The organism is Peribacillus sp. TH27 (assembly GCF_016650915.1).
Lineage (GTDB): Bacteria > Bacillota > Bacilli > Bacillales > DSM-1321 > Peribacillus > Peribacillus butanolivorans.
This window is the reverse complement of record NZ_JAEKEV010000002.1, coordinates 1-57,671: the sequence shown is the minus strand read 5'-3', so window position 1 is coordinate 57,671 and position 57,671 is coordinate 1. Positions and strand designations below refer to the sequence as shown.

General features: G+C 38.2%; 43 protein-coding genes, 8 pseudogenes and 5 riboswitches (1 of these 56 running past the window's edge). Of the genes and pseudogenes, 9 read left to right on the top strand and 42 right to left on the bottom strand.

What is annotated here, in order from left to right; all coding sequences use genetic code 11:
• The 19 genes and pseudogenes from JFU24_RS01930 to JFU24_RS01845 all read right to left on the bottom strand — a co-directional run.
• Positions 1–7: the 5' end (the start) of a hypothetical protein gene (locus tag JFU24_RS01930; RefSeq protein ID WP_201224357.1), read on the bottom strand. 179 nt of this gene lie to the left of the window's left edge; only the first 7 of its 186 coding nucleotides appear in the window; its start codon is at positions 5–7; its stop codon lies beyond the left edge, outside the window.
• Positions 8–922: 915 nt separating this feature from the next.
• A pseudogene (locus tag JFU24_RS31145) lies at positions 923–1,107 on the bottom strand (IS110 family transposase); the annotation flags it as partial.
• 439 nt (positions 1,108–1,546) lie between these two features.
• Positions 1,547–2,416 carry a formyltetrahydrofolate deformylase gene (purU, locus tag JFU24_RS01925; RefSeq protein WP_201249402.1) on the bottom strand — a complete coding sequence of 290 codons (870 nt, stop codon included), beginning with the start codon at positions 2,414–2,416 and terminating at the stop codon, positions 1,547–1,549.
• A 207-nt stretch (positions 2,417–2,623) separates the two neighbouring features.
• Entirely contained in the window at positions 2,624–4,021 is a 1,398-nt protein-coding gene (gene lpdA, locus JFU24_RS01920; RefSeq protein ID WP_201249401.1) for a dihydrolipoyl dehydrogenase, read from the bottom strand.
• Between the two features lie 108 nt (positions 4,022–4,129).
• Complete coding sequence (locus JFU24_RS01915) at positions 4,130–4,435, bottom strand: iron-sulfur cluster biosynthesis family protein (RefSeq protein ID WP_201184920.1); 306 nt, start codon at positions 4,433–4,435, stop codon at positions 4,130–4,132.
• A gap of 39 nt (positions 4,436–4,474) precedes the next feature.
• The gene (gene lipA / locus JFU24_RS01910) at positions 4,475–5,353 is read right to left on the bottom strand and encodes a lipoyl synthase (RefSeq protein WP_201249400.1); all 879 of its coding nucleotides are present in this window, start codon (positions 5,351–5,353) and stop codon (positions 4,475–4,477) included.
• Positions 5,354–5,599: 246 nt separating this feature from the next.
• Complete coding sequence (gene gcvPB, locus JFU24_RS01905) at positions 5,600–7,084, bottom strand: aminomethyl-transferring glycine dehydrogenase subunit GcvPB (protein WP_201249399.1); 1,485 nt, start codon at positions 7,082–7,084, stop codon at positions 5,600–5,602.
• Positions 7,077–8,429: an aminomethyl-transferring glycine dehydrogenase subunit GcvPA gene (gcvPA, locus tag JFU24_RS01900; RefSeq protein ID WP_201249398.1), complete on the bottom strand. Its 1,353-nt coding sequence runs from the start codon at positions 8,427–8,429 to the stop codon at positions 7,077–7,079. Before gcvPA ends, gcvPB begins: the two co-directional genes overlap by 8 nt.
• Position 8,430: 1 nt before the next feature.
• Complete coding sequence (gcvH, locus tag JFU24_RS01895) at positions 8,431–8,826, bottom strand: glycine cleavage system protein GcvH (RefSeq protein ID WP_201249397.1); 396 nt, start codon at positions 8,824–8,826, stop codon at positions 8,431–8,433.
• 150 nt (positions 8,827–8,976) lie between these two features.
• Complete coding sequence (gene gcvT / locus JFU24_RS01890) at positions 8,977–10,086, bottom strand: glycine cleavage system aminomethyltransferase GcvT (protein WP_201249396.1); 1,110 nt, start codon at positions 10,084–10,086, stop codon at positions 8,977–8,979.
• A 21-nt stretch (positions 10,087–10,107) separates the two neighbouring features.
• A complete protein-coding gene (sdaAA, locus tag JFU24_RS01885) occupies positions 10,108–10,989 on the bottom strand; it encodes an L-serine ammonia-lyase, iron-sulfur-dependent, subunit alpha (protein WP_201250856.1) in 882 nt (293 codons plus the stop codon).
• Positions 10,989–11,501, bottom strand: a complete 513-nt coding sequence (locus JFU24_RS01880) for a serine dehydratase beta chain (RefSeq protein WP_201249395.1) — start codon at positions 11,499–11,501, stop codon at positions 10,989–10,991. The genes sdaAA and JFU24_RS01880 overlap by 1 nt, the downstream gene beginning before the upstream one ends.
• Before the next feature lie 19 nt (positions 11,502–11,520).
• The gene (gene glyA, locus JFU24_RS01875; RefSeq protein WP_201249394.1) at positions 11,521–12,771 is read right to left on the bottom strand and encodes a serine hydroxymethyltransferase; all 1,251 of its coding nucleotides are present in this window, start codon (positions 12,769–12,771) and stop codon (positions 11,521–11,523) included.
• Positions 12,772–12,890: 119 nt separating this feature from the next.
• A riboswitch (glycine riboswitch) is annotated at positions 12,891–12,996 on the bottom strand.
• A gap of 317 nt (positions 12,997–13,313) precedes the next feature.
• Positions 13,314–14,702: an amino acid permease gene (locus tag JFU24_RS01870; RefSeq protein ID WP_201249393.1), complete on the bottom strand. Its 1,389-nt coding sequence runs from the start codon at positions 14,700–14,702 to the stop codon at positions 13,314–13,316.
• A 365-nt stretch (positions 14,703–15,067) separates the two neighbouring features.
• Positions 15,068–15,124: riboswitch (glycine riboswitch) on the bottom strand.
• Positions 15,125–15,127: 3 nt separating this feature from the next.
• Positions 15,128–15,230, bottom strand: a riboswitch (glycine riboswitch).
• Between the two features lie 447 nt (positions 15,231–15,677).
• Positions 15,678–15,771: riboswitch (glycine riboswitch) on the bottom strand.
• Positions 15,772–15,873, bottom strand: a riboswitch (glycine riboswitch).
• Between the two features lie 165 nt (positions 15,874–16,038).
• Positions 16,039–17,040: an agmatinase gene (gene speB, locus JFU24_RS01865; protein WP_201249392.1), complete on the bottom strand. Its 1,002-nt coding sequence runs from the start codon at positions 17,038–17,040 to the stop codon at positions 16,039–16,041.
• Positions 17,041–17,479: 439 nt separating this feature from the next.
• Positions 17,480–18,952, bottom strand: a complete 1,473-nt coding sequence (locus tag JFU24_RS01860; protein ID WP_201249391.1) for an aldehyde dehydrogenase family protein — start codon at positions 18,950–18,952, stop codon at positions 17,480–17,482.
• 188 nt (positions 18,953–19,140) lie between these two features.
• Positions 19,141–20,322 carry an iron-containing alcohol dehydrogenase gene (locus JFU24_RS01855; RefSeq protein ID WP_242485241.1) on the bottom strand — a complete coding sequence of 394 codons (1,182 nt, stop codon included), beginning with the start codon at positions 20,320–20,322 and terminating at the stop codon, positions 19,141–19,143.
• 260 nt (positions 20,323–20,582) lie between these two features.
• Positions 20,583–22,055, bottom strand: coding sequence for an aldehyde dehydrogenase family protein (locus JFU24_RS01850; RefSeq protein WP_201224344.1), 1,473 nt, complete (start codon positions 22,053–22,055; stop codon positions 20,583–20,585).
• A 137-nt stretch (positions 22,056–22,192) separates the two neighbouring features.
• Positions 22,193–23,587 carry an APC family permease gene (locus JFU24_RS01845; RefSeq protein ID WP_201249390.1) on the bottom strand — a complete coding sequence of 465 codons (1,395 nt, stop codon included), beginning with the start codon at positions 23,585–23,587 and terminating at the stop codon, positions 22,193–22,195.
• Positions 23,588–23,738: 151 nt separating this feature from the next.
• Here JFU24_RS01845 and JFU24_RS01840 point away from each other — a divergent pair, with 151 nt between their 5' ends.
• Positions 23,739–24,542, top strand: coding sequence for a MerR family transcriptional regulator (locus tag JFU24_RS01840; protein ID WP_201184942.1), 804 nt, complete (start codon positions 23,739–23,741; stop codon positions 24,540–24,542).
• Positions 24,543–24,820: 278 nt separating this feature from the next.
• On the opposite strand, the pseudogene JFU24_RS31140 reads toward JFU24_RS01840, so the two are convergent.
• From JFU24_RS31140 to JFU24_RS01800, 8 genes and pseudogenes are all read right to left on the bottom strand, one after another.
• Positions 24,821–25,227, bottom strand: a pseudogene (locus JFU24_RS31140) (BlaI/MecI/CopY family transcriptional regulator).
• Positions 25,228–26,733: 1,506 nt separating this feature from the next.
• The gene (locus JFU24_RS01830) at positions 26,734–27,345 is read right to left on the bottom strand and encodes a HutD/Ves family protein (RefSeq protein ID WP_201249389.1); all 612 of its coding nucleotides are present in this window, start codon (positions 27,343–27,345) and stop codon (positions 26,734–26,736) included.
• Positions 27,346–27,640: 295 nt separating this feature from the next.
• Positions 27,641–29,080 (bottom strand): MFS transporter, encoded by a 1,440-nt coding sequence (locus tag JFU24_RS01825; RefSeq protein WP_201249388.1) that lies wholly within the window; start codon positions 29,078–29,080, stop codon positions 27,641–27,643.
• A gap of 398 nt (positions 29,081–29,478) precedes the next feature.
• Positions 29,479–29,603, bottom strand: a pseudogene (locus tag JFU24_RS01820) (GlsB/YeaQ/YmgE family stress response membrane protein); the annotation flags it as partial.
• 199 nt (positions 29,604–29,802) lie between these two features.
• Entirely contained in the window at positions 29,803–30,879 is a 1,077-nt protein-coding gene (locus JFU24_RS01815; protein ID WP_201184952.1) for a Ger(x)C family spore germination protein, read from the bottom strand.
• Positions 30,876–31,970, bottom strand: a complete 1,095-nt coding sequence (locus tag JFU24_RS01810) for a GerAB/ArcD/ProY family transporter (protein ID WP_201249387.1) — start codon at positions 31,968–31,970, stop codon at positions 30,876–30,878. The genes JFU24_RS01815 and JFU24_RS01810 overlap by 4 nt, the downstream gene beginning before the upstream one ends.
• 20 nt (positions 31,971–31,990) lie before the next feature.
• Positions 31,991–33,466, bottom strand: coding sequence for a spore germination protein (locus tag JFU24_RS01805; RefSeq protein ID WP_201249386.1), 1,476 nt, complete (start codon positions 33,464–33,466; stop codon positions 31,991–31,993).
• Between the two features lie 691 nt (positions 33,467–34,157).
• On the bottom strand, positions 34,158–36,533 hold the full coding sequence (locus JFU24_RS01800; RefSeq protein WP_201249385.1) for a M14 family zinc carboxypeptidase: 2,376 nt from the start codon (positions 36,531–36,533) through the stop codon (positions 34,158–34,160).
• A gap of 946 nt (positions 36,534–37,479) precedes the next feature.
• Here JFU24_RS01800 and JFU24_RS01795 point away from each other — a divergent pair.
• Positions 37,480–38,187 (top strand): DNA alkylation repair protein, encoded by a 708-nt coding sequence (locus JFU24_RS01795; RefSeq protein ID WP_201249384.1) that lies wholly within the window; start codon positions 37,480–37,482, stop codon positions 38,185–38,187.
• Positions 38,188–38,356: 169 nt separating this feature from the next.
• Here the strand turns inward: JFU24_RS01795 and JFU24_RS01790 are convergent.
• Positions 38,357–39,558: pseudogene (locus JFU24_RS01790) on the bottom strand (IS110 family transposase).
• Between the two features lie 711 nt (positions 39,559–40,269).
• The gene (locus JFU24_RS01785; protein WP_201249383.1) at positions 40,270–41,583 is read right to left on the bottom strand and encodes a haloacid dehalogenase-like hydrolase; all 1,314 of its coding nucleotides are present in this window, start codon (positions 41,581–41,583) and stop codon (positions 40,270–40,272) included.
• Positions 41,584–42,365: 782 nt separating this feature from the next.
• Here JFU24_RS01785 and JFU24_RS01780 point away from each other — a divergent pair.
• Both JFU24_RS01780 and JFU24_RS31135 read left to right on the top strand, forming a co-directional pair.
• Positions 42,366–42,777, top strand: a pseudogene (locus JFU24_RS01780) (IS110 family transposase); the annotation flags it as partial.
• A gap of 8 nt (positions 42,778–42,785) precedes the next feature.
• Positions 42,786–42,929, top strand: a pseudogene (locus tag JFU24_RS31135) (ethanolamine utilization protein EutH); the annotation flags it as partial.
• A gap of 188 nt (positions 42,930–43,117) precedes the next feature.
• Here the strand turns inward: JFU24_RS31135 and JFU24_RS01775 are convergent.
• Positions 43,118–43,555 carry a hypothetical protein gene (locus JFU24_RS01775; RefSeq protein ID WP_201249382.1) on the bottom strand — a complete coding sequence of 146 codons (438 nt, stop codon included), beginning with the start codon at positions 43,553–43,555 and terminating at the stop codon, positions 43,118–43,120.
• A 67-nt stretch (positions 43,556–43,622) separates the two neighbouring features.
• Between JFU24_RS01775 and JFU24_RS01770 the strand changes: the two genes are divergently transcribed.
• Entirely contained in the window at positions 43,623–43,910 is a 288-nt protein-coding gene (locus JFU24_RS01770; protein WP_201249381.1) for a hypothetical protein, read from the top strand.
• A gap of 361 nt (positions 43,911–44,271) precedes the next feature.
• Here the strand turns inward: JFU24_RS01770 and JFU24_RS01765 are convergent.
• Positions 44,272–44,613: pseudogene (locus tag JFU24_RS01765) on the bottom strand (winged helix-turn-helix transcriptional regulator).
• A 618-nt stretch (positions 44,614–45,231) separates the two neighbouring features.
• On the opposite strand from JFU24_RS01765, the gene JFU24_RS01760 reads away from it, so the two are divergent.
• Positions 45,232–46,227 (top strand): zinc-dependent alcohol dehydrogenase family protein, encoded by a 996-nt coding sequence (locus JFU24_RS01760; RefSeq protein WP_201249380.1) that lies wholly within the window; start codon positions 45,232–45,234, stop codon positions 46,225–46,227.
• Positions 46,228–46,651: 424 nt separating this feature from the next.
• Here JFU24_RS01760 and JFU24_RS01755 read toward each other — a convergent pair.
• From JFU24_RS01755 to JFU24_RS01725, 8 genes and pseudogenes are all read right to left on the bottom strand, one after another.
• Positions 46,652–47,225, bottom strand: a pseudogene (locus tag JFU24_RS01755) (recombinase family protein).
• Between the two features lie 264 nt (positions 47,226–47,489).
• Positions 47,490–47,942: a nucleoside deaminase gene (locus JFU24_RS01750; RefSeq protein WP_201249379.1), complete on the bottom strand. Its 453-nt coding sequence runs from the start codon at positions 47,940–47,942 to the stop codon at positions 47,490–47,492.
• A 256-nt stretch (positions 47,943–48,198) separates the two neighbouring features.
• Positions 48,199–48,345 carry a DUF4822 domain-containing protein gene (locus tag JFU24_RS01745; RefSeq protein WP_309559278.1) on the bottom strand — a complete coding sequence of 49 codons (147 nt, stop codon included), beginning with the start codon at positions 48,343–48,345 and terminating at the stop codon, positions 48,199–48,201.
• A 105-nt stretch (positions 48,346–48,450) separates the two neighbouring features.
• A complete protein-coding gene (locus tag JFU24_RS29935; RefSeq protein WP_242485240.1) occupies positions 48,451–48,582 on the bottom strand; it encodes a DUF6254 family protein in 132 nt (43 codons plus the stop codon).
• Positions 48,583–48,696: 114 nt separating this feature from the next.
• Positions 48,697–48,879 (bottom strand): hypothetical protein, encoded by a 183-nt coding sequence (locus tag JFU24_RS01740; RefSeq protein ID WP_056524041.1) that lies wholly within the window; start codon positions 48,877–48,879, stop codon positions 48,697–48,699.
• A gap of 690 nt (positions 48,880–49,569) precedes the next feature.
• On the bottom strand, positions 49,570–50,289 hold the full coding sequence (locus tag JFU24_RS01735; protein ID WP_201249378.1) for a DUF4386 domain-containing protein: 720 nt from the start codon (positions 50,287–50,289) through the stop codon (positions 49,570–49,572).
• Between the two features lie 200 nt (positions 50,290–50,489).
• Positions 50,490–51,230 carry a VCBS repeat-containing protein gene (locus JFU24_RS01730; RefSeq protein ID WP_242485413.1) on the bottom strand — a complete coding sequence of 247 codons (741 nt, stop codon included), beginning with the start codon at positions 51,228–51,230 and terminating at the stop codon, positions 50,490–50,492.
• Positions 51,231–51,836: 606 nt separating this feature from the next.
• Positions 51,837–52,055, bottom strand: a complete 219-nt coding sequence (locus JFU24_RS01725) for a hypothetical protein (RefSeq protein ID WP_056524047.1) — start codon at positions 52,053–52,055, stop codon at positions 51,837–51,839.
• A gap of 232 nt (positions 52,056–52,287) precedes the next feature.
• Here JFU24_RS01725 and JFU24_RS01720 point away from each other — a divergent pair, with 232 nt between their 5' ends.
• Positions 52,288–52,686, top strand: a complete 399-nt coding sequence (locus JFU24_RS01720) for a hypothetical protein (RefSeq protein ID WP_207196102.1) — start codon at positions 52,288–52,290, stop codon at positions 52,684–52,686.
• Between the two features lie 107 nt (positions 52,687–52,793).
• Here the strand turns inward: JFU24_RS01720 and JFU24_RS01715 are convergent, their stop codons facing one another.
• Entirely contained in the window at positions 52,794–53,087 is a 294-nt protein-coding gene (locus JFU24_RS01715) for an antibiotic biosynthesis monooxygenase family protein (RefSeq protein ID WP_089365080.1), read from the bottom strand.
• Positions 53,088–53,447: 360 nt separating this feature from the next.
• Between JFU24_RS01715 and JFU24_RS01710 the strand changes: the two genes are divergently transcribed.
• Together JFU24_RS01710 and JFU24_RS29930 are read left to right on the top strand one after the other, a co-directional pair.
• Entirely contained in the window at positions 53,448–54,395 is a 948-nt protein-coding gene (locus JFU24_RS01710) for an IS110 family transposase (RefSeq protein WP_242485239.1), read from the top strand.
• Positions 54,392–54,679 carry a hypothetical protein gene (locus tag JFU24_RS29930; RefSeq protein ID WP_242485238.1) on the top strand — a complete coding sequence of 96 codons (288 nt, stop codon included), beginning with the start codon at positions 54,392–54,394 and terminating at the stop codon, positions 54,677–54,679. Before JFU24_RS01710 ends, JFU24_RS29930 begins: the two co-directional genes overlap by 4 nt.
• 289 nt (positions 54,680–54,968) lie before the next feature.
• Here JFU24_RS29930 and map read toward each other — a convergent pair whose 3' ends face one another.
• Both map and JFU24_RS01700 read right to left on the bottom strand, forming a co-directional pair.
• Positions 54,969–55,709 carry a type I methionyl aminopeptidase gene (gene map / locus JFU24_RS01705; RefSeq protein WP_201249377.1) on the bottom strand — a complete coding sequence of 247 codons (741 nt, stop codon included), beginning with the start codon at positions 55,707–55,709 and terminating at the stop codon, positions 54,969–54,971.
• Positions 55,710–56,284: 575 nt separating this feature from the next.
• A protein-coding gene (locus JFU24_RS01700; RefSeq protein WP_201182105.1) for an IS3 family transposase occupies positions 56,285–57,633 on the bottom strand; the annotation gives its coding sequence in 2 pieces (ribosomal slippage) (positions 56,285–57,189 and positions 57,189–57,633; 1,350 coding nt in all).
• Positions 57,634–57,671 lie beyond the last annotated feature (38 nt).

Genomic DNA, 57,671 nt, shown 5'->3' with positions numbered 1-57,671 from the left:
TCTTCATCCTTTTCTGCCTCCATGATTGTTCAAATTTAGTTACAAGACTATCATACAGGCATTTCAGAAAATCAGAATCTTATTTACCATTTTTTAACAAAAATTCGCAATTTCTTTAAAGTCCCTTAACATTTCTACTATTTGGAAATCCATTTATTATAGACACCTTTTTTTCATTTCTTTAATAATGTTTTTTTTCATTTTTTCAAACAGAAAATGGTTGCCTGTATCGATGAGGCATATTCAAGGACGACATTTGACCTGATTAAATTCTGAGACAAGAGTCATCTAGATGACTTGCTTCCACTTTTTTAGAATAAGCACTTATTGTATTCCAAAGCATGAATTTGCTTGCATATCTCCATCTTTATATTTTTCCAATGTTATAAAAAAACCAACCTTTGGTAAAGAGCAAATTAGCTTAAATACTCAATGAATCTCGAACCCTTTTATAAAGCCTTTATGTTCTCTTGATCCTATAGACATAAGCGTAACATGTCTTCCCTCTAGTCCACTGTGAGAATAAAGTAGATCAAATTTGAAAATTCCCTTGAAATTAGGCTCAACAATCGAGCTTCGATTGAATATCGAAACTCGATGGCTTCCTAAACTTTTTTAGATGCTGTCTACTTGACGGTGTAAGTCCGCTATCTATGTCTTCTTTAACTACCTTACCTTTTCAAACCCCCTTTAATTAATCCATCCTTTTCTTTTTAAAAAAACAAAAACAATCAATGTGATTATGCATATATCAAATAGACTTTCTATTTCTATTCCCAAGTCTTCAAAAAAATCCTTCAACATCCTTTTTCAAACTCCCTTAGTATGATAGCTATATCTCTCGAAAGCTCACTTACTCGCAGGATTTCATAACCCCTGAAATTAATTATAAGTTGTTTGAATCTTGTAGTTTTTTAATCTATTCTAGTAATCTAGTGAATACCCTTTGGCTATTTTCAAAAGTAAGAGAATCACCAACGACGATTCCACGAAAATTTACAGCTCGTGACACTTTTAATAGTTGTGAAATATTCACACCGACAACGAGATGACGATCCGAAATTTGTTCAATAGCTGATTTTATTTTTTTTGCATTTTATACTTCATAGTAGAGCTTCCACCTTATGATGCGTGTTGTGATTATGTATACTTATCGCACTGATGGGCTCTTTTTCGAAGTTAAAATCTAGCGTTCTACAGGAATGCTCCCTGCCCAATAAGTTTTTTCACGTAATCCAAAGCGTGGTTCATCGCCAAGAGATGAACTATTGAAAAACCGGTATCTCCTAGGGGAGTAATGCCAGACATATAGTATTCTTTAATACTTAAAAAGAGGTGGACATGTTGGTATTGATATAGAGAATAGCTAGTCATGGGAGGCACAAACTAGTACTGGCATCGCATTTGTGATAGAACAAAATACTTCCAAGTCTAGTATTCTGTCTGTTCTAATAGTATCAGCAAAAATTTATTTTTGAAATATTGAAAAAATTAAATCTTTAAAATTTTTGTCTATCTCCTATCTTTGCAACGTGTTAATATGAACTTAATCAAACACGATTGTTTTATTACCATGAACAATAACTTTATCTTCAATATGCCAGGAAACAGCTTCGGCAAAAACTTGTCTTTCAACATGACTTCCGGCAACCTTTAATTCTTCTATTGTATGTCTATGATTAACCCGCTTTACATCTTGCTGAATAATGGGTCCTTCATCAAGATCATTCGTAACATAATGGGCAGTTGCTCCAATTAACTTAACACCTCGGTTATAGGCCCTGGCATAAGGGTTTGCTCCGACAAATGCCGGTAAGAAAGAATGATGAATATTAATAATTTGATTGGGAAACTCGGAAATAAATTTAGGGGAAAGGATTTGCATATATCTGGCCAAGGCAATAGAGTCTACTTTCCCTTTCAGTAGTTCTAGAGCTTTCTGTTCAGCTTGTTGTTTTGTTTCATGAGTTATAGGGATATGATAATAAGGGATACCATAACTCTCTACTACTTCTTTTAAATCAGGATGATTACTGATTACCATTGGAATTTCCACTAGAAGTTCATTCGATTTCCAACGCCATATAAGCTCCATTAGACAGTGATCCATTTTAGATACAAAAATGGCCATTCGTTTTCTTTTCTTATTTCCGCTTAAGCTCCAATCCATTGAATAAGCCTGAGCCAGCATATGTAAGTCTTCCTCAAGTTTTGCATAGGAAACATCAAAATCATTTAAATCAAATTCGATCCTCATAAAAAACATACCTGTTTGTGGATCCGTCGTATGTTGATCAAAATGAACAACATTTGCTTTGTTTTCTAATAACAGATTAGATACAACCGAGATAATACCTGGCTTCTCTGGGCAAGATATTAATAATTTAGCCCGGTTAACATTCACTTCTTTAATCAAGGTTCTTTCACCATCCTATTGAATTGTAATTAAAGCACTAAAAAGCTGCGGATTCAAAACTGAATATACTACTATCGATGATTGAACAATCCCTGTAACTGCAATAACGAATCCTATCATTCTTGAAATACGGTGAGGATGGGCGAAAGAATTACAAAGAATTTTGCAATCACAACACATTTTTTCAGTTTTCACTAGAATTTTTATCTAGGCATGTATTTCTTTACCATATACAGCCAGGGCTGCTTCCCCAATAGCTTCCGCTAATGTAGGGTGCGGGTGTATTGTATGAGCGATATCCATGGCAGTTGCATTTAATACCTGTGCAAGACCAACCTCTGTGATCATATCGGTTACATGTGGACCAACCATATGCGCTCCTAATAACTTATTAGATTCTTCCTCAACAACAAGTTTGACAAAACCATCTGATTCACCAAAAACAAGAGCCTTCCCAATCGCACGGAATGAGAATTTGCCTGTTTTTACTTGATATCCTTTCTGCATTGCTTCTTCTTCTGTTAGACCGACACTCGCTACCTCTGGACTGCTATATACGCATTTTGAAACAAGTGTTGGATCAAGAGGCACAGGGCTTTCTCCTGCCATATGTTCGATCGCGATAATTCCTTCATGTGAAGCAACATGAGCAAGCTGCAATCCGCCAATCACATCTCCAATTGCATAAATGTTTGGCTCATTCGTTTGATAATACTCATTTGTTTGAATAAAACGTTCGACTTCAACTTTCGTATTTTCAAGATGAATGCCTTCTACGTTAGGTAATCTTCCGACGGATACTAATAATTTTTCTGCTGTAAATGTCGTTTCTTTCCCCTTATATTCCGCCTTAATAGAGACACCATCCCCTTTTTCTAACGATTCTGGAAGAACCTTTGCTCCTGTTACAACTTTCACACCTTTTTTCTTCATTAGTCGCTGTACTTCCTTTGAAATATCTTTATCTTCCGTCGGTAAAATGCGCTCGGCATACTCTATCACAGTCACTTCTAATCCAAAGTCAATAAGCATCGATGCCCATTCAATTCCAATAACACCACCGCCGACAATAATGATGGAATTTGGGAGCTCTTTCATTTGCAGTGCTTCATCCGATGTCATCACATATTCGCTATCCGCTTCTAAACCGGGAAGTGTTCTTGGACGAGATCCTGTTGCTATTAAAATATTTCTGGGGGTTAATATCATTTCCCGTTCTTCATTATTCAATTTCACCAAAACATCTTTTGTCTGTAAAATACTTCCTTTACCCTCGTACACATCTATTTTTCCTTTTTTCATTAAATGTTGTACACCTTTTAATAAACGTTCTGTAATTTCTTCTTTCCTGGCCTGTACTTTTGAGAAATCCAGTCCTACTTCCGGGGCAATAACACCGAATTTATCTGCATTCTTTGCATTTGAATATACTTCTGCACTTCTTAATAAGGCTTTACTTGGAATACAACCTGCATGAAGGCATGTTCCACCAAGTTTACCTCGTTCAACTACCGCTGTTTTTAATCCTAATTGAGATGCACGAATGGCCGCAACATATCCACCGGTGCCGCCTCCGATGATAACAATGTCATATTCTTGATTCATCTAATACTTCCCCCTTTTGTTTTCATAAACTTGGATATTTGAATATTGTAAGAAAAAAACCTTTCTAAACACGATCTTCTATATAATAGGTAAGCTGTAACGATTCTATTAATCTATTTCAATGGCACATGCACTGGATGCAAAGCTATCTCCGACAATAAAGCCACGATCTTCTAAATAATCAATTTGTGTCTCCTCATCTAAATAGCGTTTAGTAAAAAGATCTAATCTAAGCTGAACTCCCTCATATTCAATAATTGTATCGTTTCTGCGGGGCTCGTCCAATACGAGGGAGAACTTCACCGACACCCCGCAGCCGCCGGCAATATCGGCATCAATACGAGGAATTTGTGCATCCTTACGAGCCATTTCCTTCAGCTTAATTATGGCTGCCACTGTTATTTTGACTACCATCTGATTCTCCCCTTTCTTACTAGGTTTATTTAAAAATGATTACGCATTAGCCTTTGCTGCACGGACTTGTTCATCTGCATGATAGGAGGAGCGAACAAGCGGACCGGCTTCGCAATGACTAAACCCTTTTGACAAGGCAATGTTTTTCAGTTCTTCAAACTCTTCTGGACTCCAATATTTTTGGACCTTCAAATGTCGTTTAGTAGGCTGTAAATATTGACCAATAGTCATAATCTCCACATTGTTAGCACGAAGGTCATCCATCGTCTCCATAATTTCTTCTTTTGTTTCTCCTAGACCAATCATAATGCTTGATTTCGTCGGGATAGTGGCATTCATTAGCTTTGCCCGCCTTAAAAACTCTAGTGAACGTTCGTATGTTGCACGAGCACGAACTTGTGGAGATAATCGTTTTACTGTTTCAATGTTATGATTCAAAATGTCTGGCCTTGTATCCAATAATGTTTTTAAGTTATCATATTCTCCATTCAAATCGGAGGGGAGAACTTCAATGGTGCAAAACGGATTTCGCCGCCTTACAGCCCTTACAGTTTCTGCAAATATCTTTGCTCCACCGTCTTTTAAATCATCACGAGCAACAGCGGTAATCACGACATGCTTTAAGCCCATTTGCTCTACTGATTCTGCGACACGTTCAGGCTCTTCCCAATCAAGCTCTGAAGGTAGCCCAGTTTGAACTGCACAGAACCTGCAAGCTCGCGTACATACACTTCCTAAAATCATGAAAGTTGCCGTTTTTCGGACAGCCCAGCATTCATGAATGTTAGGACATCTTGCTTCTTCACAAACAGTATGCAGCTTTTTTTCACGCATCATTTTCTTTAAGCCCGTATACTGTTCATTGGTATTTAATTTAATTTTAAGCCATTCTGGTTTACGAAGATTACTGATGGACATTTTATTTCTCACTCCTATGAGCAGATGTAATTTTTGTTTTAAGGTTGTTCAATAGTCTATAAAAAGACCAATTGAATTTCTCCATTGCTCTGTCTTTTTAATTCTAAAGAATATTTCTTCTCGCCCTTCTTGTCTCTTTTTGTCATCCTTTTTACACGCGCTTACATCAAACCACCATGAATGAAATAATGAGACTCTCCTTTTCTCTTTATTTTCATCCCTGGTGGTTCATGTTCAAGCATTTATTTATGACTTTACCGTTTCTTCCTCTACTACTTCCTCTTTGGAATAACGCAAAATTGGTTGTCTAGCTGCTTGGACCTCATCCAATCGCCCTATGACCGTAGTATGTGGTGCGTCTAAAACAACCCCTGGGTTTTCTTCCACTTCTTTGGCAATTTGAATCATTACATCCGCAAAAGCATCGAGTGTTTCCTTCGACTCTGTTTCTGTCGGTTCAATCATCAAACATTCCTCAACATTTAACGGGAAATAGATGGTCGGCGGATGGTAGCCGAAATCTAGCAGACGTTTTGCCATATCAAGCGTTCTTACACCCAGCTTTTTCTGCCTAGAACCGGATAGGACAAATTCATGCTTACAAATTTGTGAAAATGGCGCTTCAAAATATGGCGCTAATCTTTTGCGAAGGTAATTAGCATGAAGTACGGCACTTTCAGATACTTGGCGCAGCCCTTCAGGCCCCATCGTGCGAATATAAGTATACGCCCGCAAGAGAATTCCAAAGTTTCCATAATACCCTTTTACCCGTCCTATAGAGTGCGAATGATCAGAGTTCAGCACATATTTATCCCCGGATTTTTCTATTCGCGGAACTGGCAAGAAAGGAATAAGTTTCTCTTTCACACCGACAGGACCTGCCCCTGGACCGCCACCGCCATGAGGCGTCGTAAATGTTTTGTGAAGATTTAAGTGCACGATGTCAAAGCCCATTTGACCTGGTGTTGTTTTACCTAAAATGGCATTGGCATTCGCTCCATCATAGTATAATAAGCCGCCAGCTTCATGAACAACCTGAGCGATTTCCACAATTTCTTTTTCAAAAAGTCCAAGGGTATTTGGATTAGTCAACATTAGCGCAGCAGTATCAGGGCCTACATGTTTCTTTAATTCTTCTAGGTTAACTAATCCATTTTTATCGGATGGGATCGTGATCGTTTGAAAACCAGCAACACTTGCACTTGCAGGATTTGTACCGTGCGCGGAGTCTGGAACAAGTACTTTCGTTCTGGTTTCACCTTTTTGAGCATGGTACGCCTTAGCCATCATTAAACCTGTCCATTCCCCTTGAGCCCCTGCAGATGGCTGTAAAGTTACAGCATCCATTCCTGTGATGACAGCTAGCTCTTCTTGTAATTCATATAAAACCTCTAGTGCACCCTGTACAGTTTCAACCGGCTGATATGGATGAATGCGGCTAAATCCTTCCAAACGTGCCACATCTTCATTTATTTTCGGATTGTATTTCATCGTACAAGAACCCAGCGGATAGAACCCATTATCGATCCCATGGTTTTTATTAGAAAGCGCTGTGTAATGGCGGACAAGCTGCAACTCTGATACTTCTGGGAGCTCCGCCGGTTCGTCACGAATTAAATGCTTTGGAAATTTGTCATTTATATCAACATAGTCAACGTCACTTTCCGGAAGACTTGAGCCCACACGTCCTGGTCGACTTATTTCAAAAATTAACTCATTATATTCAACCATTTACAATCTCCTCCAAAACATCAATAAATTGATCAATTTCTTCTTTTGTTCGCTGCTCAGTCACAGCTAGCAGCATTTGATTTTCAAAGCCGTAATCACTTTTTAAATCAAATCCACCGATAATACCGGCCTTAAGAAGTTTTTCATTGACTTCCTTTACCGAACGAGTAAGCTCGACAACAAACTCATTGAAGAATGGTGCTTCATTGATAATGGTAAAGCCTTTTTGTTCTAGAGTTTTCGCCATGTAATCAGCTTTCTCAATGTTTAGCTGTGCCATTTGACGAATCCCTTGCTTTCCAAGTGATGTCATACAAATAGAGGAGGCAAGAGCATTTAATGCCTGGTTGGAACAAATATTGGATGAGGCTTTATCACGGCGAATATGCTGTTCACGCGCTTGCAATGTTAACACAAACCCACGTTGTCCTTTTTCATCTGCTGATTGCCCTACAATACGTCCTGGGATTTTACGCATGAGTTTCTTACTTACCGCAAAATAGCCGCAGTGTGGACCGCCAAAGGACATCGGGATTCCTAATGGCTGCATATCACCGATCACAATATCTGCCCCAAGTTTCCCAGGAGCCTGCAAGAGTGCTAGTGCAAGAGGATTGGCGCTTACGATTAAAAGGGCACCTTTTTCTTCTGCAATTTTCTTAATTGCTTTTAAATCCTCAATGGAACCGAAGAAATTTGGATATTGAACAATTACGGCAGCAGTGTCCTTATCGATTTGTTCTTGCAGCTTCCCTAAATCTGTAACCTCATCAGCAAGATTTACTTCCTCAGCTGTGTATCCCGGACCTCCAGCTACTGTATGTAAAATAGCACGGGATTCAGGATGTACCGCTTTGGATACAAGTACTTTTGAACGTCTTGTAGATGCAACGGCAAGTGATGCAGCTTCTGCAAGCGATGTAAAACCATCGTACATGGAAGAGTTAGCCACATCCATTCCTGTCAACTCACAAACCATCGTTTGAAATTCAAAAATCGCTTGTAATTCACCTTGGCTGATCTCCGGTTGGTAGGGTGTATAAGCTGTGTAAAATTCGGAACGTGAAATCATATGATTTACCACACTTGGAATATAGTGATCATAGGTACCTGCACCTAGAAAAGTTGGGTAATGATTTGCATTTTTGTTTTTTGTAGCAAGCTGATTCATTTTTTTCAAAAGAAGCGGTTCAGGAACCGCCTCTGGAATGTTTAGCTCATCCTGCAGGCTAATTTCAGCTGGAATATCTTCAAATAACTCATCTATAGAAGAAATATTTAAAAATTTGAGCATTTCCTCTTGGTCCTGTTTCGTATCAGGGAGGTATCTATAAGTGGCTGTCATATTATTCCTCTCCTTCATTAGTAAATGCTTGATATTCATCTTCGTTTAGAAGTGAATCTAATTCTTCTGGATTGGACATTTCTACTTCGACTAACCACCCTGCTTCAAATGGATGCTCGTTAATCGTCTCTGGAGCGCCTTCTAACTCTTCGTTTACAGTAACTACCGTACCTGAAACAGGTGAATAAAGTTCGGAAACTGCTTTAACTGACTCGATCGTTCCCATCGATTCATTGACAGTTACTTCATCATCAATCGCTGGATTTTCAACAAAGACGATATCACCTAACGCCTTTTGTGCATAATCAGAAATTCCAATACGTACACGATTTCCTTCTAATTGTTGCACCCACTCATGTTCTTTGCTATATCGTAAACTTAATGTTACTTTTGTCATTGTTTTTTCTCCCTCTCCGTTTTTAATTTTGTCATAATTCAGAAAATAAAGACCAATTTTACTCATAACAGGTTGTCTATTTCGGTCTACGTGCAAAGTAACGGAAATCGACTTAAAAACTACACGATAACTCTATTAAAATATTTCCACTTATCTTTTGTAGAATGGTGCATTAACAATAACAGCTTCAATCAGTTTATTACGAATTTCCACTTTTATCGGCGTCCCCACTTCAGCTTGGTCGGCTGATACCAAGGCAAGACCTAAGCTTTTCTTCAAAGATGGTGATTGTGTTCCGGATGTAACAATACCTATTTCCTCTCCACCTTGAGAAATTACCTTGTAACCATGACGCGGAATCCCTCTGCCTGTTACTTCAATCCCTACTAATTTTCGTTTTAATCCAGCTTCTTTTTGTTCTGTAAGAGCAGATTTTCCGATAAAGTCACTTTCTTTGTTCGTCTTTACCACAAAGCCGATTCCTGCTTCAAGCGGGCTGATATCGTTACTGAGTTCTTGGCCATAGAGTGCAAGACGTGCTTCAAGTCGAAGCGTGTCCCGTGCACCAAGTCCACATGGTTGTAATCCATTCTTAGTTCCTGCTTCTAAGAGCTTTTCCCAGAGTACTACCGCTTTGTCCGCTGCTAAATAAAGTTCATATCCATTTTCTCCTGTGTAACCTGTACGGGATACAAGTATGTCGGTAATCCCGGAGATGTTGACATGTTGGGCGAATTTAAAAGAGCCAATTTCTGATAAATCTATTTCCGTTAACTTTTGCAAAATGCTTTCTGCCTTTGGACCTTGGATGGCAAGCTGAGCGATGTCTTCCGAAATATTTTGGAGCGCCATCTCTCCTTTTACATGCTGCTTCATCCATTCGTAATCTTTCTCAATGTTTGCGGCATTAATAACGAGTAAATATTTTTCATTCCCTAATTTATAAACTAATAAATCATCGACTGTTCCGCCGTCTGGATAGCACATTGCAGTATACTGTGCTTGATTGATGCTAAGCTTTGTTACATCGTTTGTAACAAGGTAGTTAATATAACTCTCGGCATCTTTCCCTTCCACAAGTACCTCTCCCATATGAGAAACATCAAAAAGTCCTGCTTCTGTTCGAACAGCTTCATGCTCTTCTAAAATGCTGGAAAATTGAACTGGCAGAGCCCAGCCACCAAAATCAATAACTTTTGCTCCGTATTTTTTATATACTTCAAAAAGCGGTGTTTGCTTTAATGCTGTTTCAGTACCCATGATCTACCTCCCGATTATGATTCATGATTTCCTACAAAAAAGACGTTCTTTCACCTGTTTACCGGTTTCTGTCATTGCCAAGCCACCAAGAGCCGTTTCTCGAAGGGTCCTTGGCATATCATTTCCAACCTTATACATGGCTTCAATTACCTCATCACAGGGTATGCGGCTTTCAATCCCAGCTAGAGACATGTCGGCCGCTGAAAATGCAATTGAGGTTCCAATCACATTCCGCTTGATGCAAGGAACTTCCACAAGTCCTGCGACTGGATCACAAACCAAACCTAAAAGTGACTTCATCGCAATGGCTGTCGCATTCACGGCTTGCAGTGGTGTTCCACCTTTTAACTCAACGATTGTCCCCGCTGCCATGGCCGTTGCGGAGCCCACCTCTGCTTGACAGCCTCCAGCAGCCCCCGAAATGAAAGAACGGTTCGCAATGACAAGCCCGAGCATACTTGCCGTGAATAACCCCATAACTAAATCTTTATAAGGAGTGCCATCATTTTTATGAAGTGAAAACAGTACCCCAGGCAGAATCCCTGCTGCACCCGCAGTTGGGGTAGCTACAATGACCCCCATTCGGGCGTTACTTTCAGAAGTTGCCAATGAAAAGCTCATTGCATTGCTTATATAGCTGCCTGACAAAGATTTACCTTGTTGAACGTAATCATTCATTTTCAAAGCATCTCCGCCAGAAATTCCACTCGGTGCGGTTGTGGCATCCTTTATACCGTTATCAACGGCTTCCTTCATTTTAATCAATCGTTCTTCCATCATACTGATAATAGCTTGTTGGTCTCTTCCTGACTTTTCTGCTTCCATCATTAGCATGATTTCGCCAATGCTTTTTTCTTCTCTTTGACAAGCTTCATTTAGTTCTTTCATGGTCTGGATTTCCATCATATAGCCTTGTCCATTACTTTCTTTCTTGGATGATATGAACTAGCAAGAGCTGAAAAGTCATCACCTGCACTGAGTCGAATCGATACCATATCGTCGTCTATCATGAAAATCTTGGATAAACCACCACCAAGTGATGCTCCGCCTACCTTTACTACACAATCGCCGCGTTTTGCTGTCACGATTGTTGTGTTAGGATGGTCAAAATACTCGCAGCAGTTTTCAAATTCTATTTCGTACTGCATTCCATTTTCTTTTGCCCATTCCAACGAGTTTTTAATGCGTGAATCATCAGTATCCATTCCAAGTAATCCGCCAAGCAGTGCTTTATCTGTTCCATGTCCTTGATAGGTTTCAGCAAATGAATCATAGAATACAATTTTGACTTCTTTTGGATAATCTCCTAACAGTTCATGGATGAATTTACCAATTGACACGACTCCGGCTGTGTGGGAACTTGACGGTCCTACCATGATTGGACCTATTATGTCAAAACAACTTTGAAATTCCATTGTGTCCCCCCCTTTTTTCTTACACAGTAATTGGTTGTTGAAATAACGGATAAATATCACAAATTCCTTTGGTTGTTTCTTTTGCTTTCTCAAGAACGTCTTTATCCCCTTTACTCTTTAGAACAGCTGAAATCACTTTACCGATTTTCACCATTTCATCCTGCTTCATGCCTCGAGTTGTTAATGCTGCTGTTCCCATTCGGATACCACTGGTAACAAATGGCTTTTCCGGATCATATGGAATCGTATTTTTATTAGCGGTGATGCCTGCTTCTTCTAATAATTTCTCTGCTTCTTTTCCTGTTAAATTCCACGGACGTAAATCTAAAAGGACAATATGATTATCTGTTCCGCCAGAAACAAGAGCTGCACCTTCATTTTTTAATGTTTCACTAAGTGTTGCAGCATTTTCAATGACTTGTTTCGCATAGTCCTTAAAGCTTGGTTGTAATGCTTCGTTGAAAGCAACCGCTTTTGCTGCAATAATGTGCATGAGAGGGCCGCCCTGAATTCCTGGGAATACAGATTTATTAATCGATTTGATAATCTCTTCATCGTTTGTTAAAACGATACCCCCGCGAGGTCCTCTCAATGTTTTATGAGTAGTACTTGTCACAACATCTGCATATGGGATTGGGGATGGGTGAAGACCGGCCGCTACCAGCCCTGCAATATGAGCCATATCCACCATAAGTTTTGCTCCAACTTGATCAGCAATTTCTCTAAATCGTGCAAAATTAATGGTTCTTGGGTAGGCACTTGTCCCTGCAATAATCAATTTTGGTTTTTCTTTCTTTGCGATAGCTTCCAACTCATCATAATCAATTAATTGGGTATCTTCTCTAACTCCATAAGACACAACTTCAAACCATTTTCCTGAAACACTGACTGGACTTCCATGAGTTAAGTGGCCGCCATGTGAAAGGTTCATTCCCATTACTTTATCACCAGGCTGAAGTAGTGCGAAAAATACTGCGAAATTTGCTTGTGCACCCGAGTGAGGCTGAACATTTGCATATTTGGCACCAAACAGCTTTGTTAAGCGCTCAATAGCTGCTTGTTCTGCCACATCTACAAATTCACATCCGCCATAATAACGTTTTCCTGGATAACCTTCTGCATATTTATTCGTCATTACACTTCCCATTGCTTCTAATACATCCTGGCTGACGAAGTTTTCTGATGCAATCAACTCTAAGGTTTGATGCTGACGATTTTGCTCGTTTCTGATAGCTTGAAAAATGATTGAATCATTTTGCTGTAAACTCATTTGTACTCCCCCTTGAAAATTTTTGTATTAAAGGTTTGTTGCATAGCTAGTGACTACGAAACACTACCCTTTTTTGCGCACAAAAAAGAACAGAGAAGGGTAGCTTAGCTTAGCTTTCTCTACCCTTCTCTGTCCTTTTACCTGAGAGTTTAACCCTTTTATATTAATAGGGCCTTTCCCCTTTGGTGGCGTACTACTTTATACGCGCTCTCCAGAGGTGCGTCCAGTTGTGGTTCCATCTACCTGAGAGATTTGTTCCAAGGGTCTTTTTGGAACTTGCTCCTTCGGTGGCGTGTCGCATTGCACTCTCCCACAACCGTCATTCGCTCATATTGAATTTTTATTATATTTAGAATAATTGGTGGAAATAAGAATGTCAAGATTTTCTTGTAAGCGTTAACATTATTTTTTGAAAATTCTTACTTTATGAATGTCACATATGGTCATCCAGGTTACTCACGAGTCGCTTGTATCATCGTTTTTTGCAAGTTGACTATTTTGATAAAGTTAATAGTAGGTCCCTGACTTTTGTCCGTAGCCTCTTAATTTTCCGCTACCTCTTTCTGATTCGCCTGATCCGCATGATTTGCCTTCGTTTTCTGCATCTTATAAATCGCAATCAGCGAAATAAACCAAACAGGAGTTACGAACAAGGCAACACGAGTATCTTCCGCAAGTGCAAGCACAACAAGTACGAAAGCTAGGAAAGCAAGGATCAAGTAATTAGAAATTGGATAAAGTGGTAATTTAAATTTGTTCATTTTCGCTAGATCTGGCCTTGTTTTGCGGTATTTCAAATGACTGATGACAGTAATTCCCCAAATAAAGATGAAACATACTGTAGAAATACTTGTAATTAACGTAAATACTCCTTCTGGCATTAAATAGTTCAAAACAACGGAAGTTAGAATGACGACAGTTGAAAAGGCCAGTGCATTGGAAGGTACTTTACGGGCATTAAGTTTTGCAAATGGCACAGGTGCATTTTTATCTTTGGCAAGTGAGTATACCATCCGGCTTGTACTGAAGATTGCACTGTTGCATGCCGAAGCAGCCGATGTTAGGACGACAAAATTGACGATACCAGCAGCTGCAGCGATACCAACAGCCACGAATACTTGGACGAATGGGCTTTCCGATGGGATGATTGCGTTCCACGGATAAACACTCATAATGACAATAAGTGCGCCAATGTAGAAAATTATAATCCGAATAGGAATATTATTGATTGCTTTTGGGATAACTTTCTCTGGATCTTCTGTTTCACCTGCTGTAAGTCCTACAAGTTCAATACCAACAAACGCAAACACTACCATCTGGAATGAGAGGATAAATCCATTTATTCCATTTGGGAACATACCTTCGTGGCTCCATAGATTCGTGAAACTGGCTGCGCCTGAATCTGTGGAAAAGCCTTTAATAATCATGAAAATACCGATAACTATAAGTGCTAGAATAGCGATAACTTTAATTAATGCAAACCAGAATTCCATTTCGCCAAAAAGTTTTACGGTTGCTAGATTCATAAATAGCAAAATGACAAGCGCAATTAAACCTGGCATCCACTGTGGTACGGAGGGAAACCAATACTGGGTATAAAGACCAACTGCTGTTAAGTCGGCCATTGCGATTGAAATCCAGCAAAACCAGTAGGTCCAACCGGTGATAAATGCTGCCATATTACCTAAATAGTCTTTTACAAAGTCAACAAAAGAATTATATTCCAAATTGGTTAAGAGTAGTTCTCCAAGAGCGCGCATGATTAAAAAGCAAATTACGCCTGTAATCATGTAAGCAAATAAAATCGATGGTCCTGCTAAGTGAATAGATTTTCCTGCTCCGAGAAATAATCCCGTTCCAATTGCCCCGCCAATAGCGATTAGTTGTACGTGCCTGTTTTTTAGGCCTCTCGACAATTTTTGTTCCTGCATATGATTTCCCACTCCCTAATTTCCAGATAATTGAATAATAATATTCCGATAAAATTTTGACATATTATTATTCAACCCAACAAAGAAAACGCTTACAATTTTAATATAATATTACTCAATATGTTGCTGATAAATATTCTGGTTCTGGTGCAAACCTCGACATAATCTACCAAGCCTTTGAAAAGATAAAGGTATTGCATTCAACCTATTGCAGATTCTCTCTAAGGTAAAAGTTGTAGTCAGGAAAATTGAATAGAAAGACTCATTCTTTAATAAATTTCATAGCACAATCCTCCTTTTTTCGTTTGTGCTATCTTTCCCAGCATAAAAAGGGCATAGGAAAGATAGGTGTTCTCCTATCTTTCCTCTGTCCTTTTACCTGAGAGTTTAACTCCTTTGGTGGCTCATAGCTCTCTCCAGAGACGCGTCCTATTGTGGTCCTTTTACCTGAGAGATTCATACCCAATTTTTTTGGGAATTGCCCCTTCGGTGCTAAACAATGCGTTTAGTCTCTCCCACAATTATCATCCGCTGATATAAAATCGCATTAACAGTTGTATAATAAATGGTTCTAATGGAAATTTCAATAAATATCTGAAAAAACTTTATTTTCAGAATTTTAAATATAGAGATAGAGCTTTCTGACAGTTCATAAATTATATGCCCCTAGTACCCCAAGTGAATTGTGAATTGAATAGGAGTAGATTGCTTTTTACAGTCGATAAACACCGTTCATAATAGTGTACTTTTACAAACTACTTATACCTTTCAAATATACACTACAGAGGATGCTTTCTAGATAAAAGCATCCTCTGTTTACGTAATCATTATTATTGGAAATCATAAAGAAAAACCTCCAATTCAATACCGAAGTTATCTTTAATGTGCTTAATAGTTTTAGTCACTTAACTTCCCTTGTTTTGGTGTACAATTCAAACCAGAACAAAAACATTTAAAGTGATAACGTTGGCAACATTCCCTTCTCTGTCCTTTTAACTGAGAGTTTAACTCTATGCTAAAAAGAGTCTTCCTCTTTGGTGGCGTTTTATAAACGCGCTCTCCAGAGTTGCGTCCCATTGTGGTTCTTATACCTGAGAGATTTGTTCCAAGGTTTTTTTTGGACCTTGCTCCTTCGGTGGCTGTCTACATTGCACTCTCCCACAATCGTCAACCGCTATACGTTTTTTGAAATACTCTAAATATTCTAAATGAATAATTATTTACATAAGTGTTTTTTATGATATCGCCTCTATTTTTATACATATTCAGGAAACTAAGAAAAGATAAAACGGAGGAAAATCACTTTATATCAGCAAACGCTTTCAAATTTAACAGACTAATGCTTCTTTATGAAGTTCTGCTCTTGATGATCGCTGATTGCATCCTGGTTTCTCTCTTTTTCTTTTAAAACATAACTAAGCAAGTCTAATGAGAGGCGCGCTGCCACTTGTCCAGTTATTCCCGTATGATCGTAAGGAGTTGCAACTTCTACCATATCAAAACCGATTACTTCTCCTCTTTTTGCAATTCCATGAAGTAATTCGTTGACTTCATCATAAAGCAGGCCTCCAGGAGAAGGTGTGCCTGTCGCAGGGGCGATCGATGGGTCGAGGCCATCAATGTCCATGGTAATATAATATTTTTCACCTGCTGGAATAAGTTCCAAAACCTGTTCAAATCCCATCTTTCTCATTTGGCGGGGAGACAAGATGACACTTCCGTATTCTCTGGCAGCATCGACATCTTCTTTTTTACTGCTGCTGATTCCACGAATGCCCAATTGGAAAATCTTTTGAACATGATTCATTTCAGATAAGCGGCGGATGCAGCTTCCATGTCCAACCCGCATTCCTGAACGGTGATCTGCCCAGTCTAAATGCGCATCAATCTGGATCACATGAAATGGCCCGAGTTCACCCAAGCCCTTTCCTACTGGAATTGTAATGGAATGATCTCCACCTAAAACAACCGGCATTGCACCTTTTGAAACGATTTTTCGAATGGCTTCTTCCGTATTATCATGGGATTGCATCATATCCCCATGTACTATGTCTACATCGCCGCAATCAACAACTTTCCATTTCGGGCCAAGATACATGATATCATTTTCAATATCATAGGCTCCATCTAACCCGAAACTATATAATGTAGAGCCTTCACGAATTCCTCTTGGACCCATTCTTGCGCCTGGCTTCCATTGTGTTCCCATATCATTTGGAACTCCAATGACAGCTACATCTGCATCTAGCTGGTCTAGATCCGGACATACGGGATATTTCCCGAAAGTACAGATTCCGGTAAAAGGTAAATTAAGATGTTGTTTTTCATTATTCGACATGTACTTTGCCTCCCACTTGTATTACGTTCTCGTTAATATATATGCAAGCTTCATGCCAACCTATAAAACTAGGCAAAATGGAATTGTGTAGTCAATAATGACTATCAGGAACCAACATATTTTCTGATTACTCGATTCTCCTTAGTAAACGCCACAGAGAAAGAGCGCGGGGGAATATAATTCATATATAGTAAAATATTATTTTTGTTTTATTAGGTCTTAAAAAAGACAAATCTTGATGAACTGGCTTTTTACTCGTAAAATAAAACAATTAGGCTGACAGCTTTCTTTCTGTTATAGCCCATCTTCAGAATTAATATTTGAAAATTTTTAAATTTTAAAATATTTGTGAATTCAAAAAAGTGCATCCTCTATTATTAGTCAAAAATTTCTTCGATGTAAGCATTACTCACTCTCTTTTATCTCTACTTCTCCATTTTTAATGATCAAACCACTTGGTTGGCTCCACTTCTAAATTAATGTTGATTTGTTTTACCTCACTAAACTCATCTAAACCATAAGTTCCTAACCCCCGACCAATCCCGCTCTGCTTGTAGCCTCCCCATGGTGCTTCATTGTAGGCTAGATTGTAGGCATTAATCCATGTAATTCCGGCTCTTATTTTCTTAATCACTCTTAAAGCCTTCGCACCGTCTTGGGAAAATACACCTGCTGCGAGGCCGTATGGAGTATCATTGGCAAGCTGGATGGCTTCCGCTTCATCTTTAAACTTTTGTACAGTCAGTACTGGCCCAAATATTTCTTCCTGAACAATTCTCATGTCCGGTTTGGTATCAACAAATATTGTCGGCTCAACAAAATAGCCCTTTTCAAGTCCATTGCTTGTGATACGCTTGCCGCCGCAGGCTAATGTAGCCCCTTCTTCTATGCCATGTTGAATATATTGGAGTACCTCATTCATATGTGCTTCACTGACAAGGGCACCCATTTCTGTAGATGGTTGATCACCAGGGCCGACCCGGATCTTTTTCGCTTTCTCTATCAGTCTATCGATAAACTTGTCGTGAATGCTCTCTTCAAGCAGCAAACGCGATCCTGCATTACAAACTTGGCCGGCGTTGACAAAAATTCCATATAAAGCATAATCCACGGCCGTATCAAAGTCTGCGTCGGCAAAAACGATGTTAGGTGACTTGCCGCCTAATTCGAGTGCAATGTTTTTAATATTTCCAGCTGCTTTTTGCATGACGTTTCTTCCTGTTGACGTGCTGCCAGTAAACGAAACCATATCAACTTTATCGCTTTCCGCTAGTTCATTTCCTACTGTTCCCCCACCACCCATAACTAGGTTTGCAACACCATCTGGTATGCCAACTTCTTTGATAATCTCGAACAATTTAGTGGTGGTAACCGGAGTTATCCCGGCTGGTTTAAACACGACCGTATTTCCTGCAGCAAGGGCAGGGGCTATTTTCCAAGCTCCCGTCAGTAAAGGGAAATTCCACGGAGCGATCAGTCCACATACCCCTACCGGCTCTCGAACAACCATAGCCTGTACAGGACCAGAAACAGGATACGTTTGGCCGTCAGGTTTAGTGACTAAGCCGGCATAATAACGAAAACAATCCGCTGCGTCAGCCATGTCAAACTCTGACTCTTTAAGAGGTTTTCCGGTATTGGCTGTTTCAAGTTGGCTAAGCTCAGATACATGTTCTTCAATTTTCTCTGCTATTTTAAATAAATAGGAAGCCCGTTCCGAAGCCGGTAAGTCCGACCAAATCCCGGAATCAAATGCGGTTCGTGCCGCATCAATGGCCATCCGGGCATCTTCTGCATTTCCGTTAGGTGCCTCTGCAATGATCTTGCCGTTTGCCGGATTTACAATATTTTTCTTCTGTTTACTTAAAGAATCCATCCACTCACCGTTTATAAACATTTTCAACTTATGCAATTTGAAAAACCTCCAGTTCGTTATTCTTACTTTATAGCAATCTCATATCCATAAATAGCTAATTATGTACCCGCAGCAAGTGGGCATACGCATGTTTTCTGTAAACCATGGCGGCCGCCCAATTAAAACTCCCATTAAGCCGACCGCCGATTCAAAAATTCTAGATCAACATTAATCTAGTTAAATTTTTAAATTAATGTTGTGTTTTTCGCCTCATAAGTCTTTTGGAATAATGCCAAATAATCTTCGCGTGTCACTTTTCTTGAATTCGTCTGTGTACATAAATGAACTGCTGCCCCGTCAGCAAGGAATGGGAAATCTTCAGGATTGATATTATTTAAATCTCGAAAATCAGGAATGCCAATTTTACGAGCAAGCTCTTTTAACAAAACAACACCTTCATAGGCAGTTTCCTCAATTGTTTTACCTTCTTTATTTGCTCCAAGTTTTTCAGCTACAATTGAATGCTTTTCAGGGTTTGAAGGAATATTAAATTCAAACACATGTGGAAGAAATATAGAATTTGCTACCCCATGTGGAGTATCATAAAGACCTCCAAGTGGTTCAGCCATAGCATGTACAGCACCAAGATCCGCGTGATTAAATGCCATACCTGCAATTAAACTGGCTACAAGCATATTTTTCCGTCCTTCTAAGTCGTTCCCATTTTCTACAGCTAACGGAAGGTACTTAGCAATTAATTCAATTGAATAAAGACTGAGAGCATCTGAAATTGGTTCAGCAATATTGCTGGTATAAGCTTCGATAGCATGTGTAAGTGCATCCATTCCAGTAGCAGCAGTAATAGATTTAGGCAGAGTTAGAGTTAATTCAGGATCCAAAATTGCTAGTTTCGGAGCCAATCTAATGTCAAGTATAGCCTCTTTCTGTTTTGTAACTGTATCTGTAATGACAGAACCTGTTGTAACCTCACTTCCAGTACCTGAAGTTGTAGGAATACAAATAAGTGGAGTGATTTCTCTCTCTAGTAAATTAAAACCGTAACGATCTCTAAGCTCTCCTCCATGGGTTAAAAGTGTACCAATTGCTTTTGCTGTATCCATCGAACTTCCGCCGCCAAGACCTATCAAAAGATCTATTTCCTCGTCTTTAAATTGTTGATAGGCTCTATGGCAATCTACATCTTTTGGATTAGGAGTAATTTCATCAAAAACAATATAATTGACACCTTCTTGGTCTAACGAATCGGTAACCTTTTGTAAAATTCCAGTTTGCGCCAGTCCTTTATCGGTAATTAGAAGTGCCTTTTTTCCTCCTAGCTCTTTTGCTCTTTTCCCAATATTTTTAACTTTTCCGTTCCCAAACTCTATAGAAGTAGGAAGATTGAAATTAAAATCCCAGATCATCATTAATGTCCCCTTTCAATTTTTCAAACAGTGTAATAGTACAGTGACTCACTCTCTTTTACTCTTTTACTCTTTTACTCTTTTACTCTTTTTACTCTTTTACTCTTTTACTCTTTTACTCTTTTACTCTTTTACTCTTTTACTCTTTTACTCTTTTACTCTTTTACTCTTTTACTCTTTTACTCTTTTACTCTTTTACTCTTTTACTCTTTTACTCTTTTACTCTTTTACTCTTTTACTCTTTTATATCTACTTATCCATTTTTAATGATCAAACCACTTGGTTGGCTCCACTTCTAAATTAATGTTAATTTGTTTTACCTCACTAAACTCATCTAAACCAAAAGTTCCTAATCCACGGCCAATTCCGCTCTGTTTGTAGCCTCCCCACGGTGCTTCATTGTAGGCTAGATTATAAGCATTAATCCACGTAATTCCTGCTCTTATTTTCTTAGTCACTCTTAAAGCCTTCGCGCCGTCTTGTGAAAATACACCTGCTGCGAGGCCGTATGGAGTATCATTGGCAAGTTGGATGGCTTCCGCTTCATCTTTAAATTTTTGCACGGTAAGTACTGGCCCGAAGATTTCTTCCTGAACAATTCTCATGTCCGGTTTGGTATCAACAAATATCGTCGGCTCAACAAAATAGCCCATTTCAAGTCCATTGCTTGTGATACGCTTGCCGCCGCAGGCTAATGTCGCCCCTTCTTCTATGCCAAGTTTAATATATTGGAGTACCTTATTCATATGCGCTTCACTGACAAGGGCACCCATTTGTGTAGACGGTTGATCACCAGGGCCGACCCGGATCTTTTTCGCTTTCTCTATCAGTCTATCGATAAACTTGTCGTGAATGCTCTCTTCCAGCAGCAAACGCGATCCTGCATTACAAATTTGGCCGGCGTTGACAAAAATTCCATATAAAGCATAATCCACGGCCGTCTCAAAGTCTGCGTCGGCAAACACGATGTTAGGTGACTTGCCGCCTAATTCGAGTGCAATGTTTTTAATATTTCCAGCTGCTGCTTTCATGATGCTTCTGCCTGTCGATGTACTGCCAGTGAACGAAACCATATCAACTTTATCGCTTTCCGCTAGTTCATTTCCTACTGTTGCACCACCACCCATAACTAGATTTGCAACGCCATCTGGTATGCCAACCTCTTCGATAATCTCAAATAATTTAGTAGTCGTAATCGGAGTGACCTCGGATGTTTTAAATACAATCGTATTTCCTGCAGCAAGGGCAGGGGCTATTTTCCAAGCTCCAGTCAGTAAAGGGAAATTCCACGGAGCGATCAGTCCACATACCCCTACCGGCTCTCGAACAACCATGGCCTGTACAGGACCGGAAACAGGATACGTTTGGCCGTCCGGTTTAGTGACTAAGCCGGCATAATAACGAAAACAATCCGCTGCATCCGCAATGTCAAACTCTGCTTCTTTAAGAGGTTTTCCGGTATTGGCTGTTTCAAGTTGGCTAAGCTCAGATGCATGTTCTTCAATTTTCTCTGCTATTTTAAATAAATAGGAAGCCCGTTCCGAAGCCGGTAAGTCCGACCAAATCCCGGAATCAAATGCGGTTCGTGCCGCATCAATGGCCATCCTGGCATCTTCTGCATTTCCGTTGGGAGCCTCCGCAATGATCTTGCCGTTTGCGGGGTTAACAACATTACTCGTTTGTTTACTCAAAGAATCCATCCACTCACCGTTTATAAACTTTTTCAGCTTCAACAATTTGAAAAAACCTCCTGTTCGTTATTCTTACTTTAACAATCCCACTTTAAAAATAGGTAACGCTTTCATTTTTCCTTATTTTCAAAATATTCACACCTCCTTTAGTTACATATACTTACTTCAGTGTAAAAAACGGATTAAAAGTCTTCTACCTTTTGGGAAAGAATTTTTTCATTCATATCTTCTACCTCTTGAGGAATGATCTCCTCATCAAAATGAAACTCAGGAAGAGGCTTGCGGAAAAAATTTGTCATATAAAGAAGATATGCTAAGCCACATATCACCCAAATGCCTCCAAGAATCAATGCCTCTATTTCTAAATGTGACCATAACCACATAGTAAATACTGCGCCAATGAACGGTAAAAATAAATACCTTATGCAATCGTTAAAAGATCGTTTCTGATTTTTTATAAAATAATGGGCGATGACAGATAGATTAACAGATGTAAAAGCAATGAGCCCTCCAAAATTGATAAACTTGATGACTTGCTCCAGAGTTAACACGACGCCTAGTAAAGAAATTATTCCTATCACTATAATTCCGTGTGACGGTGTTTTAAATTTGGGATGAATATAACCAAATAGATTTTCAGGCAATACTGAATCCCGGCCCATTGCATATAACACACGTGATGCGCTTGTAATTGAAGCAACTCCTGAAGAAAAGTTACCAATAATTACCGCAGTAATAAATAATGATTTAAATAGGTTTCCTCCAACAAGTATAGCGATTTCCATGGCTGCTGAATCAGTGTTTTCAAATGAAAAACCCGGATAGACCAATTGTGCTAAGTAGGAAGAGCCAATATACAAAACCCCTATTAATAGCAACATTATGATAATAGCTCTTGGGATGGTTTTTTCAGGATTGATTGTTTCCTCTGACAAGGTAGTAAGTGAGTCAAAACCAAGGAAACTAAAACAAAGAATTGAAGAGCCTGCTAAGATTACTGACAAGGGAACCTCTGAATTGAATAATGGTTTACTCGAGAAAAGAGTTCCTGTCCCAACTCCATCTAATAAATTTTTGACGGTTAATATCCAGAAAAAACAAACGAAAATGATTTGAGCAATAACGAAAATTTTACTTGCGGATGCTGATGTCTTTACCCCTAGTATGCTTGGTACAACTATGATAGTAGTTAAAAGAATAATCCACACATAATGTGGAATCCCTGGAAACACTGCACTTAAAAAGACAGTGGACATCAAACACGTCACCATAGGTGTTAAAATATAATCAAGCATAATTGTCCAACCTACAAGAAACCCAACTTCAGAATTAATAGACTTTTGAGTAAATTTATAAGCTGAACCTGAGATAGGATATGCTTTTGCCATCTTTCCGTAGCTGAGCGCTGTAAACAGTATCGCTAGAAATGCAATAATGTACGCACCCGTAATTACACCATGTGAGGTTACGGTAGCTATTCCATAGGTATTAAAAAATACCATGGGGTTATTCCAAGCAATCCCTAAAAAAACAACCTGTGACAAAGTAAGTGTTCTAGCAAGTTTCTTCCGTTTCATAATCAGCTCCCTCACATTTATAAAGAATACTCAGAAGATTTAAATTATTGTGTATTTTGATTATAAAGGTTGTTGTAACACAAAGGTCAACACCTGTATTATATTTTTTAAGGGGGCGATTATACTGAAAGAAAAATTAACAATTGGTGAGATGGCAAAGTTACGAGGGATGACTACGGAGACCTTGCGCCATTATGATCGGATTAACTTATTCAAGCCGCAATATATCGATTCACATTCGGGATACCGCTACTATTCTATTTTCCAGTACGAGGTTTTAGGAACCATCAAAGAATTACGACAACTTGGAATGAGTACGGACGAAATAAAGGATTATTTCAATGAACGCAATTTTAGTAAGTCTTTGGACATTCTTAAAGCAAAGCACGCAGATCTTGTTTCAAAGCTGAACGAATTAACTGACTTGGAGGAAAATATCCGGGAAAAAATTGTATATTTGGATCACGTAGCAAGAGAAACGGAACTTCAAACGGTTATGTTTCGTGAATTAGGACGCAGGAAGTTAATTACATTGAATGAAAAAATCAATAATAATTTGGAACTCTGTTATGGTGTTATAAGGCTAGAAAATATGCTTGCTGAGAAGACACCGATTCTGGCCAGTAACAGACTAGGCATTCTCATCCAGGAAGCGGATCTTAGAACTAAACGTTTTGAAGAACCATCAGTCATTTTCGTTGTGGCAAAAAGTAAAGAAAAAATACCAAAACAGTACCAACGGATCGTTCCGGCTGGGTTATTTGCGTGTATCCGATATAACGGAGAATTACTATGGAACCGAAGCGAAAGCTTGAGTAAAATATTTGATTATCTTGATGAAGGTGGTTATCAAATTACCGGCGATGCGCTGCAAATTATGCATGTTGATATTACGATCACAGATAAACCAAACGAGATTACCTTTGAAATTCAAGTTCCCGTTCAAAAGATCTGACCTATTTGCGCAGGACAAATGTTTATTTGTATGGTTTAGACGAGAAGTTTTGATATGGAATTGAACTAGCTAAATGCTAGTTCTTTTTTCAGTAGGGATGCCAACGAAAAAACAATTAAGTGGAAATCCTCACTCTTCGCGTTGTAAAATTTACATATTACACTAATATTTAACGGTAATTATTTAATTATTGGCTTTAATATTTAATCCAAAAAAGATGTGTACCCAAAGCGCTCCCATTTGGCCCCATACTACACAGGCAATTAAAAGACTCAGGCTTAACACGCCTCTTTTAAGGATTGAATTATTTGTTCCAATTTTTCAATTAAACTTTGGTCAGCGTCTTTTATGGCATCAAGCAGCTAATGACAGCACCACCAAATTCATCTAGCAAATTCTCAGTTAGTTTCTTTGAATGCTCTTCTAAAAACTCCTCCTTAGACTGCACGGGGCGAAATAATGAAAGCCACCCTTCAACCTCTTTTCAAGAACGCCTTTTTCAACTGACGATTCTTACTGTCATCAAAGTATGAAAGTTGATAGGCTTGTCATGCCCCAAGGACTGCTGAACCACTTTAATACTCAGATCATTTTTATCCCATAAATATTCCATGATATTAGCGACTAATGGACCAAAGAAACGATTCAGTCCAACTTCATCATATTTAAAATTTTTAATATTCATCTTTTACCCTCCACTACGAATTGTATTGGAAAACCTTGCTAGAATCAGGTTTCATCCGGAAGATTAGATCTGAAGAATATCCGAATTTATGTATGGTGTACCGCCAACATTTTGACGTAAACCTACGTTAAGAGTTTATATGAAATTAAAAAGACGATTTGTCCTACTCTATGCGAAAAAAGTTTTATTTTTGTTTCTTGTTATACTCCCTCAGTTAATTAAACAGCAATAAAAACTCACAAAATAAAATTAGCACGAGTGAAGGCTAAACATAAGTGAATAATACGATGAAAATAAACATTGAAATTTTTAGAGACATGGTTAAAAAATCCAAGGTATCTAAAAAGGTTCAAAATTTTCTACGTGAAAATGGCGACCCTTATAAATTTCTGAATCGAAGTATTCCTTTTGCATCCAATGGATACCTCCTCTATCTACTTGTGAAATCCAAACTTTTTATCAATCATTTCTTCTTTAAATAACCTATCCCTTTAGCTCCATGAGAAAAAGAGCTGCTGAAGCAACTCCCTTTTTGACACCCGTTAGTTGAAGAAGTGAAAATTATCCAAACCGTAAAATTGAATTTAACATTCTAGGTCTATTCTTTTCAAAGTCTTTTATTAGTTCCTTGCCGTATGTAGTTATTGTCGCTGGTTTGCTATTAATTTATAGTATCTTAAAAATTAATTTGCATTCTGGTGGTAGTTCCTCAATTAATTTTTTCAATCGCTGCTGTTCATGTGGCTTATTTTAGCAACCCTTATTATTGAAGAAAAGCACCCGTTAGCCATCCATGAAGCGCAAAAATCAGCGCTTCACCACAGAGAATGAAAATTGGTTTCTAGGTCGATAATGTTTTAAACGAAGAAGGTCGTTGAACTATGGTGCCTTTGAGCCCCTCCGTTAGTCTGACTCCGACGACCACGGTGTACCACCGACTGTCGCGCCCTTTATGGGTAACACTCATGGGAGATTAATCCTTTTTTGGTCGTCGCGCTAGCCTCTACTTAATTTGCTATAATTGGAGGTTTTTGTTTAACGACTTACCAAACTCAATCAGATCACTCATAAGGTTCAGCCTTTTTTTTAAAAGTCATTTTTGGGTCTATCTTTTGTATGCTCTTTTTTGGTTTTAAGAATATTTTAATTTTCATGGGAGTGAAATAAATCTTAGAGAAAAATCACAATAAATAGTAAGCCTATACCAATAAGAACTCCACCAATCAACTCATAGTTGCCCAACAAGAAGAACAATTTACTTTTGTTTTTAAAATCGTATGAAAGAATCCTTATTCTTAACCAAAATCCAAAAATGCCAATAAAAAAAATGCGAAAAGAAGTAACATTGGAGTATTTTTAATATATCGTTCACTCCCCATTTTTTACACCTACCAGTAATCATCAAATAATAATGATTGATTTATTTGGTTGAGCCTCTTAACCCACAATTCGAAAGAATAATATACTTCTAGTAAATATTTTTGCACTAGAACCAAAATATCTCTATCAATAAAAAATACTTACCTTAATAATTTTTGCAATTGAGTCATTGTGATTGGATAACTTTATATTTAAATTGTTGCATGAATGATCCATGTTTAAGATTACTACGTCACCTTGATCTAAAACAAAAGTCTCTTTTTCATCTATACTCATTTTACTTGTTCCTTTGACACAATAAAAGGCTTCGGATCTATTCGTAGATTCCCTATTTTCCAACACTTCATGTTGGATCCCATTATTAATATGAATCATGTTAAGGTCTCCCTCGCATCCTTCTGCTAACATCAAATTAAAATCCGTAACCCTCCCAATACTTCGGGTTGTCCAGCCGCCATCAAACCGATCCTGTTCAAATGGCTTTAAATACACATGGTGCTTTCCCTTATGTTGAAGCAACATTTCTCCATCAAGGATCATGATAATTCTCTGAATGCCTGGAAGATGAGTAAATAAGGATTCGTCTACCTCAACATCTGCGGTGCTTAACCGCCATTTGAAATCACGCTTCGAGTAATCTCCATTTTCAGGATAAATAGCAAGTTGAGTTGTTTTACCACCTGACCAAAGGCTTGTTATTTGTTCACTTTTTCTTATTAATTTTAGTAAATATGACAACTAATTTCTCCCCTTTTATTATTACATTACTTAAGTTTAAACCACGCCCAATGTAGTTCAAAATTGGTGTTATGTCAATAGGATGGATACGATAAACAGAGAGGAATAGCTGAGCTTAGCAGGATTAGTTCTATTAAAAAAAGGCTGCCGCAGCAACCCCTGTTTTTGAAGTAATGCACCTGTTAGCGAAATAAGCCCACCTATATAAAGCCTTTATGTGATACCTTTTAAAATCATACTTATGGTTGACGACATCTACAACAAAATCCTGTTCTTCTTCTATACCAATTTTAGGTTAATGATTTGGTTCTGGCTCAGTATTGTTCCTGTAATCTATTTTTATTGCTTTTTCGTTTGTTGTTTTTCCAGTATCTTTTGGTACTAATGCTATTATAGAAATGATTGAAAGTATACCGAAGATTACGTTTGCGATAATACCACCTGTTGCAGCAACTTCGACACTACTAACAGCTGCAATGGCACCATAAACAGTAGCAGAAATCGCAACTCCGAACGCTCCACCTAGTGAGCTTGCCATTTTGTAAACCCCTGCTGCTGCTCCAACTTTATCAGGAGGTGAATTAGATACAGATGTATCTGTAGAAGGGGTTGCGTATATTCCAAGTCCAAGACCGAATAAAGCAAATCCAATGAATACGGCAACAGTATAGGAAAAACCAGGTAAGAATGTTAAGCCCATTAGTGCACAACCAACTGTCGTTATTATAGCTCCCCAAATCATTGGAGATTTTGCCCCGGATTTTTGTAAAATTTTCTCACCAACACGAATCATTGCAAGTACTGCTATTAAATACCCGATTGATAACAATCCAGATTGGAAAGCCGTAAATCCACGACCAACTTGAACATACGTATTAGCAACCACTAGTGTTCCAGCTACAGCGTTTAACAAGAAATTGGAATATGTGGCACCTGCGTATGGTTTATTTTTAAATAAAGAGAAGTCAATTAGAGCTATGTCATTATTTCTTTCCACTTTGACGAATACTATAATCCCAATGATTGTGATAACCGCACAGACTAATGTAATAGTACTTGTCCAACCCCAATCTGCTCCGCGAGTAATGAAAAGGTTCAATGCAAGCATCGTAATGATAAAAATAACTAATCCGGTATAGTCAAATTTAAAAGCACCAGTTGATTCTGCTTTACTTTCTGGAGTGTCTTTAATAAGCCACATCGCAAGAAGAGCGAAAATAATCGAAAAGATGAAAATCCATCTCCAGCCCATATATGTTGCTATCGCACCACCAGCTAGCGAACAAACACCTGAGCCGCCCCAAGAACCAATGGACCAGAAACTGAGGGCACGTTGGCGATCAGCCCCCTCATAATAAGCTTTCACTAAAGCAATTGTTGCTGGCATAATACATGCTGCTGAAATCCCTATGAGGATACGTCCGATAATTAATAATGCTGCGCCTTGAGTCAAAACAATAAGCAAGGAACCGATAATGCTTAAAATTAACCCTAAATACGTAATTTTTTTACGTCCAATCTTATCTGCAAGGCCACCAGCTGCAACGATAAACATACCTGAGAACAAAGCAGATAAACTAATTGCTATATTTAATGTTCCAAGTGAAATGCCTAAATCTTTCTGAACGGCCGGAACAATATTGACCATAGACTGGGCAAAGAGCCAAAATGTGATGACCCCAAATACAATTCCTGTAATCATTTTATTTGTGCCTTTATAACTTGTTGTTTCCATAATTACACCTCCATTATTAGCGTTTGTAAAGGACGATTGCATGGCCTTTCCACCCAATAAATAGAAAAAACCCTACACGCTCAGTTAGTTTTCATAGCACTTTTTACACTACCATTTTTATCCGACGATTGATTATTTATATGTTCCTGTTTAAATATTTGCAGATTAATTCTAAAATATTCTGCAAAGGATCATTCATCCATAACTATGCTAAAGTGAGAATTCCCTTTATTCGCAAATTCACTTGCTTTTATTATTGAATAATAAACAAAAAATAAGACACCTTCTTACTTAAGAAGTGCGCCCTTTAATGTATTAACTAAAATATAGCCTCAGTTGTTGGTTTGGAAAAAAGGTTGATTAAAAAGATGTTTCAAACACTGATTTTAATAGAAATAAAAAGAACCTATTTTGAATAAGCCTAACCAAGCACCTACGAAACCATTGATATTACCAATGGAGTATCGCGTCCGATAATCATACCTGCTAACCAGCCAATAATTAATGACCATAAAAATGACATTTTTCTTCCTCCTTTGAATTTCCTTTTTAAAGAAATCGATCCGTAATGTACTTTAACCTTTGAACTTTCGGCTAAGTAAGTTTTGAAATCACTCCTATGCAATAAATGGTACACGGAATTTACTTTTAAATAATCGTATAAGCCTTCAAACATTTTTTAATTATCCTTTTTGAGTCACTCCCTTTTTTGACGTCACTTTCTATTCGGTGATGCCGGTGTTCACAATACGAACCTTCATATCAAATTCAACAGGAACGGTTGGGTAGCGGTCTTTCCATGCTTCTTTATCAAAGTTCCGAAAATGGCTCCGGACTTTTTCGCCGATTCCGAGCGGATCAATCTTTAGCTCCTGAAATTTCCTCATCATCTTTTCCGCTCTTTTCGTGGTTTCTTTGCTCCATTCCTGCTCCACTTCTTTCATGGTGTTCCCTTTCATCAACACGCTGGAAGCATCTTTAACCTCTCCTATCAACGAGACATGAACCGACACCCGCGGATTGTCTTGGCTGCCGGACACTTTATATTTCACTTTGGATCGAATATTTTCAGTAGCAATGTACTTTTTATTTTTGAAGCTTATTTCATACGTGCCTGTTTTAGTCTTTTCGTAAAAGAGTTTAAATACATAACTGTCCTTATTGGAAAGCTCTCCTACGTAGAGATCATCCTTAAAAAGAGCGAGACCTTTATATTGAATATGATCGTCTTTTTTCCCGATAATAGGTAGAAAAGGATCTTGAGCGAACCCGTCATATTGATCCAGGAAAGCATGAACAGTTGGTTCAGGAACAATGTCTTTCAGATTTCTCTCCATGAAATCGGAAAGATATTGAGCAGATGTCGGCGCATTAGGATACTTAAAAGTTAACAGCTCCTCGACGCTGCCGTCGACGACCGCCATGTAAACATCTCTGCCAATATCGGTAGAGCGGCCGAGTGGATCAGTAAGCTCGGCGACTCCGTGTTTTGCCAGATCTTTACTAATCAAAAAATTCTGCAAACGTCCAGTGGCAAGTCTTCTTTGGGACTCCATCTGCTGCTTTTGTAAGATGTCTAGAACGGTATGGCCGACCGCCGTAAAGAAGGCATTGAGCGGCTGAACATCTAACCCCGCAGGATAAAAAGGAGCGGCGGCTGTTCCCTTCATCCGGTCCTCGTCCACATAGTCATAACCAATGGCGGAAACGTGCTGGATATCTTCAAGTATCTTTGTTTCAATCGAATAATTGAACAGCAGGATGAGCGTAAAAATGCTCCAAAAGAGGTACCTTTTCATGACGTTCGCCTCATTTTACTTTTAATCATTTGGTAAAAGAAGAGAAATGGAATGTAAGCATACATGACATAAAGGCTCACCAAGCCCATTACTGTATTTAGCTGCTCGATCTGCTCGCGGTTTTTCAAGAGAACAGCCACCACAGCTGTCATGATGATAACGAAAATAAGGCTATGTTTTTGCTTCACGGTAAACAGCTGCTTTAGTCCTCTCGTGCCGGCCCAAATAAATATACAAACACTATTAAGAGCGTTAAACAGCCAAAGGGAGAGCCCCATAAACTCAAACCTTTCAAGAAAAGGAAAATCAGCAATTTTCCAAATAGTTAATGTCGGCCAAATCGACTCAAGTAATTGAGCCTTAGTAAAGTACATAAGGGAAACGATCATTATTACTAAATAACTAAAAGTACTGAACGCCGCTCCATAATGCACCCACTTTTGCGAGCTTGGAGCATTTTTTATAAAAGGATAAAAGAAAAAAAGTGTTTCAAATCCCGTTAAACTATACGTCATCTTTTTAGAGGCGGATAAGAACTCAACTGCGGTATGATCCAAAATAGGCAAAAGATGAGAAAAATGCACGTGCCGTAAAGGGAACTCTAACATTATAAAAAATATAGGAGTCGTTAAGATGAAACTGAGGAAGCAAATCCCAACAACGACTCGAAAGCCTCCGATTACATACACATAAACGAGCGAAGAGAGAATCAGGGCCATATACCATGTTTCCAATTGCGGAAAGATCCAGACTTGAATCAATTCGATATAACTACGGAACACAGAGACAGCCAAAGTCAGCAAATAAACAATCAAAGCCAAACTGAGGAGCCCTCCAAGCCCTTTTCCAAACAGTTCCTTGTGGATAACAGTAATATCATTCGTTCCTTTATTTAATATTTGATAAATCATCCACAAGACAATGTGAATCGAGAGACCGGCGATAATAACAGCGATCCAGGCATCATTGCCCACGGCTTTAACAATATACCGTTGAAAGCTGAAAACGCCCAAGCCAAATTGCGCCGCTACTATTAGATAAAAAACAAAGAAAGGAGAGACTTTCCGGCTCTCCGGCGGTAAGGGCAGCATACAGCACCTCCAAATGCAAATTAGTCGTCAATATCCCATTCTTTTTTTTGCGGAGCCTCCTGCTGAAATCTTACACGGTCTTTTGCTCTTATTTGGAGGGGACGGAGTGCTTGCTTGCTGAACGGCAGTCGAATAATAGAGTCTTTGAAATCCTTCACGCGCAAAGGATAGATCGGCTCAAGAAAAGGACGACCGAGAGAAGTCAGCTTTAATAAATGAGACATAAGAAAAGCAAAGCAGACGGCGACTCCGACAAGGCCTAGCAGCTGGGCAAGCAGGATAAATGGAAAGCGGATCAGGCGGATCACGTTGCTAAGTTGGTAGATAGGCGTAGTGAAAGAAGCAAGCGCGCCCGTGGCCACGACAATGAGCAGTACATTGCTCGTCAAGCCTGCTTGAACGGCCGCTGTTCCGAGCACTATACCGCCGACAATCCCAATCGTTTGGCCAATCTTTGTCGGCAGCCGGGCGCCTGCTTCCCGCAAAAGCTCAATCGCCAATTCAAGGAGAACAGCTTCCAAAAAAGGTGGAAACGGAATACTTCCCCGTGATGTAATCAGCAAGCTGAGTACATCACGGGGAATCATTTCATAATGATAAGTTAAAATGGCTACATAAGTCGATGTGGCTAAAACTGAGAAAAGAACCGCAATGAGCCGGAGGAGCCGGAAAGCGGATGCGACATTCCAAATGGAAAGATAGTCTTCAAATGCCGTGAAAAATGTAATGAGTGACACGGGACCTGATATCGCAGTGGGCGATCCGTCCGAAAAGATGGCAACTTTCCCTTCGGCGAGTAAGGCGGCCAGTCGATCAGGCCTCTCTGTGTCGACTAACTGTGGGAATGGCGAGTTTTTATTATCGGTAATCATTTGGCTGAGAAACGAACTGTCGGCAATTTCATCGTATTCAATCCCTTGAATCCGCTGGATGACCGTATTCACGTTGTCCGAGTCAGCGATTCCTTTCACGTAGACGACCGCGATCCGGGTTTTTGATAACTTTCCGACCATCAGTTCTTTAACCTGCAGTTCTGGAATCGGCAGACGTTTGCGCACGAGATTTAAATTTGTATCGAGTGATTCAACAAAGGCTTCCTTAGGACCAACGACTGAGTATTCCGTTTCCGGAGTGGCTACTTGCCGTTTTTCGACGGCTGGTGCCGGAACAGTCAGGCAGGCAGGCTGCCCTTCTTTCTTGTAAAAAATCAAATTTCCGGTCATTAATTTATCTTGAATATCCGGTATATTGTCCGTAATAGAAAGATCCTCGATCAACAGCTTTTCTTTTATTTCTTCTAAAGTAGAAAACTCTTCTTTAACTATAGGGAGAATATCGTGGTGAATAATCTCTGGTTTAACTAAAGTTTTAAAATAGGCAATGAAGAAGGGCGAGTTTTCATAAAGCCTGAAAGTAAGAAAGTCTGCTGACTCTCCGCACGCTGTTAAAAGCTTGGCCAGCTCGCTTCTTTGAAAAGCTGAATCGTTTTTAGGCATTGGAAATTTCACCTCCCTTTACTATTACTCTGGGGAAAAGTAAATTCAATAATTTTAATATGGGTATAGCAAACAAAACTTATACACATTATCAATGTTGAATAACAATAAAATTGTTTTATTTAAATAAAGGGGTTTTACAAAATCCCCATCTAGCTAAGCGTCCATGTGTTAATTTAAAGTGTATTCTCTTTATTTTGCTACATTAATACTAAAATTGCGCATGACAAAAAAAACCATTAAATAGAGTTTTTAAATAATATTGGGCAACTTTGAGTTTTTGTGACATCGAATGATCATAGACAATACCTAGATATCAAAGACCGTTTTCTTGTTATAACGATGACATTTCCGTCCGTTTTTCTCCAAAAGGTAATACAGACGAAGAAAAGTCTTTGATATACGTTTTTATAGTTGGATGGAGGAGCTTTACTAGGTTTAGACTTCCAATTTTTTAATTTATTTTTCAAGTAATCCTTTAAAATGGTAGAAAACGCCTTTCAATCTGCTAAACAACCACTTCTTGATAAGAATCGTCCTTCAGCGGTTTTTTGCAACAGATGATTTAAAAGTAATGAGTATTTATATAGCAGTTGCTGAGATAATTGTTCAAAACTCAGTAGCAAGCGTTTAGCATTTTTCAAATAGCCAAAGCCGGATTCATTGCTGAATCCGGCTTTGGCTATTTCTACTATTTTTCGAAAATTGCATTTGATAGAAGACGGAACAAGTAATCCGGGTGGTCGCGGAAACCTGCTTCTAACCCAATAAGAGTTACATCTTTATTCTGTTCTTTTACGATTACGGCTTGGCCCTTGGCGGTAATGCTATTTTTCCAGTGACCAGCTACGAAGAAATTATCTGAATCTGCAAGGGTCGCGACGACTTCATCATTATCCGTACCCGTGAACCATGTTGGACGATAGACAAAGCCGATATCATCCTCTCCATATCCTGCTGTTAAACCGGTTCCCTCATAATCGACTTTTACGATACCATTACTGTTGGAACCTCCTACATTAATGATGTCGTCTGTAAGACCAAGTGTCTTAGTTGCTCTAGATGCACCAGCACCTACAGCTATATATTTGCCTCCTTCATTTAAGAAGCTTGTCACATTGTCTTTAAACGCATTAAGTTGCCCGTCGTTCTGTAATCCAAATTCTTTATTAGCTTCAGATAGGTTGGTAGAAATGAGACTTTCCGTTCCACTATAGACAAAAATATCAAAACCGTTAAGGGTATTTTTAGCCACTTCGACTGGCGTAACTTCTGTCACATCAAAACCTAGTCTTTTCAAAGCGAGCTTTGTTCCTGCGTGTGATTTCTGTTTACCCATACCTCCATCCTTTAATATAGCCACTTTTAAAGACGTAATAGCCACTGCATCTAATGGTACCTCAGCAGTTCCAACCTGTAACCCAGATTCTTTCACCGCTGCTGAAACCTGATTAGCTACTGCTTTTGCAAAGAAGTTGCCTTGTGCATCACGTACTATAGGTATTCCTTGCTTAAGCAATGCATTTACTAAATTTACCGATTGGACAGAGCTGTTCAGTATCAGAAACGGTCCTTTTCCTGAAACCGTTCCTTGACCTGTAATCTGTTTTACTTTCGTTGCATTGACTTTAATAGGATTTTGTGTGGCTACTGCCTCGAATCCCCAAAGCTCCGGTAAACTCCATGCGGAAATGTCGTACATTGCTGGGGTATCGTTCGTGATGTCTTCCCCATCCCAGAGCATCGTGTTTGCTAATCCGGCTTTCGCCTGATTCATCTCAACGAGATAAGTTCCTTTTGGATATGACACTCCATCCGCTTCAAATGCATTCACAGCTTTAACAACTTCAATATCATTATTGATCAAATGATTTACTGCCTTATTCGTAACAGTCGGATCCATAGGGTCTAGTGGAAGTATGTAGTTTTTTGGAAATAACCCTTCCTTATGAAAAGGATGGTCAAAGTTAATTCCTCTTTTAAAAACTTCAATTTGATCAGTAATCATGGATTGCTTGTTAGCTGTTGCAAATTTCAGTGCCCCCATAATCGAATTATACATCCATCGTACGCCATCCCAATCATTTGTTGGCGCTTCTAATGTATGACCGTAAGCACCATGGTACATCGCATACATTGGTGTGAAAATTGGTGGGTAATCATCCCAGCCGGCGGAATCATCGCGCAACGGAATATAGGTACCTTTCATGTTTTGATACAAGGATCCTGAATAGTTCTCATGATCCTTCATTATTTCCGCTTCCATCGCTTTTGCCTGTTTATAGGCCCATTTCCCGTATAAGTCATACTCGTAATTAGGATTATGCGGTGGCGTACAAGGCTCAATTAACCCCTGCAGATTTGGCTGATAATTCTTCACATAACCATGAGTATCAAGGAACACCATCGGGTTCCATTCTTTAATGAGCTCAACCATCTCTTTTGTTTCTGGCTGCGACTGGGTGATAAAGTCACGATTTATGTCAATTCCTTCTCCATTAAAACGGGTGGCATCAATACGTCCATCAGGGTTTTGTACGACATTGAAAATAAGAATATTATTCTCTAAAACGTCTTTGGTTGTTGCATCATTTTGGGTAGCAAAACGTTCAATTAATTGAAGGATTGCATCGCTTCCGACAAATTCAGTCCCATGAATAGAACCATTAATCATGATTGGAACTTTAAAGTCAGGATTATTGGCAACCCATTCTTGAGCTTTGCCTGGATTCTTAAACATTTGCTTTCTAAGTGCCTTCAATTTTCCGAACTTTCCTTGCGTTGTTGGGTCAGCAATCGTGACAACGTAGAGTGGGTTTCCATCAGCTGATGTTCCACGGACTTCAACTTTCACACGGTTTGAAAGTTTTTCAATCTCTTTTAATTTGGAACCAATTTGTGAGAATTTCACAAAGTCATAGTTTTCGCTATTAAACTTGCTTCCGTCCTGTTCCTCATATGTATTCACATTTGTCCATTGAGGTTTCTCAGCATGTCCAGAACTCCACGGAATTACTGTTAGTAAACTCACAGCCATCAGGCCGGATAATGCTTTTTTCTTTTTCATCCTAAAACCTCCAGTATGTATATATAGTGATTTTTTTGTATATATAAATTTATTAATACATAGTTTAATAGAATACAACACGAAATGACTGGCTAATGGGCTTAACAAATCCTGTTGAAAGCGCTTTAATTTTATAACGTTGAACAAACCACATCGTTAAAAACATTCTGTATAAAATTTGATAAGCTCCCCCAGTAAGTAACGCTACCTAAAGTTGACCGTCCGAAACTAGTGCTGCAATAGGAGCGAATCCCAATAAAATAAACATTGAACGACTTGGTGGAAACGCAATACCTAAACCCGCATTCCCAGCAGCTACTGTAGCTGCTTTAATTCCTTTCTAGACTAATAAATTTCTCCTTTCGGCATCCTACTAATATTTCCTTTTAAAAATAAATTTCCATACATGTTTAAGAGTATCGCCTCCTTATTAAGAAATAGTAACCCACAAACTTAAATAACTGTTTTATAATATTATACACTTATTTTTGTGTAAATTAAGAATTTTCAGTTAATAAACAGCTGAATTTTTATCCTATTTTAATCACTTCAAAAGCAAATTAGTATTTATAAATAATTTCCATGCGCTTCTAAATCGGTAAAAAGCTCGTTTAACTGTTTTGTAGTTTGTCCCCAACGGTCAAGTTACATGGAAAAGCCCTCGAATTCTATGAAATTCATGGGCTTTTTGATTTCCTCTAATCTGTATTATGTGAACAAATGATCTCTTTTAGGTTTGCTTCATCCAAAAATCCTTGATATAAGGATAAATCTTTATAATCGAGTTTGAACTCACCAACATCCCATGTGTTTCCACTTACACTCTGCACATGTTGAGACTTTGGTTTTGCTGACAAATGTAAAGATTTGTTATAGGCTAAGAGAGATGGATTTGAGGGTCTTAAATCTAGGGGGAAAAACCTCCAAAAGAAGGAAGTGTTAAACGATGAATTTACAAATGGTTATGCAGGAGCTTGAAGTTCTCGGCAAGGAACGAACCAAGAAAATTTACGAATCCAATGGCGCGCACGAGCCGCTTTTTGGCGTGGCTACAGGCGCTATGAAACCGATCGCCAAGAAGATCAAAAAAAATCAACCTTTGGCTGAGCAGCTTTACGCCACAGGGAACTACGACGCAATGTACTTTGCAGGCATAATTGCAGACCCAAAAACAATGGCTGAGGCGGATTTTGAGCGTTGGATGGATGCGGCATATTTTTATATGCTGTCCGATTATGTGGTTGCAGTAACTTTAGCTGAAACAGATATTGCACAAGACGTTTCCGATAAATGGATCGCAAGCGGTGAAGAGCTGAGAATGTCAGCGGGCTGGAGTTGCTACTGCTGGCTTTTGGGAAATCGCCCGGACGGTGAATTTTCCGAAAGCAAGATTGCCAATATGCTTGGAAATGTGAAAAATACGATTCACGATTCTCCAGAACGAACTAAATACGCTATGAATAATTTTATATACACAGTGGGGATTTCATATTTGCCGCTCCATGATAAGGCGGTCGAGACCGCAAAGGCAGTAGGCCCAGTAGAAGTCAAACGGGACAAGAAAAAAAGCAGTTTCCTACTCGCTTCCGAAGGTATTCAAAAGGAAGTAGATAAAGGGCAGCTTGGTTTCAAACGCAAAAATGTAAGATGTTAAATAATAGCCTTGCATCGCGAACTATCTTCAATTATCGGGCGCTTTAATAGAAGAAGGATCACAGAAATGATCAAACTTTTTTATTAAGCTACTTCTATTATTTTTGACCATGCCAAATATCCCTCCAAAAATTTTGGAAGGATTTTTCTCTGTTTCACAAAACCATTAATTAGGATAAATCTAGGAACGTTTCTTTTCTCTTTAATAAAGCGTAAATCCAATGAAGCAACTTATTAATACAGGCAACGATTGACACTTTGGCAGGTTTTCCTTCTGATTTTTTCTTATCATAGAATTCTTTAAGCTTTTTGTTCCTTGAACTTCTTATGCCGCATAGTACGGCAAGATACAGAGAATGACGTAGTCTGCTCGAACCTCTTTTAGTCATACGATTAATGGTTGCCGTAAACTTACCCGATGAGTGAACACTTGGATCTACTCCAGCGAAGGCAACCAGTTTTTTCGGATGATTAAACCGATCGATTTCACCAATTTCAGAGATAATCGTGGCTGCGATTTTTTCTCCTATACCGGGAATCGATTGGATGATCTTATATTTTTCCATTTCATTTGCCAGGGCCACTATACGATCTTCCAAATCAGAAAGGTGTCCCTAGTAATGAAAAAGCAACTCAATATACATACGAAGATTGATTACGTGACTTTCATACACGTTTTTTTGAAATGGATTTCTAGATGCGGAATCCATTATTTTTTTTGCTTTTCCCCATGCCCATTCACCTGATCGGCTAGAACAGAACTCTATAACACTCTCTGCTAGTCTACTTTCTCCGGCTGTTAATACCGCCTTTGAAGTGGAATATTCCTTTAACATCAATAAAGAAACCTTCGAATATGGATCCCCAAAAACCTTCCGGTATTCAGGAAACACTTGATCTAAAATGGTGTGAAACTGAAGTCTAGCTTCCATACATATTCGTTACGATTTCCTGTTGTCTTGACAAATTCCGCAGATCTAAAAGCTTAATTCCTCTTAATTTTATGAGGTTCAAAATCCTCTTTATAATACAGCACACACAACTGATACACATCGATTGCGTCTGTTTTTACCTTTCGTAAACTGGTCTTCTTTGCCTGATAAGAAATAATCGGATTTAGTAAGATATATAGAATCCCTTGTTCCTCCAAGTATTGAATAAAAGGAGTATGGTAATGCCCTGTAGATTCTAAAATGACCATAGGCATCTGCCCTGTCACCTCTTCAATCTCTTTTAAAAAGTCTAAAAAATGATCTAATTCCTCTTTGATATGCTTCATTAAAAAGCTCTTCCCATACGGTTTAGATTGATCTAAAAATGCCTGAACTTGACTCTCTCCCTTTGCCACATCCAGACCAACAACTGGATTCATTGTTTTTTCCTCCTCTACTTACTTACTTACTTACTTACTTACTTACCAGTACCCCTAGTCCTCCATGTAGTGTCATAGCTTCGCTTGTTATACGAGATCTACGTCCCAACCAGCCTCAAACATGTTTCTACAAATAGGGGGCGGACAGTTTAGTTCACGGGATCAAGTCCCACGCACCCGTACGTCCTACCCTGGCTACTGATATAATAGATTCAATTAAAAAAAGGTCAACCAGTAATTTTTACTGGTCGACCTTATAATACGAACGCACCTGTTAGCATTCCTGTAGATCGTTAAATATCAGGTTTGAAAAAAATAGAGCCCCCCCACATTCTCACACCAATATTAATATCCAGTTTTGTTTGTTAGTCTTATTCCATTAAATGGCCCTTAAATGTCAAAATGAGCGCTATCCTTCTTACAGGAAAGCGCCCTTTTCTTGAATTTCAATTACTTTTATATAAATACTTTTGTTTGCTACCGAATTTGATTTAATTCTTCAATATGTAAAACCCAAAATACTTTATGTTTACGAAATGAGAGTAGAAGATTTATCTTCATTTAAAATGGCTTAATGGGAATAGGGTGCATGATTTACACTGATTTTGGTTATGTTTTGGTAACTTGAATGTATAAAAGCGAGTCTAAGATGTCATCATCAATCTTTATTTTATACTCCGAGTGTGACTGAATCTCCTGGGACGAATCTTTTTATGGATTCGCCAACAATTTTTCTTCATTTGACCCAAGCTTGATCGTGTATTCAGTCGGTATCCATAAGCCTGTATTCTCATTTCTTCCTTGGAGAACATATTTCGGGTTGTTTTTGCCCATCCGTTCTGCAGCTGTTTTCGCAAGCTTACCGATATCACCTGTTTTGAGGCGGTTGATAATTAAACCGAGTTTCAAACTCTTAATTGTCAGCATTTCATAATCTGTGTTGCTGTCTCCCGCTACGAATATCGGACCGTATCCGCCCCGCGTTTTGGAGATGGCGTGTTTGATCACTTCCACCTTACCTTCTCGAGCAGTGATCGGCCAATTGTCTTCATATTCTGCTTGAGTAATTCCTTCCTTCTTTTTTAATCTCATCCCAAAGACATTTTCCTTAGGAAGGTTGTAGCCGTATTTTGGATTTGACGAAAATACCTCCACCACCTCTTCCATCGAAGCCGAAATAACATAAACGTCAATCCCATTCTCCATAAAAGTATGCATTAAGTTTGCGATTTCCGAGGCCAGACGCAGTCCTGTTGTATAGGTAACTTGAACAGTACCGGCTTTTCCTAACATGGCCTCAGGACTTATAAGCGTCACCGATGCCATTTCCGCCCCTAAATTATAATCATTTGAAGCCTCTGCAAGCTGCTGAACTTCTTCGGTCGACATGTTGGCAAATAAATAAAGCACCCATGGATATCCGATTTCAACACCGTATGTTTCCCCAATGGCTTCATAAAGAAAGTACATTTTCGCTTTAAAATCTTTAAATTGATCAGTTGAATGAAGCGTTTCTAACCGCTCTGTTCCATTCATCCCATTATAGTTGGAATAAAGAAATTCGTAATCGCGCTTCAGATCCTCGGCAATTTCCTTGAGAGTGACCGCATCTCCTTGAAGGTTTTTAAACTCGTGTGAAAAGGGTCCATTCGGCACATTCTTTTTGATTACTTCATAAAACTCATCCGGTTGCATGTTATATGCCAAGTGATCGATTTGATAAAGAAAGAGGGCCTCCTCCGTATCATTCATGATGCTCGTATGATCCCAATCAAAAACAACATAAGGTTTTCGCTTTGGATCGTATCCTGTACTTCCAGCACCATGCTTATCAATTAGGTTTTGAACAGACTTATAGGTGTCAGGAGCCCATTTCCCTTTATCCAACACTTGAATACAATGGCCCTCCCTTTTTTGCGGAGTCGAAACTGCTTTTCCGCTTGCAGCCGCTCCTAAGGGAGCATACAAAAACAAGCAAATAACGATCATGCCAAATAAAGCTTTTAATTTGGTTCTATTATTCATATTATCCCCCCTGAAAAATGCAAAAGACGCCTGCCCAATAGCTCGTTATTAGCTATTGAAACAGGCGCCATTGCCGATTCATTCTTTTATGCGTAAATATTATCACGAATTTTCAAAATAGTCAAATATTTATTCGTGGTTCTTTTCTTAACAATTGTAACTTTATAAAAAAAGATTGATCATTTCTGTGATCCTTATTCAATTAAGCGCCCGTTTTGCACAAAAATCACAAAAGAGCTACATTAATAAGGTTTTTAAAATTATGGACGATAAAATCATATTTAGCTGAATTATCCAAAGAAAAAATTTTATATATTTCACTCTATTTCTTTAATTAAATAAAAAAATATCACCTAAACAGTGGGATAATTATAAACAATTTAGATTAACTCATATAGTTTCCCTAAATGCCCTTGCCCTGGCTGGGAACACTATTATTTCAGAAAACTATAACTTTTCATCTAATCAATTGAACACTACTAAAATTCTAAGAATTTAAGTATATACAAAACATCGATTGGTCAAGTGAAGGAAGTTTAAAATATTTGAAAGGAGTAAGTGGTTCTAAACTCTTAGCGGAGGATTTATACTGATTCTATGGCTGGGTGAGGAAGGTCGATGAACTATGGTGCCATTAGAGCCCATCCGTTAGTCTGACTCCAACGACCTCGGTGCATCACAGACTGTCGCTCCCTTACGGGAAGCACTCATGGTAGATTAATCCTATTCTTTCTGGTTTTTGCACCAGCCTCTAATTTTTCGCCATAGGAAGGATGGTTTTAATGGAAGTTATCAGTGAACGAGTATGCGGAATGGATGTGCATAAAACAACATTACCGCCTGCATTATGACCCCTGAAGGAAAGGAGATTCAAACATTTTCTACAAAAACGGTGTTTTTAATTCAACTGATGGATTGGATTAAATCACCTGGTTGCACTAACGTCGCTATGGAAAGCACAGGTGTGTTTTAGAAGCCTATCGTGAACTTAATTGAGGCTGAAGAAATGTAATTTTTAGTTGTTAAACCACAACATATGAAAGCAGTCCCTAGTCGAAAAACAGATGTCAGGATGCTGAGTGGATTGCTCAACTTCTTCGTCATGGGCTGTTGAAGGCAAGCTTTATCCCTGATAGAAATCAGCGAGAATTGCGTGAGCTTGTTCGGTATCGCAGAAGTATTATTAAAGAACGGCTAGTTTTTTTTCAAATGTAGAATATTTTACGTTTTTTTTGGACGGTGTGTGGAGGGCTGGGGATCCGATAATTGCGGATACATAAGATCAGTTTAGAGGGTTAGAAATTGCCGGATATATCGGTATTATGCTTGCTGGAGCGTTTCCGCTGGCCGAAAGTGTAATTAGTGTATTTGACTTTGCATACTAACTAATTAATTAAAAATAGCCACCCCCTTAAAGCTTAGAGAAGTGGCTGGTACACATTATTATTTATTTAATATCTTTTATCTGTATCATTTTAGGTGCCGCTCTTTGCTTATTGCCTCGGTCTCTTTTTTATTTTGGATTCTAATGCCATTATTCCACATAAGCACTATTCTTAGCTGTAAATTGAACTTCTGCAACAGATAACATAAGAGGACCGCTATGTGATTCCTCAAAAACAATACCTACCTTAGCAAGCTTAGTACCACTTGGTACTTGTGTCTTAGCTTCAACGATATTGAATGTTACAGATTTATCCTCATTAGTAACCTCTTTAGTACCTAAATCATAAACTTTTCCAGCTTCATCATATGCTTTGGCACTTAACTTCTTGATTTTACCATTAGTGTATTGTGGACGGTTAAAAACTTCGAATCTAGTAATTTCTTGTGGCTTATTAAAGTTAAACTCTAGACTTAAAGGTAGTGAAATTCCTTCTTCAGATGTTATGCCCCATTTCAATTCGGCCAATGAACCCTCGCTTAGATCTCCATCTATAAGCTTGTCAAAAGCCGCAGCTCCCCCTTGCATTTTTTCTGCTTCTCCTGTAACAGTCAGATCCCTTTTCGTTAATAATAATTCCTTAGGTAACAAAGCTTTGAAAACGTTGGCTGTAGAGTGTGTACTAGCGACATCAAGGCAAAATAATCGAATTGCTTCACATCGAAAAAGGATTACCAAACGGCAGGGAAAAATGAAGGGACGAATCGCTTCTGCTCATTTACTATTAACGATTGCTTACAACATCTTAAAAACAGGAGAACCCTATCATGAACTAGGTTCAAATTACCTTGAAGAAAAACAAAATAACAAAGAATTAAAAATGATCGAATACCTAAAAAAGAAAGGCTATACAATCGCTCCATCTGAACAACAAACTGCATAACCAGTTAATATAACGACATGGTACATTTACGTCCTTCAAAAAATTAGAATATGGGGCTTATTTTGTATGGCCTTTAACGAATATATTTTCATACAAAAAAGCTGCCTTAAAGACAGCTCCGATCTTTAGCTTCCGCACTTGTTAGTTTAAGTACATTTTTCGCAACCTTAAGTGGAGTAAAAATTTGGAGATTTTTTTACCCCCAAAAAAGATGGTCTTTTTTAACTAAATTAGCACCCGTTAGTCAAAAAATGATTTTTTATCACGGAAAGGAAAGCAAAATGTCCCTTCGGCTGTTCCTCCTTCAGAATGAACTACAGCAATAGAACGTACATCATCTGTCGGCGAGACCCTATTGATGCTACAAATTTTCTGAGGTCTTTCGTTTCATTAAAATCTCATTTTCGTACCTATCTCCCCAATCTCGCATGAGGTAGATAATAGGTTTTAATGTTTCTCCAAAAGCAGTAAGAGCATATTCGACTTTTGGAGGAATCTCTCGATATATTTCGCGATATACCATACCATCTTGTTCCAATTCCCGAAGTTGTTATGTTAACATACGTTTTGTGGTATAGGGCATAAGTTTCCCTAACTCGTTAAAACGTTTAGGTCCGGAAATTAAGTTATATAATATGATCCCTTTCCATTTGCCGCCTATCACATCTACTGTAATTGCAACAGGGCAAGTTTGCGGTATCAGGACACTTTTCTGTTTTAAAGTCCTTCATAGTAACGCCCCAATTTTTTTAAGTATCAAATTGTATACTATATTACAAATTTTATCCTATTCCACAAAATTGTGCGTACTTTTAAATTTATAATATTTAAAGTATCATTGATTTTACAAGTGAAGACTAAATATTCTCTCTTTTTGGACTATTCACCATTAAAGATGTTTTGTAAAAAAATCCGATGAGAATGTCACTAACTAGCACAGCAGTGGATTGGAACCAGATCATCTCATAACACATGAAGGAATCATTTTTATGATCGTTTCGAAGGGAGGGTAAGAAATTGGGATTGTTTTCGGGGATATTATTTACCATTTTATAGGCATCTGGAGCTGTTTCTGTTAAATTTGGTCTACTGTGATCCCCTCCATTTACCATGGGAACCATCCGGTTTCTTTTAACAGGTAATTTACGATTTAATAAATCACCTAGACATAGATTAGAGAAGAAGCTTGGATCATAAAGGTCAAAGGGAAAGTAAAAGTAGGATATATTAGCTTTATTCTTAGCACATACCAATCATCCTGACCATGAATAGGTAATGAGACATTTTCCTATTTTTAGGCAAAAAAAAAGGAGTGACTAAAATGAAATCACAAATTATTCAATCTTTTGGTGAACCATCCGTATTTCAATATAAAGAGATTTCAAAACCTGAACTGAAACCTGGACATGTACTTATTCAAGTAAAGGCTACAAGTGTAAATCCTATTGATACGAAAGTTCGTGCTGGTGCAGTTCCAGCCGTTGCACCCGAGTTTCCAGCAGTATTACACGGAGATGTGTCAGGGTTGGTATCTGCAGTGGGTGAAGGAGTAACCTCGTTTAAAATTGGCGATGAAGTGTTTGGATGCGCGGGTGGATTTAGAGGCACTGGCGGTGCACTTGCAGAGTTTATGCTTGCAGATGCCGATTTACTTGCTCATAAGCCGAAAAATTTGACGATGGAAGAAGCCGCAGCTTTACCATTAGTTTCCATCACCGCTTGGGAAGCATTATTTAATCGTGCAAGGCTTATACCTGGACAAAATATATTGATCCATGGGGCCACCGGAGGTGTAGGACACATCGCCATTCAACTAGCCAAACGGGGAGGAGCAACAGTCTATACAACTGCCTCTTCGCAAGAGAAACTGGAGATTGGCACGCGCCTTGGTGCTGATATAACTATTAATTATCGAGAAGAAAACGTTCATGACTATGTACAAAAATATACAAACGGAAAAGGATTTGACGTCGTGTTTGACACGGTAGGGGGTGAAAACCTTGATCGCTCTTTTGAGGCAGCAGCGGTACATGGAACGGTAACAGCCATTGCTACTCGTTCGACTCATGACCTCTCCCCCGTGCATTCAAAGGGACTTTCTCTTCATGTTACCTTTATGTTGTTGAAGATATTAAACAAGGACATGCATAAACATTATGGAGAAATTTTGATGAAGGTTGCTAGGATGGTTGAGGAAGGGAAACTGCGTCCGCTTTTGGATTCAAACATTTTTACGTTTGATGAAGTCTCAAAAGCCCATGAGTACATGGAGTCAGGCAAGGCGATAGGAAAAATTGTTTTGAAAAATAGCTGGTAATATTATTGCAAATTTGAAATGCCTCAACAATTTTACGTTCATTTAAAAGTAGATGGTCAATAGAATCTCTATAAGATTCTCGATGTACCGTCTGCTTTTATTTTTAATTACCGTAAAAACCAACAGGGCCTAGTAATAGAAATATCGGCAACTTTAAGATCATTTGAAACCACTACTACTCTTTAAATAAAAGTTTTTGTCAATTTCTTTTCGGTTACATCCTCTTGTTCTTCATTCCAAAAATCATACTTTATACCTCAAGAATTACTTTTCTTAATGAACTAACCTGCCCCGTTTGTTCATTAAGAAAAAAGGCCACCAAATGTCAGCCCCGGATCTCAACTAACGCACTAGTCAGTTTAAGAATTTTCTATTTCGAATTGATGTAATAAACCAGATTATCAGTCCATTCACCAAATCTATTTTATTTAATTTTTGCATATAACGTGGAACGTGGAACTCCTGTAGCTTTTACAATGTCATTCACACTCATTCCGTTTGTTTCACGTTCATTATATAGCTGAATAGCTCGTTTTAAAGTCTTTTCATCTTGTCCTGCTCTTCCCATATGCTTCCCTTACCTTTTTGCTCTCTCCCGGCCTTCTGTAGTTCTTTCTACAATCAAATCACGTTCAAATTGTGCGAATGAACCTTAAATATTAAAAAGCAGTGTTTGTAAGCTATTTCCTTCGTTTGAACCATCAAATTTCATATCCTCTTTTACAAATCTTACATTAACCCCTTTTTCAGCTAATTCATGAACTATCTTATTTAAGTCCATAATAGAATGAGCTAAACGATCTATTTCAGTTACTACTAAAGTATCTCCTTCTCGTGCAAATTCAATAGCTTCATAAAAGTTGGGCTCTTTGTTTTGTACTTGTCCCGGTTACTTTTTCAACAAAAAGCTTTTCCCACCCTTCCTTTTCTAATATTTCCAATTGCCTTTCTAAATCCTGAACAGTAGTTGAAACCCTCGCATAACCAATTAACAATATGTATCACCCTTTGTCTAAAAGTCTTAAGTGTTTTATACTAATAATTACAGACTAACGTCTAGACATGAAACAAGAATAAATAAACAAATATGTCATTTTAGGTTTTCTTTTGCACTATAAGTAAATATTAAAAGTCCAATTTCTCAGCATTAAAATTGAGAAATTGGACTTTTATCGTTACTACAGAAATGCGCCCGTTTGCTGAAGATCAATAAACTTATATAAACTTGTTTCCTGAATCATTATACCCACAGTTTCCCAAGACTACGTTCTCTCCTTCCAAAGCTTCATTGGATTTTTTTGCCCTTCATTTAATGGCATTTGTATCATCGAAAGTGAGCGTTCTGCTTTTGTTTTTTGTAAATCCTCATATATAATTTTAGATTTCCCTAATCCCACTTCAACCGCATTCTCAACTGAAGCACAATAAAAAACCTTTTCGATTCCAGCAAAGTACATTGCCGTTAGACACATCGGACAAGGCTCCCCACTTGCATACATTGTATAACCTGATAGATCATTCGTTTGTAATTGCTCTTGCGCGCGCCGGATAGCCAGTAATTCCGCATGTCCACTAACATCATAAGTTTTGTGCAGCTCATTAACACCTTCAGCTACAACGTTGTTATTTTTCACAAGTACTGCACCAAAAGGTTGTCCACCCTCACGAACATTTTCTACCGCTAGTTCTACTGCTCGTTCCATGAATAAATCCATTTCAAAACCTCCATTAATGATTTAAATTAAATACTGTTAATGTAATTATAAGACATTAACAATGGCCTTGCTGAATAATCGTTCACCTATAAACACTATAGTTTTAAAAATTTGAAATTGGGGATACCATTGTCGGAGGAAAAAGTTCAGTTGTCCAGGAATTACTAATTATTTCTTTTCTTGTTAAAGGAAAACAAAAAGGGAACGGAGAAACCCATTCCCTTTTTGACTAGATGCTAATCTTTTTTAACGTTTTTTATTTAGTGAATTTTGGTTTAAGATCACCTTTATAAGATTCATGCTCAACGTAAACGTTTATGTCTTTACCATTTTTGTCATTGCCAGTTCTTTTATAGAAATTAGGCTTTTTTCGTTGCTCCATTAAATGGCCCTTTAATGGAATAGCATGACTAACGTTTTAACGACAAAGAGAGGGTACCCCAAGGGAGTGACCTCACTATTATGTGGGGCTCTGACCTTTGGGATAGCCTCTCATTCTTAAACAGTTTTACTTAGTTTCAGATTCATTTTTGCCCATATCTTCAGTTAATTGTTCAAATGATCTGACCTTACCAGTTGGATTCTGCGATTGCTTACGATCTTTCCATTGGCGTTCTTGTTGTCGCTTAGATTGAGTCATCTAAATAAGCTCCTATACATAAAGTTCAGTAAACAGTTTGAAGCATGATAAGCCTCCACCCTTTGTACTCGGTGCAGGTATCACTTATCATAAGTCGAGTCTGGCAAGTATTAATTAATGCATGCCTTTCCACTCACCTTGATTTTTAGAAGCCTTTTCTTTTTTTGCTTTATTTTTATGTGCTTGATTAGCGTTTGCACTGCCAAATTCTTGAGAGAATTCTGAATCAGTTTTGCTTGAATCAAATCCTTGTTTGTTCTTTTGGTCTGCATCATTTTTCTTTGTTCGTTTTGCCATGGATACCCCTCCTTCTTATCTTTAGTATGAGATCAGAAAGAAGAAATATACCCCGAATTAAAAACGATAGTAACATGAATCTGTCAGGTAATTCGGGTAAAAAACAAAGTGAATAATAAGTTCCAGTTCGGTTATTTTATAAGTTATTACCTACAATGTTGCCGTTTGTACATAAGATGTTTGAAATTAACTTAACACCAGAATTTCTTGACTTGGATATCTACGAAACAATGGATACCCTAATGCACGAGATGGTTCACTTGTATAATCGGATACATGATGTTCAAGACGTTAGCAGGAGTGGGACATATAAGGAATCCAAACTCATTTCCACTGCCAAAGTGTCAATCGTTGCCTGTATTAATAAGTTGCTTCATTGGATTTACGCTTTATTAAAGAGAAAAGAAACTTTCCTAGATTTAGCCTGATTAACGGTTTTGTGTAACAGAGAAAAATCCTTCCAAAAGGATACTGGAGGGATAACAAGGAGTGAGGTTTTCCTTCTGTATTCTATCTCATTTCTTGTATTAAACTTAACGATGCGTTAGTTTAAGATCCGAGGTGCCTTTAACGCAGCTTTTTCTTTTATCAACTATCGGGGCAGGATTGTTGCAATCTCCGAAGTCGTCAGCTATAAAAGCAAATTCTTGCTCAACAACAGCAATAGATAGCCCTCCTTTTTTGGGATATCTATCGCCTCTGTTGAACCTTTACACCCTTAATCAAAAGCCAGAATGCTAATGAAAGCTCTCCAATCACACCGGGTACGGCTACAACCAGTAAGAATATCGTTTTGTAGTCGGTGTAGTTGGGTAGAAGAAAATGTGCAAAACTATCTATTAAATATCCAGCAGATGCAATGACCAAGAAGAACCCAATCATTCTTGGTATGTAGCCTCCTGACTTGATTATTAAATAACCAACGACAAACAAATGAGATCCAAAAAATACTAATCCAATAATCCATCCATTGTTAAAAGCATTGACTAGTAACATCACCTGAGCTTGTAACTGATCTGTTGTGAATACCGTCAAATATTCAGTACCACTTAGAAGTTGTAAAACATTCAAAAAATTATGCAAAGCTATACCAAAAATGGCGGTGTATACCAACCTAAACCACGCGGCGAGCATCGCAAGATTCTTATTAACGGGTTTGAGTAGAACATACAGTGCCCATGCTAACAGCACATCAAGAATAAGCACGATGACAAAGCTTATAAATCCACTTCTAAATAACATCTCATTAGTTATGATGTTATTAGCAGTTGTTGCTGCATCATCCGATATAATAAGACCATTAAAAACAGAAAAGTTAGAAAATATAGCAAGGATAGCCATAAGTAAAAGCCCGAACCCTGCGACTCTAGAATAATAAAGTGGTGAAGCTTCATTGTTACGGTTTGTCATTTCTAACTCCTCCTAATTTTTAACTATACATGAAGCTCTTGATACATTTGTAATTTCACAAATTCGATATGCAGATCGTTCTGACTCGAAATCAAATTCAGATATTGTAGACCGAAATTCAAATTGCGATGAAATATCGCCTATTAATCTCGTACACATGAAGAAGTTTCTTTAGATACCCAAAATAATGATTCCAGCTGCTATATTTCCCCGCCAAAGATTGCCACATTCTGCCGGTCAGGACCAAACACATGCCCTTTCCATTTCAATACGGTCTGTACAAATCCGAGTGAGTCAGCATTGTACCTCCCTGCTATCCTCTGATAGGCTTCGAGCTCATATGTGCCGTCCCTGTTAAAATCGACCGGATATAAACCGGACAAAGGATTGACCCAGCCTTCTATCGATGCCTTCAAAATACCATTCTTATTATAAATTTCAGTTAAATATTCATTTCCCTTGTAAGTAAGTTCAAGAATGTACTTTTCTTTTAGTTTATGACTAATCACAGTCGCTTTGTATTGATCTTGATAGGTCACACTGTACTTATAATCTTCATTGAATGCATCAGAATTAAAAATCTGCCTCATTTGACCGTTAATATAAGAAAATACATACGTATAAATCGTACCGGAGCTTCCTCCTGTTTCCATGACTACTAAAATATCATCCACCTTGTTGTCTGTAAAATCACCAAGAAAGAGTGTGGGGTTGTATCCGAGGTTATCCTTTAAGGGGAATTGCTGATAGTGATTTGTTCGCCCATTTTGGATGACAAGAGTTATATTTTGCCATAGTGGACTATCAGGAGTTTTATTTGCTGTAAGAAGGACATTATCAATTATACCGTCTCTGTCAATATCTACCCGCTTTTCAGTTACAATTGAAGGGTTGTTCTGATTTATTTCTCTTGAAAGAAAATGCTGGAGCTTCACCTTCATTTCCAGTAGCTCTTGCTTTGAAGGATACGGATTTGGGAACGACAAGGCGTTATCAATTGTTTGCAGTGATTCGTCTGTTAATCCCACTCTTACCTGCGCATCAGCCAGAAAGAACCAATAATAAGGATCATTCGTTTCTTGTATTTTTGTTTGATAGTAATGGATCGCTTTTCTGAGATCATACATGTCCATATTCAGCCCACCTTCCTTTTTATCAATATAAAATTATATGCAGGAATTTGCGGCTATAGCCTTAAGATCTTTTTTATTGCACTATGAATGTACTACCCTAAATAAATAAAAAGCCAATCTTGCCTGATATGGTTAAGATCGCTCCGTTATTAATGATATGGTTCTCCGTAATGAATCTAAGTGTAGATGTTTATTTTTTCGCCGATAGACTTAGTGCGAATTTTAAAAAATGTCCAACAATCTGACTCAATTGTTGAATAAAGGTCAAACAACACTCTTCAAGTATCCTGGCCCTTTAGTTCCACAAGAAAAAAAGGTTGCCGCAGCAACCCTTGTTATTGAAGTAAAGCACTGTTAGTGTAAGAAAACACAATCAGTACATAATCTGCCACAATGCAATTGCAAAAGAAAGATTTACATGCCCCTACTTAATAGGGCTTTTTCATGAGTACAGGTCAGGTATTTTCGGGATACAGCATTAAAATATCCTACATCAATAATTGCTATTTCTCCTTTATTCGGGCATTGAATATGCGTCAGCTGAAGTGATTCATTGATTATGACCAAGTCAATTGCGTCCAATTCTTTTTTGCACGCCGAACATTTTACAGGTAGTAAGTTTTCTTTTTCCATTAAAGAAGCCCCCTTTTGATAATAGGTATTCTCTATGTCTAGTTGCTAATCCTACCTGTTCACATAACCGTCAAAAATCCCTTTTTCCATTACATATTAATTTTGGTGTCTACATAGCTTGATAAACTTACATGCCCTTTTTGTCCCATAAGAAAAAAAGGTGCCAAAGCAACTCCCTTATTGAAGTAAAGCACCTGTTAGTTGAAGAAAAAAGATATAATTAAAATAGACAATGTGTCAAAAGGGAGGTAAGGAAATTGTTAAATCAAGATTTAGAGAAGATTTTAGCAGATTTGAAGCACTCAAAACTAATGAGATTGAAATAAATTTTGAGGGTGTAGAAGAGGAAACGATCTCCGTTTCTTTTCATCTGTTTTCCAAAGATGAATTTGAAGAAGGACAACTAGGATATAGAGAAGATGAGGAAGGTAACTCCTTTGTAGGCAATAACGAAGGCGATTGGAAAGAAAGTTGGTTTGTTATAGGTTACGATGAAGATTTAGGAGACCCAATATTTGTGGATATACATAATAAAAATTATCCTGTTCTGACTGCTGAACACGGCATGGGTGAATGGGAACCATCTGTATTAAATGATTCCTTAGAAGAATTCTTAAAGGATATTAAATAAAGAGGGTAATAACTCTCTTTATTTAATAATCATCCGTTCGTCCATAAAAAAGTTGTCGTAGCAACTCTTGTTCTAAAACTAAGCACCTGTTAGTTCAAGAACAACTATTATAGTTTAACCTTCTCAAAATGTTCAACTGTTGGAAATGGGTCATAAAAATTATGTAATTTCTTTTTCCATTCTTGATACTCGTTGGATTGTCTAAATCCAATTGTATGGTCTTCTAATGTTTCCCACTGCACCAGTAGTAAATATTTCCCCTCAACTTCCATACAACGCTGTAATTCGTGAGATATGTACCCTTTCATTGAAGAAATAATTTCTGATGCCCCACGAAATGCTTCTTCATATTCTGCTTCCATACCTTCCTTAACTTGTAGCATAACAGCTTCCAATATCATTTAATTTCCCCCTTATCAAAAGTATAACATTACTCTTTTTTAATGACTTTTTGTTGAACTAACCTGCCCCTTTAGCTCCATAAGAAACTCCTATGGCGGCGCTCCTCGCCGCCACCATCTACTACGAAAATCTATACTCAAAATAGAGTCTAACCCTTTAACTCCTTGACGATAATGGATGATAACAATACAACCAGGCTGAACTTTTTTTGGTGGATCTTAAGGAAGATACCCTGTATAAGAAACTGGTTGTGACAGTATTGAAGAACCATTTAGTGTATTACAAGTACGTATACAAAAATTTTTGTAACAAATCTCCTGTCATATGTATTGTTAATCTTTTATTGAGGTGATTCTCCTATGGAAGCAATGATTGAACGGTGTGCTGGCCTAGATGTACACCAAGAAACAGTAGTAGCCTGTGTATTATTTGGTCCATTAGATAAAAAGCCAAAAACCTCTATTGAAACGTTTTCAACTACAACAACGGGACTCTTGGCTTTAAGTGATTGGTTAACTACCCTTCAGGTATCCGATGTTGTGATGGAAAGTACCGGAGTCTACTGGAAACCAATATGGAATATTCTCGAAGATTCTTTTCACCTTGTTCTTGCCAATGCCAGGCATGTCAAAAATGTTCCAGGGCGTAAAACTGATGTGAAAGATGCCGAATGGCTTGCCAAGCTTCTAAGATGCGGACTTATTGAAAGCAATTTTGTTCCACCGGAGGATATTCGTGATTTACGGGATCTTACTCGTTATCGAAAAAAATTGATTCATCATCGTACATCCGAGCAGAATCGCATTCACAAAATTCTTCAAGATGCTAATATCAAGCTAACATCCGTACTATCAGACATTTTTGGTGTATCGGGACGCCGTATCCTTGAAGCGATTCTAAACGGTGAAAAAATAGAGACCGATGGTCTTCGAAAAATGGTGGATTGGCGAACAAAAGCTAGTATTACGGACATTGCCAGTGCAATTAATGGACGTATTCGCCGTCATCATCGTGATATGTTGCGTTACCATTGGGAGCATATGAGTTATTTAGAAAAAGCCATAGAAGAATTGGAAAAACAAATCGATCAACTCCTGTCCCCCTATCGTAAGGAAGTAGAATTATTGGATGGAATACCTGGTGTGAACAAAGCTGCCGCAGCTACTTTTATTGCAGAGATGGGCGTGGATATGTCCGTATTTAAGTCAGCTAAACATCTTGCCTCTTGGGCTGGTGTGAGTCCTGGAAATTACGAAAGTGCTGGTAAAAAAAAACGAGTAAAACCACACAAGGTAACAAAGCTTTGAAAATGATGGCTGTAGAATGTGTACTAGCGACATCAAGACAAAATAATCGAATTGCTTCACATCGAAAAAGGATTACCAAACGGCAGGGAAAAATGAAGGGACGAATCGCTTCTGCTCATTTACTACTAACGATTGCTTACAACATCTTAAAAACAGGGGAACCCTATCAAGAACTAGGCTCAAATTATCTTGAAGAAAAACAAAATAACAAAGAATTAAAAATGATCGAATACCTAAAAAAGAAAGGCTATACAATCGATCCATCTGAACAACAAACTGCATAACCAGTTAAAATAACGACATAGTACATTTACGTCCTTCAAAAAAATTAGAATATGGTGGGCTTATTTAAGTATGGCCTTTCACTAAAGTGTTTTCATACAAAAAAGACTGCCAAAGCAACTCCCTTATTTAAGTGGGTTGATGTGGGATACACCAATCGAATCCTTCTTTTTTTAGATGCGAGTAACATTTTTTAAAAGTGTTACGAATTTATTTGTTACTCCATTTAAGTTTCCTACACGGTAAGCGAACTACTTATATTTATACGAGTCTTTTCCGTCTATGCTTGAATTAAAGTGTGACAATAATCGGACCATTTTTAGTAAGGATAATCGTATGTTCCAATTGTGCTACATAGCTTTTTTCTGTAGCATAGGTCCAACCGTCTTCTTTTTGGAATACTTCTTCTTCAAAGGTTGAGATAAATGGTTCGAATGCGATAACCATCCCTTCCTTTAATATTTCATTATCCCATGGATCATTATAATTACAAATATGGTCAGGTGCTTCGTGTATTCTACGTCCAACACCATGTCCTGTGAGGTTTTTGATAACAGTGAATCCATGCTGTCTCGCTGTTTCGAATACTGCTTTTCCGATTCTACTTTTTTTGGAACCGGGTTTTGCTTTCTTAAGACCTGCTTCAAATGCCTTTTTAGCAACGTCGCATATTTTCGTTAATACTTCTTCTCCTTCTCCTACTACAAATGAGATTCCTGTATCTGCGAAATAACCGTTCTTTGAAGCAGATACATCTATATTTACTAGATCCCCTTCATGAATAACCCGATGACCCGGAATACCATGTGCCACTTCTTCATTAAGACTAATGCAAGTATAGCCAGGAAAATCATATTCACCTTTTGGAGCTGAAACTGCACCTGCTTTTTCTAAAAGTTCTCCGGCTATATCATCAAGTTCTTTGGTCGTTATGCCAGGAATTGTTCTTTGAACCAATTCATCTCTAATGGAGGCAATAATTTTGCCAATTCCCTTCAAACCATTAAAATCTTCTTCTGTTTTTGCAATCATTTTTTTCCTACCTCATTATCTTTTATCATCAATAAACTATATAAGTTAATTGTACCTTTATTTTCTCGAAAAATAGAAGCAATGTAAATTATTTGGTACAATACCCCTCAACGGAATTTTTCTTCGATCAAGAAATAGACCACAAAAAGGATCTAGTACATATGACTATACTATTAATTGGATTTACCTTCCACTTTTCTTATTGAGCTAACCTGCCCCGATAGTTCCACAAGAAAAGGAGTCGCTGATCAGCTCCTGATAATGAAGTAAAGTACCCGTTACTTGAATTAGAAATTTAATTAGCTTTTCTTGGTCCTCTTAAAATATAAATAACCTAAAACACCTAAAATTATACCTCCGAAAACAATAACTTAAAATATAATATCCCCTATAAACATAACCTGTTTCTCCTATGCTAAAAAACATTTTCCTAAATCTGTATACGTGATTTTTCCTAAAAAGGTTTCAACTGATAGTTTAATTCTAAAAGTCTCATTAAACTAAACTGCCCCGTTAGCCCCATAAGAAAAGAGCTGATCGTGAAGTGAACCCAAAAAGTTAGACACTTTATTTAATTAGGCAGCCTTGAGGGCATGAACCCGGAATTCTACCGGGCTCATGCCTTTTAATTTTACCTTGATTCGTTGATGATTGTAGTAATGGATATATTCTTCTAATTCTTGTTTGAAATGCTCCATGCTTTCAAATTCTTGAAGATAAAGTAACTCTGATTTTAATAGGCCAAAGAAGTTTTCTATGACCGCATTATCGAGACAATTTCCTTTACGGGACATGCTTTGTGTAATGTTATGTCTTTTCAAATCATGCGAATATTGTTTCATCTGGTAATGCCAGCCCTGATCTGAATGAAGAATGGGTGAATCTTTCGATTCCAAGCGGTCAAAGGCTTTCTCCAGCATTTTGGAAACGAGGGGATAAACAGGCCGAGATTCGACATTATAGGCGATGATTTCTCCATTAAACAGATCAAGAATGGCCGATAAGTATAGTTTCTCCCCAGCTAGATGGAATTCTGTGACGTCTGTCACCCATTTTTCATTTGAGTTTGTTGCCTTGAAATCACGTGCTAGAATGTTGGGTGCAATCTTGCCGATTTTCCCTTTGTACGAACGGTATTTCTTCATGCGAACTAAAGACTTCAATCCTAGTTCATTCATCAATCGGAGAACTGTTTTATGATTGATGCGAGCACCTCTGTTACGTAATTCTAGGGTGATACGCCGATACCCATAGCGCCCTTTATGCGTATGGAAAATCTCTTCGATAAGGGATTTCATTTCTGTATATTTATCCTCACGCCCGAAGGCGTTTACCCAATAATAGTATGTACTCCGTGCCATGTTAGAAATGGATAGAAGCAGATTTAAATCAAATTGTTTCCTTAGTTCATGGACTACTTTCGCTTTGTCTTTCTTTGTAGGGCTTCCTTTTCTTGAACTAAGGCATTCAACTTTTTTAGATAGGCATTCTCTGCACGTAAGTATTCTAATTCGGCAAGAAGTGCTTCTTGAGAGCCTTTAGCTGGTGATGTTTTTTTGGTTTCTTTTTTCATGGATAGACGCCCCTTTTTCTTTGGTTTAAGGGCGTCTATACCTCCTTCCTTCAACTGATTTGACCATTTCAAAAGTGTAGAATCGGAAGGAAGATTATAGTGTACAGCGGTCTCGCTGATCGATGCCCCATATTCGTTCATATAATTAAGTACCTCTAGTTTAAAGGGCAGAGTGTAATTTGTATAGGATGAAGCAATTCCTTCCATCCCATGTTCTAGATAGCGAGCGACCCATCTCTTCAGAGGGGATAAACCTACATTTCTTTCTTGTGCGATGGATTTATAGGATTTTTTCCCTTCCAAGTACTCTAAAACTGCATGTAATTTTTCGTCTATCGTATATTTAGTCAAAAAAACTGCACCTCCAATTGTTAGATGTTGTCTAACAA

Bases quoted from the DNA above. Each gene is read 5' to 3' on its own strand.
- lpdA (WP_201249401.1), bottom strand. From the start codon at position 4,021: ATGAATCAAGAATATGACATTGTTATCATCGGAGGCGGCACCGGTGGA.
- JFU24_RS01915 (WP_201184920.1), bottom strand. From the start codon at position 4,435: ATGGTAGTCAAAATAACAGTGGCAGCCATAATTAAGCTGAAGGAAATG.
- lipA (WP_201249400.1), bottom strand. From the start codon at position 5,353: ATGTCCATCAGTAATCTTCGTAAACCAGAATGGCTTAAAATTAAATTA.
- gcvPB (WP_201249399.1), bottom strand. From the start codon at position 7,084: ATGGTTGAATATAATGAGTTAATTTTTGAAATAAGTCGACCAGGACGT.
- gcvPA (WP_201249398.1), bottom strand. From the start codon at position 8,429: ATGACAGCCACTTATAGATACCTCCCTGATACGAAACAGGACCAAGAG.
- gcvH (WP_201249397.1), bottom strand. From the start codon at position 8,826: ATGACAAAAGTAACATTAAGTTTACGATATAGCAAAGAACATGAGTGG.
- gcvT (WP_201249396.1), bottom strand. From the start codon at position 10,086: ATGGGTACTGAAACAGCATTAAAGCAAACACCGCTTTTTGAAGTATAT.
- sdaAA (WP_201250856.1), bottom strand. From the start codon at position 10,989: ATGGAAATCCAGACCATGAAAGAACTAAATGAAGCTTGTCAAAGAGAA.
- JFU24_RS01880 (WP_201249395.1), bottom strand. From the start codon at position 11,501: ATGGAATTTCAAAGTTGTTTTGACATAATAGGTCCAATCATGGTAGGA.
- glyA (WP_201249394.1), bottom strand. From the start codon at position 12,771: ATGAGTTTACAGCAAAATGATTCAATCATTTTTCAAGCTATCAGAAAC.
- JFU24_RS01870 (WP_201249393.1), bottom strand. From the start codon at position 14,702: ATGCAGGAACAAAAATTGTCGAGAGGCCTAAAAAACAGGCACGTACAA.
- speB (WP_201249392.1), bottom strand. From the start codon at position 17,040: ATGTCGAATAATGAAAAACAACATCTTAATTTACCTTTTACCGGAATC.
- JFU24_RS01855 (WP_242485241.1), bottom strand. From the start codon at position 20,322: ATGATGATCTGGGATTTTAATTTCAATCTTCCTACTTCTATAGAGTTT.
- JFU24_RS01845 (WP_201249390.1), bottom strand. From the start codon at position 23,587: ATGAAACGGAAGAAACTTGCTAGAACACTTACTTTGTCACAGGTTGTT.
- JFU24_RS01840 (WP_201184942.1), top strand. From the start codon at position 23,739: ATGGCAAAGTTACGAGGGATGACTACGGAGACCTTGCGCCATTATGAT.
- JFU24_RS01825 (WP_201249388.1), bottom strand. From the start codon at position 29,080: ATGGAAACAACAAGTTATAAAGGCACAAATAAAATGATTACAGGAATT.
- JFU24_RS01815 (WP_201184952.1), bottom strand. From the start codon at position 30,879: ATGAAAAGGTACCTCTTTTGGAGCATTTTTACGCTCATCCTGCTGTTC.
- JFU24_RS01810 (WP_201249387.1), bottom strand. From the start codon at position 31,970: ATGCTGCCCTTACCGCCGGAGAGCCGGAAAGTCTCTCCTTTCTTTGTT.
- JFU24_RS01805 (WP_201249386.1), bottom strand. From the start codon at position 33,466: ATGCCTAAAAACGATTCAGCTTTTCAAAGAAGCGAGCTGGCCAAGCTT.
- JFU24_RS01800 (WP_201249385.1), bottom strand. From the start codon at position 36,533: ATGAAAAAGAAAAAAGCATTATCCGGCCTGATGGCTGTGAGTTTACTA.
- JFU24_RS01795 (WP_201249384.1), top strand. From the start codon at position 37,480: ATGAATTTACAAATGGTTATGCAGGAGCTTGAAGTTCTCGGCAAGGAA.
- JFU24_RS01785 (WP_201249383.1), bottom strand. From the start codon at position 41,583: ATGAATAATAGAACCAAATTAAAAGCTTTATTTGGCATGATCGTTATT.
- JFU24_RS01775 (WP_201249382.1), bottom strand. From the start codon at position 43,555: ATGCAAGGGGGAGCTGCGGCTTTTGACAAGCTTATAGATGGAGATCTA.
- JFU24_RS01760 (WP_201249380.1), top strand. From the start codon at position 45,232: ATGAAATCACAAATTATTCAATCTTTTGGTGAACCATCCGTATTTCAA.
- JFU24_RS01750 (WP_201249379.1), bottom strand. From the start codon at position 47,942: ATGGATTTATTCATGGAACGAGCAGTAGAACTAGCGGTAGAAAATGTT.
- JFU24_RS29935 (WP_242485240.1), bottom strand. From the start codon at position 48,582: ATGACTCAATCTAAGCGACAACAAGAACGCCAATGGAAAGATCGTAAG.
- JFU24_RS01740 (WP_056524041.1), bottom strand. From the start codon at position 48,879: ATGGCAAAACGAACAAAGAAAAATGATGCAGACCAAAAGAACAAACAA.
- JFU24_RS01735 (WP_201249378.1), bottom strand. From the start codon at position 50,289: ATGACAAACCGTAACAATGAAGCTTCACCACTTTATTATTCTAGAGTC.
- JFU24_RS01730 (WP_242485413.1), bottom strand. From the start codon at position 51,230: ATGAAGGTGAAGCTCCAGCATTTTCTTTCAAGAGAAATAAATCAGAAC.
- JFU24_RS01725 (WP_056524047.1), bottom strand. From the start codon at position 52,055: ATGGAAAAAGAAAACTTACTACCTGTAAAATGTTCGGCGTGCAAAAAA.
- JFU24_RS01720 (WP_207196102.1), top strand. From the start codon at position 52,288: ATGTGTCAAAAGGGAGGTAAGGAAATTGTTAAATCAAGATTTAGAGAA.
- JFU24_RS01715 (WP_089365080.1), bottom strand. From the start codon at position 53,087: ATGATATTGGAAGCTGTTATGCTACAAGTTAAGGAAGGTATGGAAGCA.
- JFU24_RS01710 (WP_242485239.1), top strand. From the start codon at position 53,448: ATGGAAGCAATGATTGAACGGTGTGCTGGCCTAGATGTACACCAAGAA.
- map (WP_201249377.1), bottom strand. From the start codon at position 55,709: ATGATTGCAAAAACAGAAGAAGATTTTAATGGTTTGAAGGGAATTGGC.